The sequence below is a fragment of the Saccharothrix sp. NBAS 001 genome, from assembly GCF_056640475.1.
In genome coordinates this window covers 8045079-8102749 of sequence record NZ_CM153251.1, presented here as the reverse complement: position 1 = coordinate 8102749, position 57671 = coordinate 8045079, and the positions used below count along the sequence as shown (strand labels likewise).

Annotated in this window: 57 protein-coding genes (1 of these 57 only partly in view); 24 read left to right on the top strand and 33 right to left on the bottom strand. The window is 72.1% G+C overall.

Annotation, left to right across the window (positions count from 1 at the left end):
* From AC0HI0_RS35690 to AC0HI0_RS35670, 5 genes are all read left to right on the top strand, one after another.
* Positions 1–135: the 3' end of a class I SAM-dependent methyltransferase gene (locus AC0HI0_RS35690; RefSeq protein ID WP_480927881.1), read on the top strand. 741 nt of this gene lie to the left of the window's left edge; the window shows 135 of its 876 coding nt (coding positions 742–876); its start codon lies off the left edge, out of view; it ends in the stop codon at positions 133–135.
* Between the two features lie 48 nt (positions 136–183).
* Positions 184–1095, top strand: a complete 912-nt coding sequence (wzm, locus tag AC0HI0_RS35685; RefSeq protein ID WP_480927880.1) for a galactan export ABC transporter permease subunit Wzm/RfbD — start codon at positions 184–186, stop codon at positions 1093–1095.
* A gap of 15 nt (positions 1096–1110) precedes the next feature.
* A complete protein-coding gene (gene wzt / locus AC0HI0_RS35680; protein WP_480934461.1) occupies positions 1111–1926 on the top strand; it encodes a galactan export ABC transporter ATP-binding subunit Wzt/RfbE in 816 nt (271 codons plus the stop codon).
* 4 nt (positions 1927–1930) lie between these two features.
* Complete coding sequence (gene glfT1 / locus AC0HI0_RS35675; protein ID WP_480927879.1) at positions 1931–2827, top strand: galactofuranosyltransferase GlfT1; 897 nt, start codon at positions 1931–1933, stop codon at positions 2825–2827.
* 75 nt (positions 2828–2902) lie between these two features.
* Entirely contained in the window at positions 2903–3115 is a 213-nt protein-coding gene (locus tag AC0HI0_RS35670; RefSeq protein ID WP_480927878.1) for a hypothetical protein, read from the top strand.
* Between the two features lie 69 nt (positions 3116–3184).
* Here the strand turns inward: AC0HI0_RS35670 and AC0HI0_RS35665 are convergent, their stop codons facing one another.
* The 3 genes from AC0HI0_RS35665 to AC0HI0_RS35655 all read right to left on the bottom strand — a co-directional run bounded on the left by AC0HI0_RS35665 (position 3185) and on the right by AC0HI0_RS35655 (position 6733).
* On the bottom strand, positions 3185–5074 hold the full coding sequence (locus tag AC0HI0_RS35665; protein ID WP_480927877.1) for a glycosyltransferase: 1890 nt from the start codon (positions 5072–5074) through the stop codon (positions 3185–3187).
* A gap of 162 nt (positions 5075–5236) precedes the next feature.
* A complete protein-coding gene (gene glf, locus AC0HI0_RS35660) occupies positions 5237–6421 on the bottom strand; it encodes a UDP-galactopyranose mutase (protein WP_480927876.1) in 1185 nt (394 codons plus the stop codon).
* A gap of 75 nt (positions 6422–6496) precedes the next feature.
* Positions 6497–6733 (bottom strand): hypothetical protein, encoded by a 237-nt coding sequence (locus AC0HI0_RS35655; protein WP_480927875.1) that lies wholly within the window; start codon positions 6731–6733, stop codon positions 6497–6499.
* 137 nt (positions 6734–6870) lie between these two features.
* Between AC0HI0_RS35655 and AC0HI0_RS35650 the strand changes: the two genes are divergently transcribed.
* Both AC0HI0_RS35650 and AC0HI0_RS35645 read left to right on the top strand, forming a co-directional pair.
* Positions 6871–7722: a helix-turn-helix domain-containing protein gene (locus AC0HI0_RS35650; protein ID WP_480927874.1), complete on the top strand. Its 852-nt coding sequence runs from the start codon at positions 6871–6873 to the stop codon at positions 7720–7722.
* Between the two features lie 13 nt (positions 7723–7735).
* Positions 7736–7930 carry a DUF397 domain-containing protein gene (locus AC0HI0_RS35645; RefSeq protein ID WP_480927873.1) on the top strand — a complete coding sequence of 65 codons (195 nt, stop codon included), beginning with the start codon at positions 7736–7738 and terminating at the stop codon, positions 7928–7930.
* On the opposite strand, the gene AC0HI0_RS35640 is transcribed toward AC0HI0_RS35645, so the two are convergent.
* The 9 genes from AC0HI0_RS35640 to AC0HI0_RS35600 all read right to left on the bottom strand — a co-directional run bounded on the left by AC0HI0_RS35640 (position 7918) and on the right by AC0HI0_RS35600 (position 18610).
* Complete coding sequence (locus tag AC0HI0_RS35640) at positions 7918–8310, bottom strand: DUF2304 domain-containing protein (protein ID WP_480927872.1); 393 nt, start codon at positions 8308–8310, stop codon at positions 7918–7920. The two genes, AC0HI0_RS35645 and AC0HI0_RS35640, sit on opposite strands and share 13 nt — an antisense overlap.
* A gap of 13 nt (positions 8311–8323) precedes the next feature.
* Entirely contained in the window at positions 8324–9025 is a 702-nt protein-coding gene (locus AC0HI0_RS35635; RefSeq protein ID WP_480934460.1) for a glycosyltransferase family 2 protein, read from the bottom strand.
* Between the two features lie 48 nt (positions 9026–9073).
* Positions 9074–10339 (bottom strand): polysaccharide biosynthesis protein, encoded by a 1266-nt coding sequence (locus AC0HI0_RS35630; RefSeq protein WP_480927871.1) that lies wholly within the window; start codon positions 10337–10339, stop codon positions 9074–9076.
* Positions 10336–11343: a glycosyltransferase family 2 protein gene (locus AC0HI0_RS35625; RefSeq protein WP_480927870.1), complete on the bottom strand. Its 1008-nt coding sequence runs from the start codon at positions 11341–11343 to the stop codon at positions 10336–10338. The genes AC0HI0_RS35630 and AC0HI0_RS35625 overlap by 4 nt, the downstream gene beginning before the upstream one ends.
* Before the next feature lie 47 nt (positions 11344–11390).
* Positions 11391–13400 carry a DUF6541 family protein gene (locus AC0HI0_RS35620; protein WP_480927869.1) on the bottom strand — a complete coding sequence of 670 codons (2010 nt, stop codon included), beginning with the start codon at positions 13398–13400 and terminating at the stop codon, positions 11391–11393.
* A 177-nt stretch (positions 13401–13577) separates the two neighbouring features.
* The gene (locus tag AC0HI0_RS35615) at positions 13578–15494 is read right to left on the bottom strand and encodes a DUF6541 family protein (RefSeq protein WP_480927868.1); all 1917 of its coding nucleotides are present in this window, start codon (positions 15492–15494) and stop codon (positions 13578–13580) included.
* A 46-nt stretch (positions 15495–15540) separates the two neighbouring features.
* Positions 15541–16509, bottom strand: coding sequence for a Gfo/Idh/MocA family protein (locus tag AC0HI0_RS35610; RefSeq protein WP_480927867.1), 969 nt, complete (start codon positions 16507–16509; stop codon positions 15541–15543).
* Positions 16506–17603, bottom strand: a complete 1098-nt coding sequence (locus AC0HI0_RS35605; RefSeq protein WP_480927866.1) for a DegT/DnrJ/EryC1/StrS family aminotransferase — start codon at positions 17601–17603, stop codon at positions 16506–16508. Before AC0HI0_RS35605 ends, AC0HI0_RS35610 begins: the two co-directional genes overlap by 4 nt.
* 194 nt (positions 17604–17797) lie before the next feature.
* Positions 17798–18610, bottom strand: coding sequence for an HAD family hydrolase (locus AC0HI0_RS35600; RefSeq protein WP_480927865.1), 813 nt, complete (start codon positions 18608–18610; stop codon positions 17798–17800).
* A gap of 59 nt (positions 18611–18669) precedes the next feature.
* Between AC0HI0_RS35600 and AC0HI0_RS35595 the strand changes: the two genes are divergently transcribed.
* Genes AC0HI0_RS35595 through AC0HI0_RS35585 form a run of 3 tightly spaced genes read left to right on the top strand, consistent with a single transcriptional unit; the run spans position 18670 to position 21867 of the window.
* On the top strand, positions 18670–19536 hold the full coding sequence (locus tag AC0HI0_RS35595) for an LLM class flavin-dependent oxidoreductase (protein ID WP_480927864.1): 867 nt from the start codon (positions 18670–18672) through the stop codon (positions 19534–19536).
* A 21-nt stretch (positions 19537–19557) separates the two neighbouring features.
* A complete protein-coding gene (gene lhgO / locus AC0HI0_RS35590) occupies positions 19558–20724 on the top strand; it encodes an L-2-hydroxyglutarate oxidase (protein ID WP_480927863.1) in 1167 nt (388 codons plus the stop codon).
* Positions 20725–20769: 45 nt separating this feature from the next.
* Positions 20770–21867, top strand: coding sequence for a UDP-N-acetylglucosamine 2-epimerase (locus tag AC0HI0_RS35585; protein WP_480927862.1), 1098 nt, complete (start codon positions 20770–20772; stop codon positions 21865–21867).
* Positions 21868–21922: 55 nt separating this feature from the next.
* Here AC0HI0_RS35585 and AC0HI0_RS35580 read toward each other — a convergent pair whose 3' ends face one another.
* The 10 genes from AC0HI0_RS35580 to AC0HI0_RS35535 all read right to left on the bottom strand — a co-directional run bounded on the left by AC0HI0_RS35580 (position 21923) and on the right by AC0HI0_RS35535 (position 31252).
* On the bottom strand, positions 21923–23143 hold the full coding sequence (locus AC0HI0_RS35580; protein WP_480927861.1) for an acyl-CoA reductase: 1221 nt from the start codon (positions 23141–23143) through the stop codon (positions 21923–21925).
* Positions 23140–24186 (bottom strand): LuxE/PaaK family acyltransferase, encoded by a 1047-nt coding sequence (locus AC0HI0_RS35575; protein WP_480927860.1) that lies wholly within the window; start codon positions 24184–24186, stop codon positions 23140–23142. Before AC0HI0_RS35575 ends, AC0HI0_RS35580 begins: the two co-directional genes overlap by 4 nt.
* Complete coding sequence (locus AC0HI0_RS35570; protein ID WP_480927859.1) at positions 24183–25556, bottom strand: AMP-binding protein; 1374 nt, start codon at positions 25554–25556, stop codon at positions 24183–24185. Before AC0HI0_RS35570 ends, AC0HI0_RS35575 begins: the two co-directional genes overlap by 4 nt.
* Entirely contained in the window at positions 25553–26287 is a 735-nt protein-coding gene (locus AC0HI0_RS35565) for an SDR family NAD(P)-dependent oxidoreductase (RefSeq protein WP_480927858.1), read from the bottom strand. Before AC0HI0_RS35565 ends, AC0HI0_RS35570 begins: the two co-directional genes overlap by 4 nt.
* 3 nt (positions 26288–26290) lie before the next feature.
* On the bottom strand, positions 26291–26530 hold the full coding sequence (locus tag AC0HI0_RS35560) for an acyl carrier protein (protein ID WP_480927857.1): 240 nt from the start codon (positions 26528–26530) through the stop codon (positions 26291–26293).
* 64 nt (positions 26531–26594) lie between these two features.
* The gene (locus tag AC0HI0_RS35555) at positions 26595–27293 is read right to left on the bottom strand and encodes a UDP-N-acetylglucosamine acyltransferase (protein WP_480927856.1); all 699 of its coding nucleotides are present in this window, start codon (positions 27291–27293) and stop codon (positions 26595–26597) included.
* 94 nt (positions 27294–27387) lie between these two features.
* Positions 27388–28638: a serine--tRNA ligase gene (serS, locus tag AC0HI0_RS35550; protein ID WP_480927855.1), complete on the bottom strand. Its 1251-nt coding sequence runs from the start codon at positions 28636–28638 to the stop codon at positions 27388–27390.
* A gap of 113 nt (positions 28639–28751) precedes the next feature.
* Positions 28752–29204, bottom strand: coding sequence for a DUF350 domain-containing protein (locus AC0HI0_RS35545; protein WP_480927854.1), 453 nt, complete (start codon positions 29202–29204; stop codon positions 28752–28754).
* An 11-nt stretch (positions 29205–29215) separates the two neighbouring features.
* Complete coding sequence (locus AC0HI0_RS35540) at positions 29216–30379, bottom strand: glutathionylspermidine synthase family protein (protein WP_480927853.1); 1164 nt, start codon at positions 30377–30379, stop codon at positions 29216–29218.
* Entirely contained in the window at positions 30380–31252 is an 873-nt protein-coding gene (locus AC0HI0_RS35535; protein WP_480927852.1) for a hypothetical protein, read from the bottom strand.
* Between the two features lie 169 nt (positions 31253–31421).
* On the opposite strand from AC0HI0_RS35535, the gene AC0HI0_RS35530 reads away from it, so the two are divergent.
* Positions 31422–32444, top strand: coding sequence for a septum formation family protein (locus AC0HI0_RS35530; RefSeq protein WP_480927851.1), 1023 nt, complete (start codon positions 31422–31424; stop codon positions 32442–32444).
* A 4-nt stretch (positions 32445–32448) separates the two neighbouring features.
* Complete coding sequence (locus AC0HI0_RS35525; protein WP_480927850.1) at positions 32449–32799, top strand: metallopeptidase family protein; 351 nt, start codon at positions 32449–32451, stop codon at positions 32797–32799.
* 741 nt (positions 32800–33540) lie between these two features.
* On the opposite strand, the gene AC0HI0_RS35520 is transcribed toward AC0HI0_RS35525, so the two are convergent.
* A complete protein-coding gene (locus tag AC0HI0_RS35520) occupies positions 33541–34161 on the bottom strand; it encodes a histidine phosphatase family protein (protein ID WP_480927849.1) in 621 nt (206 codons plus the stop codon).
* Positions 34158–35102 (bottom strand): prephenate dehydratase, encoded by a 945-nt coding sequence (pheA, locus tag AC0HI0_RS35515; RefSeq protein WP_480927848.1) that lies wholly within the window; start codon positions 35100–35102, stop codon positions 34158–34160. Before pheA ends, AC0HI0_RS35520 begins: the two co-directional genes overlap by 4 nt.
* 103 nt (positions 35103–35205) lie before the next feature.
* On the opposite strand from pheA, the gene AC0HI0_RS35510 reads away from it, so the two are divergent.
* Positions 35206–35817, top strand: coding sequence for a macro domain-containing protein (locus AC0HI0_RS35510; RefSeq protein WP_480927847.1), 612 nt, complete (start codon positions 35206–35208; stop codon positions 35815–35817).
* A gap of 70 nt (positions 35818–35887) precedes the next feature.
* Here AC0HI0_RS35510 and AC0HI0_RS35505 read toward each other — a convergent pair whose 3' ends face one another.
* Positions 35888–36370 carry a GNAT family N-acetyltransferase gene (locus tag AC0HI0_RS35505; protein ID WP_480927846.1) on the bottom strand — a complete coding sequence of 161 codons (483 nt, stop codon included), beginning with the start codon at positions 36368–36370 and terminating at the stop codon, positions 35888–35890.
* A gap of 61 nt (positions 36371–36431) precedes the next feature.
* Here AC0HI0_RS35505 and AC0HI0_RS35500 point away from each other — a divergent pair, with 61 nt between their 5' ends.
* Positions 36432–37055, top strand: coding sequence for a response regulator (locus AC0HI0_RS35500; RefSeq protein ID WP_480927845.1), 624 nt, complete (start codon positions 36432–36434; stop codon positions 37053–37055).
* Between the two features lie 20 nt (positions 37056–37075).
* Here AC0HI0_RS35500 and AC0HI0_RS35495 read toward each other — a convergent pair whose 3' ends face one another.
* Positions 37076–38200: a GAF domain-containing sensor histidine kinase gene (locus tag AC0HI0_RS35495; protein ID WP_480927844.1), complete on the bottom strand. Its 1125-nt coding sequence runs from the start codon at positions 38198–38200 to the stop codon at positions 37076–37078.
* 5 nt (positions 38201–38205) lie between these two features.
* Positions 38206–41517: a thiol reductant ABC exporter subunit CydD gene (gene cydD / locus AC0HI0_RS35490; RefSeq protein WP_480927843.1), complete on the bottom strand. Its 3312-nt coding sequence runs from the start codon at positions 41515–41517 to the stop codon at positions 38206–38208.
* 178 nt (positions 41518–41695) lie between these two features.
* Between cydD and AC0HI0_RS35485 the strand changes: the two genes are divergently transcribed.
* From AC0HI0_RS35485 to AC0HI0_RS35455, 7 genes are read left to right on the top strand one after another with little or no spacing between them, the layout of a single operon-like run.
* Positions 41696–42784 carry an efflux RND transporter periplasmic adaptor subunit gene (locus AC0HI0_RS35485; protein ID WP_480927842.1) on the top strand — a complete coding sequence of 363 codons (1089 nt, stop codon included), beginning with the start codon at positions 41696–41698 and terminating at the stop codon, positions 42782–42784.
* Positions 42781–43449: an ABC transporter ATP-binding protein gene (locus AC0HI0_RS35480; protein ID WP_480927841.1), complete on the top strand. Its 669-nt coding sequence runs from the start codon at positions 42781–42783 to the stop codon at positions 43447–43449. The genes AC0HI0_RS35485 and AC0HI0_RS35480 overlap by 4 nt, the downstream gene beginning before the upstream one ends.
* Positions 43446–44615: an ABC transporter permease gene (locus AC0HI0_RS35475; RefSeq protein ID WP_480927840.1), complete on the top strand. Its 1170-nt coding sequence runs from the start codon at positions 43446–43448 to the stop codon at positions 44613–44615. The genes AC0HI0_RS35480 and AC0HI0_RS35475 overlap by 4 nt, the downstream gene beginning before the upstream one ends.
* Before the next feature lie 17 nt (positions 44616–44632).
* A complete protein-coding gene (locus tag AC0HI0_RS35470; RefSeq protein ID WP_480927839.1) occupies positions 44633–45070 on the top strand; it encodes a hypothetical protein in 438 nt (145 codons plus the stop codon).
* Between the two features lie 10 nt (positions 45071–45080).
* Positions 45081–45755 (top strand): response regulator transcription factor, encoded by a 675-nt coding sequence (locus tag AC0HI0_RS35465; protein WP_480927838.1) that lies wholly within the window; start codon positions 45081–45083, stop codon positions 45753–45755.
* Positions 45756–45757: 2 nt separating this feature from the next.
* Positions 45758–47074 carry a sensor histidine kinase gene (locus tag AC0HI0_RS35460; RefSeq protein ID WP_480927837.1) on the top strand — a complete coding sequence of 439 codons (1317 nt, stop codon included), beginning with the start codon at positions 45758–45760 and terminating at the stop codon, positions 47072–47074.
* A 23-nt stretch (positions 47075–47097) separates the two neighbouring features.
* Positions 47098–47592, top strand: a complete 495-nt coding sequence (locus AC0HI0_RS35455) for a hypothetical protein (RefSeq protein ID WP_480927836.1) — start codon at positions 47098–47100, stop codon at positions 47590–47592.
* On the opposite strand, the gene cydB is transcribed toward AC0HI0_RS35455, so the two are convergent.
* Both cydB and AC0HI0_RS35445 read right to left on the bottom strand, forming a co-directional pair.
* Positions 47589–48590 (bottom strand): cytochrome d ubiquinol oxidase subunit II, encoded by a 1002-nt coding sequence (gene cydB, locus AC0HI0_RS35450; protein ID WP_480927835.1) that lies wholly within the window; start codon positions 48588–48590, stop codon positions 47589–47591. The genes AC0HI0_RS35455 and cydB overlap by 4 nt on opposite strands.
* A gap of 9 nt (positions 48591–48599) precedes the next feature.
* Positions 48600–50081: a cytochrome ubiquinol oxidase subunit I gene (locus tag AC0HI0_RS35445; RefSeq protein ID WP_480927834.1), complete on the bottom strand. Its 1482-nt coding sequence runs from the start codon at positions 50079–50081 to the stop codon at positions 48600–48602.
* Positions 50082–50411: 330 nt separating this feature from the next.
* On the opposite strand from AC0HI0_RS35445, the gene AC0HI0_RS35440 reads away from it, so the two are divergent.
* On the top strand, positions 50412–51008 hold the full coding sequence (locus tag AC0HI0_RS35440) for a TMEM165/GDT1 family protein (protein ID WP_480927833.1): 597 nt from the start codon (positions 50412–50414) through the stop codon (positions 51006–51008).
* A gap of 3 nt (positions 51009–51011) precedes the next feature.
* On the opposite strand, the gene AC0HI0_RS35435 is transcribed toward AC0HI0_RS35440, so the two are convergent.
* The 4 genes from AC0HI0_RS35435 to AC0HI0_RS35420 form a co-directional block, all read right to left on the bottom strand.
* A complete protein-coding gene (locus AC0HI0_RS35435; RefSeq protein ID WP_480927832.1) occupies positions 51012–51686 on the bottom strand; it encodes a hypothetical protein in 675 nt (224 codons plus the stop codon).
* Between the two features lie 271 nt (positions 51687–51957).
* Positions 51958–52629 (bottom strand): IclR family transcriptional regulator, encoded by a 672-nt coding sequence (locus tag AC0HI0_RS35430; protein ID WP_480927831.1) that lies wholly within the window; start codon positions 52627–52629, stop codon positions 51958–51960.
* A 7-nt stretch (positions 52630–52636) separates the two neighbouring features.
* A complete protein-coding gene (locus AC0HI0_RS35425; protein WP_480927830.1) occupies positions 52637–53815 on the bottom strand; it encodes a fumarylacetoacetate hydrolase family protein in 1179 nt (392 codons plus the stop codon).
* Positions 53812–54678, bottom strand: a complete 867-nt coding sequence (locus AC0HI0_RS35420) for a hypothetical protein (protein ID WP_480927829.1) — start codon at positions 54676–54678, stop codon at positions 53812–53814. Before AC0HI0_RS35420 ends, AC0HI0_RS35425 begins: the two co-directional genes overlap by 4 nt.
* Before the next feature lie 69 nt (positions 54679–54747).
* Between AC0HI0_RS35420 and AC0HI0_RS35415 the strand changes: the two genes are divergently transcribed.
* Complete coding sequence (locus tag AC0HI0_RS35415; protein ID WP_480927828.1) at positions 54748–55923, top strand: homogentisate 1,2-dioxygenase; 1176 nt, start codon at positions 54748–54750, stop codon at positions 55921–55923.
* A gap of 39 nt (positions 55924–55962) precedes the next feature.
* The gene (locus AC0HI0_RS35410) at positions 55963–57231 is read left to right on the top strand and encodes an SWIM zinc finger family protein (protein ID WP_480927827.1); all 1269 of its coding nucleotides are present in this window, start codon (positions 55963–55965) and stop codon (positions 57229–57231) included.
* Positions 57232–57671: the final 440 nt, after the last annotated feature.

The following is a 57671-nucleotide window of genomic DNA, read 5'->3' as shown; positions in this document are numbered from 1 at the left end:
AAGGCGTGGACCGAGTACGTCGAGCGCACCGGGATCGCGTTCAGCTACGAGGGATACACCTACGATCACGAACAGGTGATTCTCAAGGTCACCGGCGTGTCGGACGTGCAGTCCGCCGAGGTAACCGCACCGTGACAGCCCGGCGGCAGGTGGACCTACCTGCCGCCGGTAGTCTCAATACTCGTGCAACACACGAGTACCGTCGATCCGCCTGCGGTTCCCCCGGCACCCGACTCGCGCACGTTCACGCGCGCGTTCGGCGACATCCGCGACGCGTGGCAGCAACGCGAGCTGTGGGGGCACCTCGGCTGGCAGGACATCAAGCAGCGCTACCGCCGGTCGGTCATCGGCCCGCTGTGGATCACCATTTCGATGGGCACCACAGCGCTGGCGCTGGGTCTGCTGTACTCGCAGCTCCTGGGCCAGGAGCTGAGCACCTTCCTGCCGTACGTGACCGTCGGTTTCATCGTCTGGAACTTCATCCTGGGCGTGATCACCGAGGGCACCGAGGTCTTCATCGCCAACGAGGGCCTGATCAAACACCTGCCCGCGCCGGTCACCGTGCACGTGCTGCGGATGGTGTGGCGCCAGGTGCTGTTCTTCGCGCACAACCTGGTGGTCTACGTCGTGGTGCTCGCCGTGTTCTTCCCGGCGCTCACCCAGCCGTACACGATGGAGGGCGACACAGTCGCCCATCCGGGTATTTCCTGGACGATCGTGCTGGCCGTGCCGGCGTTCGCGCTCCTGGTCGTGAACGCGGTGTGGGTGGCGCTGCTGTTCGGCATCATCAGCACCCGCTTCCGGGACATCCCGCCGGTCATCCACAGCTTCATCCAGCTGGTGTTCTTCATGACGCCGATCGTGTGGCACGTCGGTGTGCTCAACAAGTTCACCGACGGCGACGCGAACTGGAAGATCCTGATCGCCGAGTTCAACCCCATCTACCACTTCCTGGAGATCGTGCGCGCTCCCCTGCTCGGCCAGCAGCAGGACTGGCACCACTGGGTGGTCGTCGGCGGGTTCACCGTCGTCGGCTGGGCGGTGGCGGTCCTGGCTCTGCGCAACTACCGTGCCCGCGTCTCCTACTGGGTCTGAGTGAGGCCGCAACCTATGGTCAGCATCGACGTCTGGAACGCCTCGGTCGACTTCCCGATCTTCGACGCCAAGTCGAGGTCGCTCAAGAAGCTCGCGCTGGGCAAGGTCGGCGGCAAGATCGGCGCGGAAGGCCGCGTCCCGATCATCGAGGCGCTGCACGACATCAACATCTCGCTGCGGCACGGTGACCGCGTGGGCCTGGTCGGGCACAACGGGGCCGGCAAGTCCACGCTGCTGCGCCTGCTCTCGGGCATCTACGAGCCCACCCGGGGCAGCTCCCGCATCCAGGGCAAGGTCGCGCCGGTCTTCGACCTCGGCGTGGGCATGGACCCGGAGCTGTCCGGCTACGAGAACATCATGATCCGGGGCCTGTTCCTCGGCATGGGCCGCAAGGAGATGGAGAAGCGGGTCGACGACATCTCCGAGTTCACCGAACTCGGCGACTACCTGTCGATGCCGCTGCGCACCTACTCCACCGGCATGCGGGTGCGGCTCGCGCTGGGCGTGGTGACCTCCATCGACCCGGAGATCCTGCTGCTGGACGAGGGCATCGGCGCGGTCGACGCGGCGTTCCTGGAGAAGGCCCGGGACCGGCTCAACGACCTGGTCGCCCGGTCGGGCATCCTGGTCTTCGCGAACCACTCCGACGACATGCTGGTCGAGCTGTGCAACACGGCCATCTGGATGGACGAGGGCCGGGTGAAGATGCACGGCTCGCTGCGCGAGGTCGTCAAGACCTACAAGGGCCGCGACCCGTACGAGCACCTGAACGCGGACACACTGGAGCGGATCGGCCAGTCGCCGGTGCTGAGCGGGAACGGTGGCGAGTAGAGGCGTGGGCGCGTTGCCGAAGGGTTCCGTCGTCGGGGTCGTGGTGACCCGCCACCGCCGTGAGCTGCTGGCGCAGTCGCTGAAGGTGCTGGCCTCGCAGACCAGGCCGCTGGACCACCTGGTGGTCGTGGACAACGGGCCGGACCAGCCGGTGGACGACCTGGTCGAGCAGTGCCCGATCCCGACCACCTACCTGGTCTCGCACCGCAACCTCGGCGGCGCGGGCGGGTTCGCGCTGGGGATGCTGCACGCGCTCGCGCTGGGCGCGGACTGGCTGTGGCTGGCCGACGACGACGGCCGGCCCGCCGACGAGAACGTGCTGGAGGTGCTGCTCGCCGAGGCGCAGCGGCGCAAGCTGGCCGCGATCTCGCCGGTGGTGTCCAACATCGAGCAGCCCGAGAAGCTCGCCTTCCCGCTGCGCCGCGGCCTGACCTGGAAGCGGCGCACCGCGGACCTGGGCGTGGACTTCCTGCCCGGGATCGCGTCGCTGTTCAACGGCGCGCTGTTCCGGGCGTCCACGGTCGACGTCATCGGCGTGCCGGACTACCGGCTGTTCTTCCGCGGCGACGAGGTGGAGATCCACCGCCGGCTGGTGCGCACCGGGCTGCCGTTCGGCACCTCGCTGAAGGTGCACTACCTGCACCCGGACGGCTCGGACGAGTTCAAGCCGATGCTCGGCGGCCGGTTCCACGCGCAGGACCCGGAGAACCCGGTCAAGCGCTACTACACCTACCGGAACCGGGGCTACCTGCTCTCCCAGCCCGGGATGCGCAAACTCGGCCTGCTGGAGTTCTTCCGGTTCGGGCTGTACTTCATCGGCGTCCGGAAAGACCCGAAGGCGTTCGTCGAATGGGTCAAGCTGGTCCGCCAGGGGCGACGCGAGAAGTTTTTCCGCAAGTGACCGGTTCGCTCTGCGCGTAATCGCTGCGAGCGAACCCGTCTTGCCTGGTCACGACCATGACGGTTGGCTGGCCGCATGCCTTCTGAAGCGCGTAAGAACAGCCTCGTCCTGCACCTCGCGGCAAACCCGGATCCGATTTCCATCCGGGTTTCCCAAGACGTCGTGGACGACCTCGGGCAACGCCTGATCCAGGTCGTCCGCAACGGTCACACGCAATCCATCACCACGGCCGACGGCAAGGAGTTCGTGGTGAACTTCGGGCACGTCGTCGCCGCGCACTTCGAATAGCCGCGCGACCGGGGGAACAGAAAAGCGGTGTGGCACCAGGGGCGCCACACCGCTCGACCGGGCTTCCCGCTAGTTCTCGAAGACCTTGCGCCACGCCTCGACCGAGGTCAGCTCGGGCAGCGCGTCCCGGTAGACCTTCTTGAGCCGGGGCCACTCCTGGCCCAGCCGCCGGTAGTTGCGCACCGCGCGGGCCATGAGCTGCTTGAACTCCTTCGGGTCCCGCTTGCGGAACGCGACGCCGGAGCCGTCGGCGCTGGACACCGTCGCCGAGTCCAGGTTGCCCAGCAGGAACCAGCGGGCGTTCGTCGCCGGCACGTTGATCTGCGGGCGCTGCGCGGTGGACGCGTCCGGCGAGCGCAGGTTGTGCACCAGCGCCTTGGCCGCCTCCGCGGCGATGGTCGCCGGGTTCGTCGGCGGCTTCAGCATCGCCTCCGCGCGCACCATGTCGAACGTGGGCGGCGGGAACTCGCGGGCCGAGGGCAGCACCTGCGCGTCCGAGTAGGTCTTGCGCAGCGCCTGGATCTCCGGCAGCGCCGTGCGCAGCGACTCGAACAGCTTGGACGGGCCGGCCAGGAAGTCCTCGATGGCCTTCTGCTGCACCGCGACGGTCGAGTACTCCATCGACAGCAGGTGCCGCAGCGACAGCTTCAGGCCCTGCTTGAGCAGCGTCGAGCGGATGTCGTACGGGCTGTGCAGCGCCGCCATCACCAGCCGGTTGCGGGTGTGGAAGTACGCCTGCCAGTCCGTGGCGTCGTTCTTGTCGGTCCACGGCATGTGCCACACCGCGGAACCCGGCAGCGACACCGTCGGGAACCCGTTCTCCAGGGCGCGCAGCGAGTACTCCGCGTCGTCCCACTTGATGAACAGCGGCAGCGGGTAGCCGGTGCGCTGCACGACCTCACGCGGGAACAGGCACATCCACCAGCCGTTGTAGGTGGAGTTGATGCGCAGGTGCAGTTCCTCGGTCTCGCGCAGCGACTCGGTGGCGAAGTCGTGGTCGGTGACCGCGCCGGGCGCGGGCCGCCAGAAACCGGACGCCAGGTCCACGACCTCGCCCATGCTGTGCAGCCGGGCGCGGGCCTGGAGGTTGAGCATGTGGCTGCCGACGATGACCGGCTGCGCCGCCGCGCGCGCGAACGCGTTGGAGCGCAGCACCGCGTCCGGCTCCAGCCGGATGTCGTCGTCCATCAGCATGATCTGGTCGACGTCGGTGTGCTCGATGGCCTCGTACAGGCCGCGGGTGAACCCGCCCGAGCCGCCCAGGTTGTCCTGCTCGATCACTTCCAGCTTGTCGCCGAGCAGCTTGACCGCCTCGGCGTAGCCCTCGGTGTCGCGGACCTTGACCGCACCCTGGTCGGCGACGAACACCTTCTGCACGACGTCGAGGACGGACGGGTCCTCGCCCAGCGCGCGCAGCGCGATCACCGCGTCGACCGGGCGCATGGTCGTCATGCCGATGGCGACCTTCTGCGCCGGCAGCGCCTGGTCCGCGGTCCACGCGGCCTCGCCGATCTCCAGCACCGCGTCGTCGGTGAACACGTCGAACCAGATCCAGCCGCCGTCCTCGAACGGCTTGAGGTTCACCCGGAACTCGACGTCCGCCCACCCCTGCGGCGAGCGGATCGGCTTGCCGTCCAGGTGGATCGGGTCGCCGTTGGGCTTCGAGCGGTACACGTCCAGCCGACCGGCTCCGCGCACCCGCAGGCGCAGCACGACCTCGTCGACCACCGTCCAGCGCTTCCAGTAGCTGGCCGGGAAGGCGTTGAAGTAGGAGGCGAACGACACCTTGGCCGACGCCGGGACGGTCACCGAACGGCGCGACGAGACGTGCGAGTGCACGTTCTCCGGCTCGTCCAGGTAGAGCGGACGGACGTCCAGCGGGTCCTCGTCGCGGGGCAGGATCACCCGCTGGAGCACCTTGCTCGGGTCGATGCCGCCACTGGAGCTGTGCTCGGTCACGTGCTTTCCTCCGGCGAACCAGCGGAGCGGTTCGAGAATCGGGTGTCGGCGACCACCCGCGTCGAGGTGGCCAGGCAGTTCAGGTGGTACCAGCGACCATACCGCGTCGCCCGGGAGGGGCGACGCGGTGCCGGCCGGGGGTGTCTCGTCCCCGAGGGGTGCTCAGTCCAGGCTGCCGTCGAGCGGGGTGCCCTCGGTGAGGTGCGGGGCGATCTTGTTCTCGAACGCCGTGAGCGCCGACCCGATGGCCATGTGCATGTCGAGGTACTTGTAGGTGCCCAGCCGGCCGCCGAACAGCACGTTGCGCTCGGCCGCCTCGACCTTCGCCAGCTCGCGGTAGCGCTCCAGCTTGGCGCGGTCCTCGGCGGTGTTGATCGGGTAGTACGGCTCGTCGTCCTTCTCCGCGGACCGGGAGAACTCGCGGACGATGACCGTCTTGTCGGTCGGGTAGTCGCGCTCCGGGTGGAAGTGCCGGAACTCGTGGATCCGGGTGTAGGGCACGTCGGCGTCGTTGTAGTTCATCACCGCGGTGCCCTGGAAGTCGCCGGTGGGCAGGACTTCCTGCTCGAAGTCCAGCGTGCGCCAGCCCAGCCAGCCCTCGGAGTAGTCGAAGTACCGGTCGACCGGGCCGGTGTAGACGACGGGCGTGCCCGCCGGGATCTCGTCCTTGACGTCGAAGAAGTCGGTGGACAGCCGCACCTCGATGTTCGGGTGGTCGGCCATCTTCTCCAGCCACGCCGTGTAGCCGTCCTTGGGGAGGCCCTCGTACGTGTCGTTGAAGTAGCGGTTGTCGAACGTGTAGCGGACCGGCAGCCGGCTGATCACCGCGGCCGGGAGTTCCTTCGGGTCGGTCTGCCACTGCTTCGCGGAGTAGTCCCGCACGAACGCCTCGTAGAGGGGGCGACCGACCAGCGAGATCGCCTTCTCCTCCAGGTTCGTCGCGTCCTTGGAGTCGATCTCGGCGGCGTGCTCGGCCACCCAGGCGCGCGCTTCGTCGGGAGTCAGGTAGCGGCCCACGAACTGCGTGATCAGCCCCAGGCCCATCGGGAACTGGTAGGCCGTGCCGTCGTGCATGGCGAACACGCGGTGCTGGTAGCCGGTGAACTCGGTGAACTGGTTGACGTAGTCCCAGACCCGCTTGTTCGAGGTGTGGAACAGGTGCGCGCCGTAGCGGTGCACCTCGATCCCGGTCTCGGGTTCGGCCTCGGAGTAGGCGTTGCCACCGATGTGCTCACGGCGTTCCAGGACCAGCACGCGCTTGTCCAACTGGCTGGCGGCACGCTCGGCGACGGTCAGGCCGTAGAACCCGGAACCGACCACGATCAGGTCATATCCTGCGAAGCTCACGGCGCTTGAGCGTACGGCAGTGACCCGCCGTGACACTTCCCACCCCACGACTCGCGGCCGGTCCGGGCATGTCGATCAGGACGCCGGTTTCCGGTCCGCCGATCCGTTCACCGAGAGTTCGGTGAACGCCGCGGCGAACACGTCCCGGCAGTGCCGGACGAGGTCGCGCGGCATGTCGAGTTCGACCTCGACCGGGCCGAGGATGGTGAACCGGGCGGAATCGTCACCGGGGTCGAGCCGGTAGGTGACCTCTTTCGCGTCGCCCAGGTCGAGCCACGCCGTGCCGCGCACGCGCGGTTGGTCGGAATACATGTGAACCGCCGTCTCTACGTACGTAAGTTTTGACATTTATCCAGTTGAGTGACATTACGAACGTGAAAAACTCGCTAGCCTTCGAGTTCGATCAAGGGGGTGGTGCAGTGACCGGCAGGCGAGTCCAGACAGAACAGGTGCAGATCGCCGCGACCCTGCGCCGGATGCGTGAGCAGGCGAAAGTTTCGCGCGAGGAAGCCGCCACGTTGCTGGGATGCACGGTCTCGAAGATCGGCGACCTGGAAACGGGGCGTTCGCGACCCAAACCGGTCGAGTTGGAACGGCTGCTCGACCACTACGGTGTCGTGGGCGACGAAAGGGCCGAATTGTTGCAGTTCGCACGAACCGCCCGCGGCCGACGGGCGCCCAGTCCTTACACCGCGGCCACCGTACCGAACAACCACCGCCGGATCGTGGATCTCGAAGCGCAAGCCGTGTCGTCGCTCTGCTACAGCAGCGAACTCGTCCCAGGCATCCTGCAAATCCCGGCCTACGCCAAGGCGACGCTGGAATGGGGATCGCAGGACCGGCCGGCGGAGGAACTGGCCAGGCTGCTCGACCTGCGGGTGGAACGCGCCAAGCTGTTGGCGCGCCCGGAACGACCATTGCGCTACTGGTGCGTCCTCGGCGAAAGCGCGCTGCGGGTGGTCGTGGGAAGCGCCGAGGTGATGCGGCAGCAGGTCGAGCACCTGGTCGAACTCAACACCCGGTCCGACAACGTGATCATCCAGGTGCTGCCGCTCGACGCCGGGATCCACGCGTTCCGCGGCATGATCGCGACGCTGCACCGCTTCCCGCCGCCGGCACCGGACATCCTGCTCACCGACAGCTACGGCCGGGAGGTCCTCCAGGACAAGCCGGCGGTCGTGGAGCGGGCCACCTACCACCTCGACCTGTTGCGCGGCATTGCGCTCGACCGCGAGCGGAGCACCCGGTTCCTGCGCGGGACCAGTGGTCGTCCGGCGGAGTGCGACGGCGCGGCCCGGTGAAATACTGGGGCCCATGGCCCTTCACACCGACCAGTGGTTCGTGCCGCGCCGGACGACGAACGGCACCACGTGCGTGGAGACCAAGTTCACCGAGGACGCGGTCCACGTGCGCAACAACCTGCGCCCCGACGCCGGCACCGCCACCTTCACCCACGAGGAGTGGGCCGTGTTCGTGGCCGGCGTCAAAGACGGCGACTACGACCTCTGAAGCTGCTGCTCGGTCGCCGCGACGCGGTCGTCCAGCTCCTTCTTCGCGTCCTCCAGCTCGCAGCGCAGCAACGCGATCTCCTCGACCGTCGTGCGCACCTCTTCCTCCAGGTGCCCGACCTCGCTGCTCAGCTGCAACACCACGAACAGCAGCACCACTGCCGCGCAGGCGAACAGGAAGTTGGCCGCGAGCTGCACGCCGGTCAGGTTGGCGAGCCAGGACGGCAGACCGGGGACCGCGCCGAGCACCACGACGCCGACCCCGACCAGCAGCCACATCGCCGCGTACTTCTCGCGCAGCTTCCGCCGCCGCATCATCTCGACGACGATGACCAGCACCACGACCGCGAGGACGATGCTCAACAACCGCCACATTGGCATGATGACCGACCTCCTAGGCCGCTTCGTGGGAGCCCTGGGCGGGCTTGCGGCGCATCAGTGCCAGCAGCAACGCCAGCGACGCGCGCATCAGGTAGACGGCGGACTTCACCGGTGACGTGCTGGGCGTGCCGCCCATGCGCATCCGCATCGCGACGGGCACCTGGCGGACCTTCAGGCCGCCGCGCACCGCCATCACGAGCGATTCGAGCGTGTCACCGAGGTACTCCGCCGGGTAGTGCTGCGAGAACAGCGCCAACGCGCGCGGCCCCGACGCCTTGAAACCCGACGTGACGTCGGTCAGCTTCGTGCCGGACACCCGCGACAGCACGAAGGCGAACACCTTCATGGCCCACCAGCGCGGGCCGCTGGCCTTGTAGTCGCCCTTGCCCGCGAACCGCGCGCCGATCACGATGTCGGCGTTCGCCAGCTCGCGCAGCAGTGCCGGCACCTCGGCCGGGTTGTGCTGGCCGTCGGCGTCGACCTGGATGGCGACCTGGTAGCCGTGCCGCACGGCGTACCGGTAGCCGGTGCGCAGGGCACCGCCGACGCCGAGGTTCACCGAGAGCCGCGCGACCTGCGCGCCGCTCTCCCGCGCGCGCTGCGCGGTGCGGTCGGAGGATCCGTCGTCCACGACGAGGATGCCGACCTCGGGCAGCTCGGACCTCACCTCGGCGACGATCTTCTCGATGTTGTGCTCCTCGTTGAACGCCGGCATCACGATCAGCACTCGACGCAGGTCGACCGAGTCAGACACGGTGGCAGCCTAACCATTCTCTTCGACGGGTCCGACGGCGCGTTCCCGGAGCACCAGCCACGCGCCGAGCGCGAGCCCGGCCGTGGGTGCGACGACCAGTCCGAGGACCGCGCGCACGACGATGTCACCGGGCGACAACCAGAGCACGAGCACGCTCAACGCGGCCACCACGGCCCACAGCCCGACCAGCGCGCCCAACTGCTTGCGCGCCACCAGCACCGCGGCCAGCAGCATCACCGCCCCGAGCAGGACGGACGACCACACCAATCCTGCCACCACCCACGGCTCGACCAAGTACTTCGAGCTGAACACGAGTGGAATCAGCCATGGCCCCAGCAAAGCGCCCAGCGCGGCACCGGCCGCGGCGACGGCCGCCGCGACGGCCGCGCCCTTGGCCAGCAACGCCCGCAGCTTGCGGCGGCCGGCCTCGTCCACCGACAGCCGCACCACGGCGGGCACCGCCATCGCCTGCAAGGGCGACAACAGCAGCAGCGGCAGCCGCGCCACGGTCAGCGTCAAGAACATCGCCGCCAGGGTGTCGCCGTCCTCGGGGGTCTTGAACAGCTTCGCGACCGCCGGGTAGCCGGTGATGACGCTCGCGGTCAGGCCGGCGCTGAGCACGAGCACGAACATCCGCCGGGCGACCACGCCCCACGGTTCGCGCTCGCCGTGGAAGTCGACCAGCGCGCGGGCGCGCCAGGCGAACACCAGCCACGCGAACGACCCGACGGCGACCGCGACCGTCAACGGCACCAGCCCGTTGACTCCGGCCACCACGAGACCGCCCAGCAGCACCGCCCGCAGCAGCGCCTCGGTCACCACCAGGCCGCTGTACGGCTTGACCCGGTGGTGCCCCATCAACAGGCCGCGCGCGCCGAACTGGAACACGAACCCGATGGCGGCGGCGACCGCGACCAGGGCGATGGTGCCGCCGCTGTCGCCGAACAGCCGGGAACTCACCGGCGGCAGCAGCACGACCGCGCCGAGCAGCACCACGACGGCCGCGCACACCGCGAGCACCTGGACCGCGCCGAACCCGCTGCGCCTGCCCGCCACGTCGGCCAGCGCCGCCTGGCGCGACACCTCCTGCTCGATCGGCGACATCGCCGACCCCACGCCGAACACCAAGCCCCAGAACACCAGGAAGATCTCGTTGTCGGCCGGCGACAACGCGCGCGCGGTGACGATCAGCAGCGGGTAGCCGAGGCCGGCCGCGACCAGCGTCGCGATGCCGACGGTGCCCAGCGAGCGACCCGCCACCGGCGCCTTGCTCACCTGCCGAGCCGCTTCCGCAACGCCAGGGCCAGGCCGCGCGCCGCGCCCGCGCCGAAGCACGCGGCGAACAGCGTCAGCAGCTTCACCACGGCCAGCGACTGGTCCTTGGACCCGCCGCTCTTGCGCACCACCGCGCCCGCCGCGACGGAGCCGGCGGCGGCCAGCGCGATCGCGGCCTTCGGCTTGCGCAGCAACAGGATCAGCCCGGCCACGCCGACGCCCGCCGCGCCGAACGCGGCGTTGCGCACCGGGCCGGGCGAGTCGAGGTAGCCGTCCACGAAGGTGCTGCCCCGGAAGTAGGCGTGCCGGGTGAACTTCGACAGCGAGTCGCGGCTGTTGTACTCGGCGGCGAAGCCGGGCGCGATGAAGATCGGGCCCTGCTCGGCGATCCAGCGCAGCATCCGGGTGTCGTCGCTGGCCAGCCGCACGTCGTCGTAGAGCGACGAGAACGACATCGCCGCTTGTTCGAGCAGCTCGCGGGGCGCCAGGAACAGCCCGGTGCCCTTGGGGAACGCGTCGAAGTCCGCGGCGGTGAACGAGGTCAGCCGGGGGTCGGCCACGTACCGCCGCCAGCCGACCGCGACCAGGCCCTGCATGAAGGCCCCGTACGGGTTGCCGGTGTTGTCGGTGTTGATGTGGCCGTTCCACACCGTGCGCTCGGGGTGCTCGGCCAGCTGGTCGCGCAGGAACACCAGCGAGCCGGGTTCGAGGATGACGCGGCTGTCGAGCATCAGCACGAGGTCGCCGGTGGCCTTGGTGATGCCCGCCAGGCGCGCGGCGAACCGGCCGCCGTTGGGCTGGGTCAGCACCGTCACGCCGGGCAGCTCGGCGAGCCGCGCGGGCGTCTCGTCGGTGCTGCCGTCGTCCACGACGACGATCTCGGCGTCCCACCGGGCGTTGTCCAGGGCGGCGCGCAACGCGCCGACCGAGCGGCCGATCCAGTCGGGCTCGTTGAACACCGGGATGACAATGCTGAGACTGGGCACGTTGCTCCGGCTCGTCACGCCTCACAGTATCCAGCGGTCGGGGGTCGCGGTCGGCAGGGGGGCCGTCACAACCGGTCCAGTTCGTAGACCGACACGGTGCCGGAACGGAACCCGAGGTGCAGGCCCGGCAACCCGTCGAGGCGCTTGAGCCCGTCGGCGGTGGAGAACACGAATCCGCCGACCCAGTTCTCCGGCGAGGATCCCGCGCCGATCAGCGGCGCTCTGCCGTCCACGTACACCCAGCGGATGTTGAACTCGGTGAGCATCCGCCGCACTTCGGCGTCGTCCGGGTAGCGGTTGAAGTCCCGCAGCAGCCGGTAGGTCGCCGGTGTTTTCACGTTGCCCAGCGAACTGGTGTTGAGGATCGGCACGCCGCGCTCGACGTAGAGGAACGTGGAGCCGTCGTTGGCGGAGTTGAGCACCCGCTCGCCGGGCCGCACCCGGTCGGCCAGCCAGTCGATGGCCTTGCGGTCGTCGCCGTCGACCCGGGTGAAGTCGGGCCGGGCGTACCGGCTGGCCAGGTAGCGCGACTCCATCCGCGAGTAGTTCGCGGCCGGCCACGCCAGGTAGACCAGGGCCGCCAGGAGCGCGAGGCCGCCCGCCGCCCAGCGGGTCCGGGACCGGACGGCCGGCGCGGCGCGGGCGGCCCGCAGGGCGAGCGCGGACGCCGCGACCACCACGCCGAGCCCGGCGAGGACCGGCGCGAACAGCGACAGGTGCGCCCAGATGCGCAGGTGGGCGTGGTAGAAGAAGCCGGTGACCAGGGCGTCCGGGCCGACCGCCGGGCTGGTCGCGTAGCCCACCTCGACCGCGAACCAGGTCAGCCACGCGACCAGCGGGCCGTACCCGCGCCGGGCGAGCAGCAGCACGACCACGCCGAACAGCGTGATGACCGCCGCCGCGACCTGGGACCGGCCGGTGTTGCCCTCGATGTACCCGGTGTAGATCATGGTCAGGGCGTCGCCCACGGCGATGCTCAGCGGCGCGGGCCCGACGTCCGCGCCCGCGCCCGCCGAGCCGCCGGCGACGCCGAACACCTGCAGCAGCACCGGCAGCCCGGCGACCAGGGCCACCCCGCCCGCCGGCAGCAGCCGGGGCAGCGCCACGCCGAGCCGGCGGGCCCCGCCCCTGGTCAGCAGGTCGCCGGCGCACCAGCCGAGCAGGCTGACCGCGACCGAGGCGAGCGCGCTCGGGTGGATCGCCAGCGCGCCCATCGCGCCGATCCCGGCCCCGACCGCCGCGCTCCACCCGCGCCGCAGGGTCAGCAGGGCGGCCAGCACGCCGGGGGTGAGCACCAGGGTCGTCGCGTTGGGCAGGATGCCGCCCTCGTGGATCAGCGAGAAGACCGGGCGGTAGAGGCCGACCGCGACCACGGCGGCCAGGCCGGCGGCGATCATCGCGCGCGGCGGCGCCAGCCGGGCCCGGCGCGCGGCCACGTGCGTCAGGGCGGCGACGGAGGTGGCCCAGCCGGCCCCGAGCAGGACGACGGTGACCGCGTTCATGCCGACGACCGTGTCGCCGAGGATCGTCGCCGCCGGGGCCATCAGCAGGTGCAGGCCGGCGGGGTAGAACGCCACGCCCGAGTCGGTCAGCACGTCGGTGGGCATGAGCTGCCACGGCGCGCCGTGGCCGGTCCGCGCGATGTACGCGGTCACCACGTGGTGGGTGATCATGTCGTGCTCCTGGCCCACCGTGGCCAGCGTGCGCAGGCCCCCGAACCAGGTCGCCACGGACAGCGCCGCGGCGGCGAGCACCAGCACCAGCCCGGCCGCCCAGACCACCCGGTTCGACGTCGCCCGCCACCACCCGGGCGGCACCGGCCGGACGCCGCGTAATCGCCACCCGCCGACCGCCGCCGCCACAGCCATGACGGCGGCCAGCGGCCACGGCCCGTACGGGAGGTCGAGCACCGCGCAGACGACCGCGACGAGCGTGGCGACGCCGACCGACACGGCGGGCGAGAGCCCCACCAGCCAGACCGGCCGGCGGACGCCGAGCGCGAGCAGCAGGGCCGTTCCGGGCAGCGCGACCACGAGCAGTGCGACGAGCAGAGCGGGCAGATCGCGAGCGATCACCGGGTCACCGGACCCGGCCGGAAGTGCGTCATCAAGTCCCCGTCGAAGTCGACGTCGTCGAGGACCGAATGCTTTCGCCCGTTCCGCCGGCCGAACAAGGGGCCAGAAAACAGAAATAGTATTCGGGGTCGATACAAGAACGGCGGAATCCGCAGACCGCGGATTCCGCCATTCGCGCTATGGTCGGGTGGAGCCTTCCGGCAGCACCTCGTAGACCACCGCGCCGCTGTTCTGGTAGACCCGGCGCAGGTGCCGCACGGAATCCAGGTCGCGCATTCCCGGCGGCCGTTCGCCCTTCCGCTGGACCATGCCCTCGCCGACGATGGCGTACCGGATGTTGATCCGGTCCACCAGTTCGCGCACCTTCGGGTCGGTGTCCAGGCGGTTGAAGTTGTCCTCCAGCCACCAGGCGTCGCTGTGCTCCGGCGGGCCGTAGTAGTTCCAGTTCATCGGCGTCACGCCGGCCAGCGGGTACATCCACACCGCGCCGTCCCGGACGTCGTTCGCCACGACCTCGCCCGGCTTGGCGTGCTCGCCCAGCCACTTGTACGCCTCGACCTCGGCGTCGCTGACCACGTCGCCGTTGTAGTGCCAGCCCAGGCGGGTGGTGTTCGTGGTCAGGTTGCCGCCGCTGCCCACCGCCAGCACGGCCACCACGACGGCCGCCGCGCCCACCGGCAGCGCCGTCGCGGCCCACGGCCGGTCCACGCGCTTGCGGAGCAGCGCGGTGACCCCGCTGCCCACCGCGTGCGTGAACACGCCCACGCCGACCGCTCCCACCAGCGGGAACAGCGCGGCGATGCGCCACGCGTCGTTGTAGAACGGACCGGTCAGCACGGACAGGAACGGGAGTTTGTGCGACACGGCCGAGATGAACATGACCGAGAACACGCCGTAGGCCGCGACCGCCCACACCACCTGGCGACGCCACAGCAGCACCAGGCACCCCAGCAACGCGGGCACGCCCGTCCAGTAGAACGGCGGCGGGTCGCTGGAGGAGAACAGCGCGGCCTGCTCGAACGCGCCGAACGCGGTGCCCAGCACCGGCCACTCGGCCCCGGTGATGCCGCCGACGTTGACCAGCGCGGGCAGCACGACCGGCACCGCGAACACCAGGCCGAGCACGCCGGTCAGCGCGATCGGCTTCCAGGCCCGCTTCCAGTCGACCTTCTCCAGCCGCACCAGCAGCGCCAGGACCAGCATCGCGCCGTAGATGGCGACCACGAACGCGAGGCTGGTGTGCAGGCCGACCAGACCCGCCAGGGCCACCGCCACGGCGACCGGCGCGCCGATCCCCCGCTGCCCGTCGACCAGCGGCTTGAGCAGCGCCAGCACCGCGGGCACCAGGGCCACCGCCGCCACGAACGGCCACAGCGGACCGCGCCACAGCAGGTCGTACGGGAAGGTGCCGAACCACGACGCCACGGTCGCCGCCACGGCCACCGCGACCGGCGGCAGCCGCCACGCCAGGCCGAACGCGGCGATGCCCAGCGGCCACGCCAGCAGCACCATCATCGCGGCGTAGTTGAGCAGCACCGCCATGTCGAACGCCCCGGTGTCGAACACCGGGGCGAGCAGCGAGTGGTAGGTGTTGGGGTAGAAGTACCCGGCCTTGCCGGGCGTGTTCGCCAGCGTCGCCAGGTCGGCGGGCGAGAGGTTGCCGTGCTCGGCGATCCACCGGACGGCGCTGCCGTGGTACGGCGCGTCCCAGTCTTGGCTGACCGCGTGCACGGACTTCACGCCGCGCAGGTAGGTGACCACGCCCCACGCCACGCCGAGCGCGACGCCGACGCCGACCACGACGTGGTCGCGCCGCGACCTCGGCTCGGCGACCTCGGCGACCGGTTCGGCGGGCGCGCGCCGGCGCACCAGCCAGGTGGCCAGGGCGGCCAGCGCGACCAGCAGCGCCGCCCAGCCCAGGGCCGTGCCGGTGTTCCAGGTCAGGCCGACCCTCGGGAACACCACCACGGCCAGCGACACGACGCCGAACGTCAGCGCGGGCGCGATGGCGGCCAGGGTCCAGCCCCGCAGCCTCAGCGCGAGTCCCAGCGCGAGTCCCGGCACCCAGTAGGCCAGGACGACCAGGGCGATCATCTGCGGTTCCCCTGTGCTCTCCGGACGTCCGCGACGGGACGGGTGGTCATCGTGCGGTGGCCGACTGCGCCCGCACGGCGGCCACGGCCCGGTGGGACGGCAGGATCGACGCCCGCTCGACGTCCGCGTCCACCTTCCCGTCGATCAGGTCGAGGAAGCGGTCGAGCTGGGTGGCCAGCGGCTCCCGCGCGGTGACCAGCTCGGGGATCTCGATGATCGCCTGCTGGCGGTAGCCCCGGCCGTCCGGTGTGGCGGCGTCCTGGGACACGTGGTGGTAGATGGTGATGTTGCGGGTCAGCAGGTCGACCTCGATCAGCCGGTCCAGCTCGGTGATCGACAGGGTGCGGATCTTGCGCTGCCCGATCCGGCTGGCCGAGACCGACGCGATCGCGCCGGACGGGAAGCCCAGCAGGGTGTTGACCACGTCCTCCGCGCCGGGCACCGAGTCCGGGTGGAACTGGCCGACGCCCGCCGAGAAGGTGGTGGGCTCCGCGCCGCCCATGCACCGGATGGCCAGGTCGACGTCGTGCACCAGCAGGTCCCACGCGACGCCGGTGCGGATGCGCGGCGCGTACGGCGAGTGCCGCACGGCGGAGACGTACACCGGCTCGGTGAGCAGGTCGAGGGCCGTCATCACGGCCGGGTTGTAGCGCTCCAGCAGCCCGCACATGATCGGCAGGCCGCGCCGCGCGGCGAGCGCCAGCACCTCCTCGGTCTCCGCGAGGTCGGCGCACACCGGCTTCTCCACCAGCAGCGGCTTGCCCTGCTCCAGCACCTGGAGCGCGAGCCCGTAGTGGGTCTCGGTGGCCGACGCGAGGACGACCGCGTCCACGTCGGACAGGTCGCCGATCTCCGGCGACCAGGCCGCGTCGTAGGCCTCGGCGACCTTGCGGCCGACCTCCTCGCGCGGGTCGACGATGCGGGCCAGCTCGCAGCGCTCGCTCTGGCTGGTGACGCGGGCGTGCAGGGATCCCATGGAGCCCACGCCGACGAGGGCGATCTTCGGGGTGGTCACGCGCCCAGCACCTCGCGCACCGCGGCGACGACCGCGTCCACGTCGGCGTCGGTCAGCTTCGGGTGCACCGGCAGCGACAGCGCCTGGCGGGCCACCCGCTCGGCCACCGGCACGTCGGAGATGACGACGTTCGGGTTGTCCCGGTAGCAGTCGTAGTCGAAGACCGTCTTCGGGTAGTAGATGCCGTTGCCGATGCCCTTCTCGGTGAGCCGGGCGGCGACCTCGTCGCGGCCGACCGGGGCGTCGTCGGTGATCAGCACGGTGTACTGGTGCCACACGTGGGTGCGGCCGGGCAGCGTGCGCGGCGTCTTGAGGCCCTTGATGTCGGCCAGGCCCTTGTTCAGCGCCTCGGCGTTGCGCTGCCGCGCCTCGGTGATCGTGGCCAGCTGCTCCAGCTGCGGGATGCCGATCGCGGCGTGCACGTCGGTCATCCGGTAGTTGTGGCCCGCGACCTCGTACTGGTAGCGCGCCCGCATGCCCTGGTTGCGCAGCACGCGCAGCCGGTCCGCGAGGGTGTCGTCGGACGTGGTGATCACGCCGCCCTCGGCGGTGGTGATGTTCTTCGTCGCGTACAGCGAGAAGCAGCCCAGGCCGTAGCTGCCGGCGGGCTTGCCGTCGAAGGTCGCGCCGACCGCCTGCGCGGCGTCCTCGACGATCGCCAGGCCGTGCTCGGCGGCCAGCGGGACCAGCCGGCCCATGTCGGCCATCTGGCCGTACAGGTGCACCGGCATGAGCACCTTGGTGGCGGGCGTGAGGGCCTGCGCCGCGGCGTCCGGGTCGATGTTGAAGTCGTCCTCGGAGATGTCCGCGAACCGGGCGGTGGCACCGGCTTCGAGGATCGCGTTCAGCGTCGCCACGAAGGTGAACGGCGAGGTCACGACCTCGTCACCGGGCTTGAGGTCGAGCACCTGGAGCGAGGCGACCAGCGCCGTGGTGCCGTTGTTCACGGCGACCGCGTGCGGCACGCCGGCGACCTTGCCGAACTCATCCTCGAACCGCTTGACCATGGGGCCCTGCGCGATGGCTCCGGACCGCAGGACCTGGAGCACCAACTCCTCGGCCGCCGCCACGTCAACGACAGTGATGGGGATCATTCAGCAGCTCTCCGCCTTCAGAAATACCTGGCAACACGATCGGCACGGTGCCTTCGGCCTGCTACGCGGGGCACCACGCTACCTCTAGAGACGCGCGGCATTCGGCCTGGGTTGGCCGGCCCGCCGCCGCCCCCGTGATCCACGCCGTGATCCACCCCGTGACCGGGGTGTCACGGCGCGGTCACCTGACGGGGTCAGAACCAGCGCTCCAGCACCATCGCCACGCCGTCCTCGGCGTTGGGCCCGGTGACCTCGTCGGCGGCGGCCAGCGCGTCCTCGTGGCCGTTGGCCATCGCCACGCCGTGGCCCGCCCAGGTGAGCATCTCGACGTCGTTGGGCATGTCGCCGAACGCCACCACGTCGGCCCGGTCCACGCCCAGCCGCTCGGCGACGTCGGCCAGGCCGGTGGCCTTCGTCACGCCCGGCGCGGCCAGCTCCACCAGGCCCATGGTCGTGGAGTAGGTCGCGTCGACCTGGTCGCCGAGCAGCTCGACGATCGCCAGGGTCATCTCCGCGCTGGTCATCTCGCGGTGCCTGACCAGCAGCTTCACCACGGGCCGGGCGAGCATCCCGGACCGGTCGCCGTTCGGCTCGCGGCCCTCGGGCCACGGGTGGGCGTAGCTGTCCTCGGCGATGAACTGGGGCACCGTCTCGTCGAACGCCGACTCGCCGGTCCGCTCCACCGCGAACGCCACGCCGGGCAGCACCTCGTCCAGCGAGGTCATGATGTCGCGCAGCAGCACCGGGTCGAGGGTGCGCTGCCACACGACCCGGTCCTGGCCCAGGTGGTAGAGCACCGCGCCGTTCGCGCACACCGCGTAGCCGTCGAGGCCCGCGGCCTGCGCGATGTCCGGCACCCAGCGCGGCGGGCGGCCCGTGGCCAGCACGAACGGCACGCCGGCGGCCACCACGCGGCCCACCGCCGCGGCCGTGCGGTCGGTCACCCGGTGCAGCGGGCTGAGCAGGGTTCCGTCGACGTCCGAGGCCACCAGTCCAGGTCTTTCCACCCCCCGATGATGCCTGGTCCGGCTGCGCTCCGGGGCCGGCACCTCGTTACCGTACGTCCGTGCGCACCGGCATCGTCATCCTTCCCGAGCACCGCTGGTGGTTCGCCGAGCCCAAGTGGCGCGCGGCCGAGGAGTACGGCTTCCACCACGCGTGGACCTACGACCACCTGGGCTGGCGCACCCTGGTGGACGGTCCGTGGTTCGGCGCGGTGCCGACGTTGACCGCCGCCGCGATGGTGACCCAGCGCATCCGGCTCGGCACGTTCGTGGCGAGTCCGAACTTCCGCCACCCGGTGCCGTTCGCCCGCGAGCTGCTCGCCCTGGACGACGTCTCCGACGGCCGGTTCACCCTCGGCGTGGGCGCGGGCGGCGAGGGCTACGACGTCGAGGTCATGGGCGGGGAGCCGCCGGCCCCGGCGGCGCGCACCGCCCGGTTCGGCGAGTTCGTGGAACTGCTGGACGAGCTGCTGCGCAAGGACCGCACGACGTGGCGCGGCGAGCACTACGCGGCCGTGGACGCCCGCAGCGCGCCCGGTGGCGTGCAGCGGCCCCGGATGCCGTTCCTGGTCGCCGCGAACGGCCCGAAGGCGATGCGGGTGGCGGCGAGGTTCGGCCAGGCGTGGGTCACCACCGGCCCGAAGGCCGACGACCTCGACGCGTGGTGGCGCGGTGTCGCCGAACTCACCGAGCGGTTCACCGGGATCCAGCACGAGGTCGGCCGCCGGGTGGACCGGTACCTCAACCTCGACTCGGCCCCCCGGTACTCGCTGAGCAGCGTCGAGACGTTCCGGGACGCGGTGGGCCGGGCCGAGGCGCTCGGGTTCACCGACGTGATCGCGCACTGGCCCCGGCACGACGGCGTGTACGCCGGGAGCGAGTCGGTCCTGGAGGAGATCGCCGCCGATGTGCTGCCCGCCCTGGGCTGACGCCGCGTAGATTCACGCCCCGTGCGGCACATCGTGGTTATCGGCGGCGGGATCGTCGGCTTGGCGGTGGCGAACGAACTCGCCTCGCGCGGCGATCGGGTGACGGTGCTGGAGAAGGAGGGGCGCTGGGGCGCCCACCAGACCGGCCACAACAGCAACGTGGTGCACGCCGGGCTCTACTACAAGCCGGGGTCGCTCAAGGCGAAGATGTCCGTGGCGGGCAACCAGTCGATGATCGACTTCGCCCGCGCGCACGACGTGCCCGTCGAGGTGTGCGGCAAGCTGGTCGTCGCCACGTCCGCCGAGGAGCTGCCCCGCCTGCACGCGCTGGCCGAGCGCGCCGAGGCCAACGGCGTGCCCGCCAAGCTGATCTCCGCGGCGGAAGCCCGGGACTACGAGCCCGAGGTGGCGTGCGTCCAGGCGCTGCGGGTGGAGAGCACGGGCATCATCGACTTCCCGGCCGTGTGCCGGGCCCTGGTCGACCGGCTGCGCGAGCACGACCTGCGGCTGCACACCCCCGCGCTGGCCATCCGGTCGCGCGGCGGCAAGGTCGAGGTGGCCACGCCGCAGGACGTCGTGCGCGCGGACGTGCTGGTGAACTGCGCCGGCCTGCACAGCGACCGGGTCGCCGAACTCGCGGGCCTGACGCCGGGCGCCCGGATCGTCCCGTTCCGCGGCGAGTACTTCGAGCTGCGCCGCACCGAGCTGGTGCGCGGCCTGATCTACCCGGTGCCCGACCCGACCTTGCCGTTCCTCGGCGTGCACCTGACCCGGATGCTGGACGGCACCGTGCACTGCGGGCCCAACGCCGTGCTGGCGCTGCGCCGCGAGGGCTACCGGTGGCGGGACGTCTCGGCCCGGGACCTGCTCGACGTCGCCCGGTTCCCCGGCACCTGGAAGCTCGCCCGCAAGTACGCGCGGACCGGCCTGGAGGAGGTGCTGCGGTCGTTCTCCCGCAGGCGCTTCGCGGAGAGCCTGGCCCGCCTGGTGCCCGAGGTCCGCGAGGACGACCTGGTGCCGTCCTCGGCGGGCGTGCGCGCGCAGGCGATGCGCCCGGACGGCTCGCTGGTCGACGACTTCCTGGTGGAGAGCGCGCCCGGCCAGGTGCACGTGCTCAACGCGCCGTCGCCGGCCGCCACCGGGTCGCTGGAGATCGCGAAGCACGTCGCGGACCTGACCCGGGGTTAGGACGCGGAATCGGAACACCGATTTCGCCCCGGTATTCTGCGGGGCGTGATCTCCTTCATCCTCGGCACCACCGCGGAACTGATCAAAATCGCCCCGGTGTTCCACGCGATCGCGGACCGGGGCACGAAACCGCAGATCTGGTTCACCGCGCAGCACGTCGACCACGTCGCCGAGACGCTGGCCGACCTCCGCCTGCCGGAACCGTCCGTGTGGTTGGTGCCGAAGGATCAGGCCGTGCACATCGAGCGGCCCGCGCAGGTGCCCGGCTGGGCCGCGACGGTGCTGCGCAACGCGTGGAGCAGGCGCGCCGAGCTGCGGTCGATCCTGACCGACGACGGCCGCCCGCCGCTGGTCATCGTGCACGGCGACACGTTCACCACGCCCTACGGCGCGCTGATCGGCAAGCGCATCCTCAAGTCCCGGGTGGCGCACGTCGAGGCGGGCGCCCGGTCGGGCAGCCTGCTCTCGCCGCTGCCCGAGGAGCTGAACCGCAAGCTCGCCGCGAAGATCGTGGACCTGCACTTCGCGCCCACGGCCAAGGAGGTCGACAACCTCCGCAACGCGCGCGGCGCGGTCGTCAACACCGGCGCGAACACCGCCATCGACGCGATGCGGCTGGCCATCGACGCCGAGCCGACGTTCCCGCTGCCCGCCGAGTTCGGCCTGGCCACCCTGCACCGCTTCGAGCTGGTGTCCCGGGCGGACAAGTACCGGGAGGCGCTGGAGCTGCTGCGCAAGGCCAGTGAGCGGATGCCGATCCTGTACCTGGCGGGCCCGCCCGAGCAGGACCGGATCAAGCAGTACGGCCTGGGCGACCTGTTCGACGGCGAGCGCTTCATCCTCAAGCCGAAGCTGCGCTACCTGGCGTTCCTGCCGGTCATGGCGCGGGCGAAGTTCGTGGTCACCGACTCCGGCGGCCTCCAGGCGGAGTGCAACTACCTGGGCGTCCCGTGCGCGATCCACCGCGAGCGCACCGAGGACCGCCACGGCCCCGGCACCACGCTGCTGCTGACCGGCATGAACGGCGACAAGCTCCAGGCGTTCCTGGACGACTACGAGTCCTACCGGCTGCCCAACCGGATGGACGACTTCCACCCGAGCAAGATCGTCGTGGACACCCTGGCGCAGCTCGGCTACTGCTGACGACCGGCCGCTCCCGGACGGCCCCCGCGCGGCGGCCGTCCGGGAGCGGTGACCGCTAAGCGGTGACGGTGACCAGCCGGGTGAACTCCGAGAGCAGGTCGTAGCCGTCCCACAGCTGCGAGAACGTCAACGCCGAACCGAACGGCACGATCCGGTCGATGCCGCGCCCGGCCAGCGCGTGCGCCAGGGCTTCCAACTCCTCCTGGGAGAACCCGAACACCGACAGCGTCTGGTCCTTGCGCTGCACCATCGGCGCGAACTCGGCCAGCGACGCCAGCGTCGCCATCGGGAACGTCCCGGCGCCCAGCCACTCCCGGGGCACGTCCTTGGCCTCGGTCAGCTCCACGGTGGCCACCGCGTTGCCCGCGAACGAGATCGAGCGGGCGTGCCCGTCCGCCGCCACCCCGTACGCCGACACCCGCTTCTGCACGGCCATCGCGGGCTCCACCACGTGCCCCTTGCCGGCCAGGACCTCGCCCAGCAGGGCCAGGAACTCGGCCCGGCCCCGCTCGGCGCGCTCCACGTCACCGACCCAGAACAACGCCCGGGGCGACGCGCACGCGGCCTGGTCGAACCAGTACGAGTCGTTGTAGAACCCGACCACCGCGTCCCGCCGCCGCTCGGCGGACGCGGACGCCCACCCGTCCGCGGACAGCACCGCGAACGACGCCCGGTCCGGGAACGTGACGTCCCGCGCGTGCGGCGGCAGCGGGTGCCTGCGCACCTCGGTGACCGCCCGGTCGCCGCCCCAGACGACCCGCAGGTCGCAGGCGGCCGACAGCGCGGCGGTGACCGCGTCGTCCCGGTCGTAGGTGACCATCACCTGGGTCTGCGCCACCGCGGGGTGGGCCGTCGCCAGCGCCTCGTTCAACGCGTCCACCACGGCCGACGCTGCACCGGCCGAGCGCGGCGAGATCCGCACCACGTTCCGGTTGCCCGCCAGCGCCGACAGCGCCCACGAGTAGACGAAGATCGTGTCCACGTTGGCCGGCGGCACGTGGAACACCGTGCCGCGCGGGAACCTCAGCACGCCCGCGCGCTCCGGCGCGGCCAGCACCTTCGCGATCTCGCCGCGCCGCAGGAAGAACCCGAGCGAGGCCAGTTCCGGGTACTGCCGCGCGGTCGCGGGCGCGAGCAGCCTGCGCGCGAACGCCACCAGGAAGTCCACGATCCGCTCGTCGCCGACCCGCAGCGGGCCGTCGACCGGCTCCTGCGCCAGCCCGGCCAGCAGCTCGGGCACCTCGACGTCCGGCCCGGCCGGGAACCGCCGCCTCACGCGACCGCTCCGGAGAACGTGTCCGAGCAGCCCCGGGCCTCGGCGCGGGGCAGCCTGCCCAGCACGGAGAACCGCTTGCCGGGCCAGTCGCCGTCGTCGATCCCGTGCACCACACCGAGGTCCTCGGTGAGCAGCACGTGACCGGGGTACGAGCGCGGCAGCGTCGAGAGCACCTCGATGACACCGGGCGTGCCCACCGGCTGCTCCTCCCAGGTGTCCGGGTCGCGGATGATCACGTCGGCGAAATCGGGGCAGTACAAGGAGTTCCCGGACGGTCCTTCCAGGAACACGGTCCCGATCTGCTCGATCATCCCGTAGTAGTTGTGGATCCGGGTCAGCCCGGTGTCCTCGGCGAACCGCCGGCGGAACTCGGCGTTGTCCACCGCGATGTCGATCAGCTTCTTCCAGCCACCGGAGTGGATCAGGATCCCGTTCGACAGGTCCAGCGAGTGCTCCCGCGCGACCTCGTACAGGTACTGCCACACCATGAACGTGAAGCCGAAGATCAGGAACGGCTCGGAGCCGTGCTTGGCCAGGAACTCCTTGACCGCCTCGACGTCGGGCCGGTCGTCCTCGTCGAGCGCGTAGACGTGGTTGCGGCCGAAGTTCGCCATGCCGAGCACGCCCGCGCCGCGCGCGGAGAACGAGCGCCGGTTCTTGATGATGCCGATGGTGTCCACCATCAGCATCGGCAGCCGCTTGCCGCCCAGCACCTCGGTCAGCGTCGCGCCGAGCTGGCGGGGCTGCACGGCCGCGGCTTCCTTGTCCAGGTAGATCCGCGACGCGCCCGCGCCGGTCGTGCCGGAGGAGGTGAGCACCTTGAACACCTCGTCGTCCGGGACGCTCTTGAGGTCGTGCGTCTTGAACATCCGCACCGGCAGCCACGGCAGCTCCGCCAACGACCCGAACCCGGTGGGCGTGCCCAGCGAGGACAGGATCCGGTCGTAGGGCGGGCAGTGCGCCCGGTGGTGCGCGGTGAGGGCGGTGAGTTCCGCGAGCAGCGCGGCCTCCCGCTCGGCCTGAGGTCGGGCGAACACGCTCATACCTGTGCCTCCAGCGCCCGGTAGTCGACCTTCCCGCTGGCCAGCAGCGGGAACCCGTCGACCGGGCGCACGTCGAATCCGGTCACGTGCAGGTGCAGCGCCTCGGCCAACGCCTTCGCCGCCGCCTTGCACTCGTCCTTGCCCGCGCGGTCCAGCCACACCACGACCTTGTCGCCGGCGGGCACGGCGGCGGCCACGCCGAACTCCTTCACCAGCCGCTCCAGGTCGTCCAGGTTGACCCGGTTGCCGAACACCTTGCCGATCCGCTTGAGCCGGCCGGTCACGTACAGGTAGCCCTCGGCGTCCAGGTACCCCAGGTCGCCGGTCGCCAGCACCCCGCCCACGACGTCCGGCAGCGCCAGCTCGGCCTCGGTCTCGGCGTAGCCCATCATCACGTTGGGCCCCCGGTAGACGATCTCGCCGACGACCTCCGGCGCGACCACCTCGGACCCGTCGTCCAGGCGCACCGCGAACGACCCGCCGGGCAGCGCGCGCCCGGCCGAGCCGAGCTTGTCGGCCAGCCGCTCGGCGGGCACGGTCGCCATCCTCGGCGCGGCCTCGGTCTGCCCGTACATCACGAACATCCGGCCGCCGACGGCGGTCATCCGGTCGTCGAACTCGGTCACCAGCTCGGTCCGCAGCCGCCCGCCGGCCTGCGTCAACGTGCGCAGCGTCGGGTACTTGGCCGGGTCGAACCGCAGCCGGCGCAACATCTCGTAGTGGTAGGGCACGCCGGCCAGCGACGTCGCGCCGTACTCGGCCACCGCGTCCCAGAACGGCCGCGCCACCACGCCCGAGCCCTCCAGCAGCACGGTCGCGCCGCGCAGCAGGTGGCTGTTGAGCACCGACATCCCGTAGCTGTAGTGCAGCGGCAACGTCGTCGGCGCGACCTCGTCCGGGCCGATGCCCAGCACGTCGGCGATCGCCGCCGCGTTGGCCAGCAGCGCCCCCCGCGACAGCCGCACGAACTTCGGGTTGCCGGTCGAGCCGCTGGTGGGCAGCAGCACCGCCAGGTCCGGGTGCGGCGCGACGCCGTCGGCGTCCTCGCGCACCCAGTCCGCGCGGTAGCCCGGCGCGGGGTCGCCGTCGGCCCCGATCACGGCGGCCGGCCGGAACCGGGCCACCAGGTCGTCCAGCACGGCCCGGTCCTGCGCCGGGTCGAGCAGCGCCACCGCGCGCCCGGCCTCGAACGCGCCCAGGTAGGCCAGCACGGACCGCACGTCGAGGCCGACCCGCAGGAACAGCACGCCGGGCGGCAGCGCCGCGTACGAGCCGGCCACCTCGGCCACCCGCGCGGCCAGGACCTCGCCTCCGAGCAGCTCGCCCGACGCGGCGTCGCGCAACCGCGCTCCGGGGTGCACCAGCCTCACAGCACCAGACCCCCGTCGATGCCCAGCACCTGCCCGGTGACGAACGACGCGTCGTCGCTCGCCAGGAACCGGATCACCGCCGCGACCTCCTCGGCGGTGCCGAGCCGGCCGAGCGCGGTGTCCGCCTCGACCTTGGCCAGCACCTCGGCGGACTGCCCGTCGATCAGGTCCGTGCGGATCACGCCCGGCGCGACCGCGTTCACCCGGATCCCGTGCCGGCCCAGCTCCTTGGCCGCCGACTTCGCGGTGGCCGACAGCGCCGCCTTGGACGCCGCGTAGACCGTCTGGCCCGCGTTGCCGCGCTCGCCGACGACCGAACCGAGCAGCACGATCGAGCCCGACCGCTTGCGCATCATGGCCCGCGCCGCCGCCTGCACGCAGGTGATCGTGCCGGCGACGTTCGTGGCCAGCGTGGAGCCGATGTGGTCGTCGGTGAGCATCCCGATCAGCCCGCCTTCGAGCACGCCCGCGCTCGCCACCAGCACGTCGATCCGGCCGTGCTCCTTGGCGACCGCCTTGAACACGTCCTTGACCGCGGCCGAGTCCGTCACGTCCAGCGCCACGCCGGACACCCCCGGCCCCAGCTCGGCGGCCCTCTTCGCGGCCACCTCGGCGTCGCGCCCGGTGAGCACCACCGTCGCGCCCGCGCCGGCCAGCGCCGCCGCCGTCGCGAACCCGATGCCGCGGGTGCCGCCGGTGACCACCGCGACCTTGCCGTCGAAGCTGCTCACCGGCTACTCACCGACGCCGAAGCCCCGCAGCATGTCGCCCGCGACCTTGAAGCTGCTCAGGTCGATGACCTGCTCGGTCTCGAACTGCACGTCGAACTCGTCCTCGATGGCCGCGACCAGCGCCATGTGGCCGACCGAGTCCCACGCGTCGATGTCGCGGTACTTCAGGTTCTGCACGTCCACGTCGTCGTCCAGCTGGAGCGCGTCCACGAAGACGGTGCGGAGGCGGTCGTCAATCGACATGCTGCTCTCAATCTCTCTGCTGAATCCCGCTGGGCCGAATCCCGCCGGGCCGAATCCCGCCGGGTCAGTGCCGGGGACCGCGCTGCGCCCACGCCTTGAGCAGGGTGGTCAACTCCTCGGGCAGCCCGCCCGGGACCGCGGCGTCCTTCCCCGTGAGGAAACCCGTGAGGCCCGCGATCGATTCCTCGGAGCAGCCGCGCCGCTGGAGGCCGACCGCGTTGACACCGGTCGTGCGGGCCGGGTTGCCGACCGTGATGGTGAACGCGCCGACCTCCTTGCGCACCGCCGAGCCCATGCCGACCATCGCGCCCGGACCGATCGTGGTCCGCTGGTGCACCACCGTGCCCAGGCCGATGTTCGCGCCCGACCAGACGTGGCAGTGGCCCGCGAGCTGCACCGCGCTGGTGACGATCACGCCGTCGTCCAGGCGGACGTCGTGCGCGATGTGCGCGCGGCCCATCAGGTAGCAGTCGTCGCCGATCGCGGTGGCCTCGGTCACGCCCTGGTTGACCGTGACGAACTCGCGGATCCGGTTGCGGTCGCCGATCACCACGCCGGGGCCGCCGACCTCGCCGTCCCAGCCCGCCAGGTGGTCGGCGCCCAGGTACTCCGCCGGGCCGCCGATGCTCACGTGCGGGCCGATGAAGTTGCCGTCACCGATCCGGGCCGGCCCGGCGATCACCGTGTACGGGCCGATCACGTTGTCGTCGCCCAGTTCGACCTCCGCGCCGATGATCGCGGTCTGGTGAATGCGGTTCGCCACCTGCTCGTCCCTGCCCCGTGGATGATGTGTGTCACCCACGTCACCAGCGGTTACGCCGGGCGGGGGTCGGTGCCCCACTGTACCGGAGGGGTGCTCACCCGACCTGGAGCACGTCCACGCCCAGGAACGGCCGCAGCGCCTGCGGCACGACCACCGAGCCGTCGGCCCGCTGGTGGTTCTCCAGGATGGCGACGATCCACCGGGTGGTCGCCAGGGTGCCGTTGAGCGTGGCGGCGATCTGCGGCTTGCCGTTCTCGTCCCGGTAGCGGACGCCCAGCCGGCGCGCCTGGAACGTGGTGCAGTTCGACGTCGAGGTCAGCTCCCGGTAGGCCCGCTGGGTCGGGATCCACGCCTCGCAGTCGAACTTGCGGGCGGCGGACGTGCCCAGGTCGCCGGCGGCCGTGTCGATCACCCGGTAGGGCACCTCGATCTTGGCCAGCATCTCCTCTTCCCAGGCCAGCAGCCGGGCGTGCTCGGCCTCGGCGTCCTCCGGCTTCACGTAGGAGAACATCTCCACCTTGTTGAACTGGTGGACCCGGATGATGCCGCGGGTGTCCTTGCCGTACGACCCGGCCTCGCGGCGGTAGCACGACGACCAGCCCGCGTAACGGCGCTCGCCGTCGAGGATCTCGTCCGCGTGGTAGCCCGCCAGCGGCACCTCCGACGTGCCGACCAGGTACAGGTCGTCGTCGCGCAGCCGGTAGACCTCGCTCGCGTGCGCGCCCAGGAACCCGGTGCCCGCCATGATCTCCGGGCGGACCAGGGTCGGCGTGATCATCAGGGTGAACCCGGCCTTCGTCGCCTGCGCGACGGCCATGTTCAGCAGCGCCAGCTCCAGCTGCGCCAGCACCCCGGTCAGGAAGTAGAACCGCGAGCCCGACACCTTCGCGCCGCGCTCCATGTCGATCCCGCCCAGCCGGGTGCCCAGGTCGAGGTGGTCCAGCGGCTCGAAGTCGAACTCGCGCGGCTCGCCCACGTGCTTGAGCACCACGAAGTCGTCTTCACCGCCGGCCGGCGCGTCCGGGTGCACCACGTTCGGCACCGCCCGGTGCAGCTCGTCCAGCTCGCCCTCGGTCCGCGACTGCTCGGCCTCGGCCGCCTTGACCTCGGCGGCCAGCTCCTTGCCCTTGGCCAGCAGCGCCTCGCGCTCCTCGCCCCGGGCCCGGCCGACCTGCTTGCCGAACGCCTTCTGCTCGCCGCGCAGCGCGTCCGCGCGGGCGATCGCCGCGCGGCGCTGCTCGTCGGCGGACAGCAGCGCGTCGACCACGGCTTCGTCCTCGCCACGCGCACGCTGCGACGCGCGGACGGCTTCCGGGTTCTCGCGCAAGGCCCTGAGGTCAATCACGAGGGGAGAGGGTAGTCCGTCACACCTCGCGACCTCGCACGGATATCACCCGGGCCGCGCGAAGGCCCCGCCCGGGACGTCCGGGCGGGGCCTTCGCGGGTGTCCGGGGCGGACTAGCTGATCGCGACCGCGACCACGAGGCCCAGCGCCACGTGCGCGCTGGCCACCACGACGCTGGCGGGCGCGAACCGGTCGGACTCGATCAGCCGGCCGATGTCCAGGCGGGTCACCCACTCCAGCAGCCGCACCGCCAGGACCTGCACGATGATGCCGACGAAACCGAAGATCAGGGCCGACAGCAGGCCCTCGTCCAGCTTGCCCGCCGAGCTGTAGATCGCGACCACGATGATCAGGGCCATGCTCACCAGGCCGGCCGCGGTGACGATCACCGCGTTCGGGGCGCCCGACCGGACCAGGCCGGAGAGCTTGCCGGGCGTGGTGAAGTCGATGGCGTAGAAGCCGACCACCATCAGCACCAGGCCGACCACGGCGTACAGGGCGATCGCGCCGACGCCCCGGCCGATCGCGGAGCCGAAGCCCGGGTCCAACGCGAGTTCGCTGATCACTGCCACTCCATTCATTCGACAATCCGATGCGGGACGAACGCCGCGCCATCGTCGGTCACCAGGCCGACCGTCTCGCGGATGCCGAGCCCGGCCGCCGTGTCGCCGACCACCCACGCGCCCAGCGCGGGGCGGTAGCCGTCGAACTCGGGCAGCGGGTCGAACAGCTGGTAGACGAAGCCTTCCTTGCCGTACACGCCACCGGTCTGCGTCTCGTAGCCCGGCGCCACGATCTGGATGTTCGCGCCCTCCCGGCCCAACCGGGGCTTGCGCACGTACTCGGTGAGCAGGCCGGGCTCGTCCAGGAACGCGGGCAGCAGGTTCGGGTGGCCGGGGTACATCTCCCACAGCACCGCGAGCAGCGCCTTGTTCGACAGCAGCATCTTCCACAGCGGCTCGACCCACAGCGTGCCCGGCAGGCTCTGCACCGCGAAGCGGCCGAACTGCTCGTCCACCACCCATTCCCAGGGGTAGAGCTTCACCACCGTGCCCATCGGGGCCTCTTCGAGGTCGACGAACCGGTTGAGCGCCGAGTCCCAGCCGATCTCCTCGATCGCCAGCCCCACCGTGTTCATGCCCGCCTCGGCGGCCGTCTCCTGCAGGTAGGCCACCGTGACGTGGTCCTCACCCGACGGGTCGGCACCGGACCAGGTGAAGTGCAGCTCGTTGGACGGCAGCAGGTCGCGCAGCTCGGCCCACCGCTCGACCAGCTTCTCGTGCACCGAGTTCCACTGGTCGTCGTCCGGGAACACGTCGGTCTTCCAGTTCCACTGCACCACCGACGCCTCCAGCAGCGACGTCGGGGTGTCCGCGTTGTACTCCAGCATCTTCGCCGGGCCGCGCCCGTCGTAGCGCAGGTCGAACCGGCCGTAGACGTGCGGGTCGCGGCGCTTCCACGACTCGGCGATCGCCGGCCACACCCACTCCTGGATGCCGAAGTCCCGGAACCGCTCGGTGAGCACGACGTTGTCGACCGCCTCCAGGCACATGCTGTGCAGCAGCTCGACGTCGGCTTCGAGGGACAGGATGTCGCTCATGTCGAACACGTAGTGGGCCGACTCGTCCCAGTACGGGCGGGGGCTGCCGTCCGCGGCGCGCGCGGGCGCGCCGAACACCAGCCCCTGGTCGGACACCGTGCGCTGCCAGTTCGGGCGCGGTGCGGAGGTCTCCCGGCGCACTCAGCTGCCCCCGCTCTTGCTGCCGCCGGAGACGCCGAACCCGCCGCGCTGGATCGTGGTGCCGGACTTGGTGCTCACGTTCGCGCCCTTGGGCACGGTGTAGCTGCCGCCGGCGACCTTCTGGCCGACCGGGACGCTGGAGCCGCCGTAGTGGTAGCGGTAGGAACTGCCGCCGATGTAGATGAACCCACCGCTGGAGTAACCGCCGTGCGACCGCGCGTAGTCGTCGTCGCAGTACTGGTCGTCGACCACGGTGCCGTCCATCGTGCACTGGGCCTCGACGTCGTCCGGGCTGGAGGCGGCGTACCAGATCGCCACCACGCCCACGACGCCCACGGCGACACCGCCGCCGATCAGCAGCCGCTTGCGCAGCTTCTTCTTGCGGGCGAGCGCGGCCTGCTCGGCCAGCTCCTCCTCGCGGCGGCGCTGGATCTCCTGGGCGCGGGCCCGCTGCTCGGCCACCGTCGGCGGCCGGGGCTGCGTGACGCCCGCCTCCTGCTGCCGCACCTGCCCGCGCCGCTGCCCGGCCTGCTTGCCCGGCTGCTGCCCCGTCCGGGGCCCGGCGCCCGGAACGCCCTGCGGGGGCGTCGGCGGCGGCACGTACGGCGGCGGGGTGCCCCCACCGGCCGCGGCGGGCGTCGCACCCGAGGTCGGCGCGTCCGGCTTCGGCAGATCCGGCTTCGGGTCGCCTGACGTGGGCGTTCCCGGTGCCGGCGGACCCGACTGGGCCGGTCCCGGCGTCGCGGCAGCCGGCGTCGGCGAGCCCGGCTGGGACGTCCCCGGCGCGCCGGAACCGCCGGGCGCGGCGCTGGCGCCGGTCCGGTCCTCGCGGTCGTCGCGGTTCTCGTGGTCGTTACGGTCGTTCTCAGTCATCAGCCACTCACTCCCGGCGGGGACGGTACAGAGATCGGCCGCCAAATGGGTGACGAGTGTCCCAAAAGCAACACACTCCACCCGCCCGATGGGTTTCGGCGTCGGCCCAGGCATCATGGAGTAGATGTCCACGAGCCCGCGTTGGTTTCGCCGAGGTGACCAGTTGGTCATGCTCGGTGCGTTCGTCGGCGCGTTCACGCTGCTCGGGCTGAGCACGTTCACGTCGTGGCCGGTCGGCGCCGGCGGGGTGGTAGGCGGCACGACCGAGGTCGTCAACCCTGTCTACACCTCGCAAGCCGGGGACTGCCTGAACTGGGGCCGGCGCAACCTCTCGGACGTGGCCAAGGTCGACTGCAAGGCGCAGCACATGTTCGAGGTCACCGGTGTCGAGGACATCAGCGGCGCGTACGGCCCGCAGGCCCCGTTCCCGACCGACGAGCAGTGGCAGAAGATCAGCGAGGAGCGCTGCGCGAAGACGTCGCTGGCCTACCTGGGCGGCAAGTTCGACCCGGCCGGGAAGTACACCGTCGGCCCGCTGAACCCCGGCGAGCGCCTGTGGCAGTCCGGCCAGCGGACGCTGCGCTGCGGCCTGCAGGTGGCGGGGCCCGCGGGCGGCCTGCTGCCCGCGTACGGGACGGCGAAGACCCAGGACCAGTCGGCCGTCTACGACCCGGGCGTGTGCCTGGGGATCACCGACGCGCTCGGCGTCGGCGACCCGGTGGACTGCGCGAAGCCGCACACGTTCGAGATCGTCGGCGTGGTGACGCTGCCGGCCGGCGACTTCCCGCCGTTGGAGAAGCAGGACGAGACCATGTCCGGCGAGTGCACCCGGATCGCGGCGGAGTACAGCGGCGGCATCGACTTCAAGGCCAAGGGCCTGATCGTGACGTGGGACACCAGGGCGCAGGAGAGCTGGGCGGCGGGCTCGCGGCGGGCGAACTGCAAGGTGGGCGCCACCCCGGCCCCGGACAACAAGGGCCTGACGGCGTGGGAGAAGACCATCCGCAACCCCAACGCCCCACCGCTGACCACCGCCAACCCGCCCCAGACCACGGCGGTGCAGCAGGACGAGCCCACCGGCGCGCCGCTGCACTCGGAGTCCAAGTCGAGCGCGAACACGTCGTCGGCGGCCACGTCCACCTCCGACAAGCCCACCGTGACCAGCACCACCACGACCGAGCCCACGAGGTGACGCCGTGCCGGCGGAGATGTCCCGACAGCGCTTCGAGGAACTGGTCGGCGAAGCCCTCGACCTGATCCCGCCGGAGTTCGCGGCGGCGATGGACAACGTGGTCGTCCTGGTGGAGGACCGACACCCGGACGACCCGGGCCTGCTCGGGCTCTACCACGGGATCGCGCTGACCAGGCGGACTTCGGACTACGGCGGCGTCCTGCCGGACCGGGTGACGATCTACCGGGAAGCGATCCTGGACATCTGCCACACGGAGGACGACGTGGTGGAGGAGGTCGCGATCACCGTGGTCCACGAGATCGCCCACCACTTCGGCATCGACGACGCCAAGCTCCACGAACTGGGCTGGGGCTAGCCCGAACCACCCACAGGCCCACTACCAGCGGAAACGTCGCCCGAGGGAGCACCCGCCGATTCCGTACAAGATCCGCCCGATGAACTGAAGAACCGGTGATCCGGGCATCTTTCGTGCCAGAATTTCGTTGCCGTGAACGAAGAGGAGGCGCGGCGGCGAGCAACAGAGGCACCGGGACACATCGCTCCCGAACACAGTGCTGGGCCGACCCCGTGCCGGCCGCGTACGTGCCGGGCGCGTGCCGGGGCCGACGTCCGTGCCAGGCGCGTGCCAGGAGTCGAACGTCGGCGACCGGACGTGCGGGTGTCCCGGCGGTCGTGCGGGCGGTCGTGCGGTCGGTCGGTCGGGTCGTGCGGGTGGTCCCGTCGTGCGGGCGGTCGGGTCCTGCGGTCGGTTGGGTCGCGCGAGCGGGTCGCGTGTTGTGCGGCCGGTCTGGTCGCTGCGCGTCGCGGTTGTGTGGGTGGTCGTCGTGCGGGCGGTCATCGTGCGGGCGGTCGTCGTGCGGGCGGTCGTCGTGCGGGCGGTCGTCGTGCGGGCGGTCGTCGTGCGGGCGGTCGCGCGTCGCACGGGTGGTCACGCGTTGTGCGAGCCGGTCACGTCGCATGGGTGGTCGCGCGTCGCGCGCGAGCCGGTCGCGTCGCACGCGGACGTTCGCGCGTTGTGCGCGCGGTCAGGCAGGGCCGTGCGCGCGGTCAGGCAGGGCCGTGCGGGCGGTCAGGCAGGGCGGTGCGGTGCGGTGGGTCAGGCGGGGATGTCGATGGTGTCCACGCCGGTCCACGAGGTGCAGACCCAGCCGCCGCCGGTGTTCTCCAGGATGATCCGGCCGGTGTTGGGGAGCAGGCCCGTCTCGGCCAGGGCCGGTTGGACGTTGGTGGCCAGGGCCAGGGCCGCCATCCGGACCGCGCCGCCGTGGCTGACGACCACGAAGGTGTCGTCCGGGGTGTGGCGGGCCGCCAGTTTGTCGATGGCGTTCAGGAAGCGGTCGAGGACTTGGCGGCCGCTCTCGCCGCCGGGGATGGTCGCGTCGAGGTTGCCGGCCGCCCACTGGTGGACCGCGGCCAGGAAGAGTTCGAAGGCTTCCTTGTCGTGGCGGCCTTCCAGGTCTCCGCAGAAGATCTCCTGGACGCCCTGCACCACCTCGACCTCCAGGCCGAACGCGGCGGCCACCGGGGCGGCGGTCTGCTGTGCCCGCACGGCCGTGCTCGCGTAGACCGCGACCACCCGTTCCGCCGCGAGGGACGCCGCGAGCGCGTCCGCCTGCACCACGCCGGCTTCGGTGAGCGGCGGGCCCGGTGGTTTCGAGTCGAGCGCCATCTTCAGGTTCGACGCGGTTTCCCCGTGTCTGGCCAGGATGAGTTTCACGCCCCCAGTCCTTCCCTCAGCGACGCGACCCACTCGGCCGCGGCCACGAAATCTTCGTTGCCCGCCACCGGATTCCCGCTTCCCGCCACGGGATCCCCGGCGCCGGCGGGGGATCCGGCCGGCTCGGCTTTCGGGTAGGAGCCGAGGAACCGGGTGTCCGGGCAGTGCCTGCGCAGCGCGGCCAGTGCGTCGCCGACGCCGGGTTCGGCCGCGTGCCCGTCCAAATCGATGTAGAACCGGTACTCGCCGAGCCTGCCCTTGGTGGGCCGGGATTCGATGCGGGTCAGGTTGATCCGGCGCAGCGCCAGTTCGGTCAGCAGGTCCGAGAGCGCGCCCACCCGGTCGGTGGCGGTCACCACGACGGACGTGCGGTCGTGGCCGGTGGGCTCGGGCAGCGGGCCGGGGCGGCGCAGGAGCAGGAAGCGGGTTTTCGCGTCGCGCACGTCGGCGACGTCGGTCGCCAGCACCTCCAGCGGGTAGTGCTGGACGGCCACGGGCGCGCTCACGGCGGCGTCGAACTCGCCCGCCAGCACCGATCGCGCGGCGGCGGCGGTGGACGTGGTCGCGACGACGGTCGCGGCCGGCAGGTGTTCGGCGATCCAGTGCCGAACCTGGGCGAGGGCGTGCGGGTGGCTGGCGATGGTCTTGGGCTCGCCCGCGCCCGGCCGCACGAGCACGCTGAACCGCACGTCGAGCACGGTCTCGGCGACCGCGACGAGCGGTTCGCCCTCGGTCAGCGCGTCCATGGTGGCCGGCACCGCGCCCTCGACCGAGTTCTCCACGGGCACGCACGCCGCGTCGACCTCGCCGCGCCGGGTGGCGGCCAGGGCCGCGGGCACGGTGTCGAACGGGACGAGTCGGTCGTAGGCGGGGTCGGCTGGGGAGAAGGCGCGCGCGGCCTGCTCGGTGAAGGTTCCCTGCGGTCCGAAGTAGGCGAGCACGGACGCAACGATACGAGCACCACGGCAAGTGATCGCCGCTGAGGCGAGGATCACCCGCCCGGCGGGTGCCTGCCCCCGTTCCACCCGACCCCTGTGTCCTGGAATGCTTGCGGCTGTGTCCGCCGATACGGAGGGTGAGATCAACGCTCCGGTTGCTGTTCCCCGTCTGGTGCTCTGCGCTGTCGACGAGCCGCTCGCGACAGCGTGGTCGGGTGTCGCCGACGGCCGTGACGGGGTCGAGGTGCACCGGGGTTCGGTGCTCGACATCGTGGCCGAGGCTGTGGTGAGCCCGGCGAATTCCTCGGGTTGGATGCGCGGCGGGATCGACGCCGTGTACGCCCGCGCTTTTCCTTTGGTAGAGGCGCATGTGCGCAGCGGGATCCTGGCCTTGCACGGCGGCGAGCTGCCGGTGGGCGAGGCGATGGTGGTGCCGACCGGCGAGACCGAGCCGGAGTGGCTGATCAGCGCACCCACCATGCGCCGACCGGCCGAGCAACTGCCGTCGGACACCGTGCACCCCTACTTGGCGGCGCGCGCGGTGCTGCGCCTGTGGCGGGACGGCCGGCTGGAGGACGGCCGTCCCCTGCGGGAGGTGGTGCGCACGATCGCCATGCCCGGTCTGGGCACGGGGGTGGGTGGGGTCGCCCCGGAGACGTGCGCGCGGCAGGTCGCCGCCGCCTGGGACGAGGTGTTCAGCGCGCTGTCCAGCAGGTGAAACCGGTGTTGTCCAGGTCACACCGGTTGTGCACAAGTCTGTGGACAACCAGGGTGGCTCCTGTGGACAACTACCGGGGTGCGATCCATCGTTCGAGGTCCAGCTCGTCGGTCATGGGGATGCCGTAGTCCCCGACCGACGGGATCTCGGGCTTGAGCCGGCGGGATTCGCGGACGGCGTCGGGGCGCAGTGCGGTGAGCCGGAATCCCCGGCGCTGGTAGAACCGCAACGCGTCGAGGTTGTCGTTGGTGGTGGTGAGCCGGATTCGGGAGCAGCCGAGCTGGCGGGCGCGTTGGACGGCCGCGTCGACCAGGGACGTGCCGACCCCTCTGCCTCTTCGCAGCGCGTCGATGGTGACGATCTCCATCAGGCCGTCCGACGAGGCGTAGGTCAGCAGTCCGACGACCTGTTCCTGGTGTTCGACCAGGAATCCCGGCAGGCTGGCGGGGAAGAAGACCTGGCCGTGGGCCACGGCGGTGTGCGCGCCCCACAGTTCCAGCACCAGTCGGCCGACGACGATCCGGTCGGCTTCCTCGATCACGCGTACGAGCATGCCTTGCACTGTCTTGGCGTCGGTGTGCGGCCGGTACCGGCATTCGACCTATGGTGGGTTCGTGCCCGTGCGCGTGTTGCTGGTCGACGACCATGAAGTGGTCCGCAGGGGACTGCGGGAACTGCTCGACGACGAGGACGACATCACCGTGGTCGCCGAGGCGGGCGGGGTGGACGAGGCGTTCGTCCGCGCGTCCGCGACGGGTCCGGACGTGGCGGTGGTGGACGTCCGGCTGCCTGACGGGACCGGGGTGGAGCTGTGCCGGCGGCTGCGCGACGTGGGGGTGCGCTGCCTGGTGCTGACCGCGTTCGACGACGAGGAGGCGCTGGTCGGCGCGATCATGGCGGGGGCGTCGGGTTACCTGCTCAAGCAGGTGCGGGGCCAGGACCTGGTGGTGGCGGTGCGGGAGGTGGCGGCGGGCCGGTCGCTGCTGGACTCGCAGACCACGGCCCGGGTGCTGGAGCGGATGCGCCGGCCGCCGGAGGTGGACGCGCTGGACGCGCTGACCGAGCAGGAGCGCCGGGTGCTGGAGCTGATCGGCGAGGGCATGACGAACCGGCAGATCGCGGAGCGCCTGTTCCTGGCGGAGAAGACGGTGAAGAACTACGTCACGTCGGTGCTGGCGAAGCTGGGCATGGAACGCCGCACCCAGGCCGCCGCGTGGGTGGCCCGCCGCTCCCGCTGACGGCCGGCCGGGGTGGCCGGTCAGGTCGGGGTGGCCGGGGTGAGGGGGACGTGCCAGGTGATCGTGGTGCCGGTGCGCGGGGACGACGAGACCTCGCAGCCGCCGCCCGCAGCGAGGGCGCGTTCTTCGAGGTGCCGGAGTCCGCGCCGGGCGACGCCGCGCGGGATGCCGCACCCGTCGTCGGACACCCGCAGCACGAGCCGCGCACCGGTTTTGGCGAGGCCGATCTGCACGGTGCGCGCCCCGGAGTGCCGGACGACGTTGGACAGGGCCTCGCGCAGCGCGGCGCGCGCGTGGTCGGCGAGTTCGGGCGGCACCTGGCCGAGTTCGCCGTCCAGGCGCACCTCGGGCTCGAACCCGAGCAGCTCCCCGGCCGTGTGGGCTTCGGCGAGCACCGAGCCGCGCAGGTCGGCGTCGCCGGGCCGGCCGGGGTCGGCGCTGCGCAGGGCGCGGACGGTGGCCCGGACCTCGGCCATGGTCTGGTCGAGCTGGTCGACGCAGTCGGCGAGCCGCTGGGCTTCGCGCCCGTCGAGCTTCAGCCGCCGGTCGAGCAGGTCGAGCTGCACGCCGGTCGCGTACAGGCGTTGGATGATCACGTCGTGCAGGTCGCGCGCGATCCGTTCGCGCTCCTGGTAGACCGCTATCCGCTGGCGCGCGGTGAACCCCTCGGCGAGCACGACGGCGAGCCCGGCCTGGGCGGCGAACGCGGTGAGCACGTCGACGGTGTCCGTGCTGAACGGCGTGGCGCTCTTGCGCCGGTACACGGCCAGCGCCCCGATCCGGCGTTCGTTGGTGCCGAAGGGCGCGACCGCGAACGGTCCGTAGCCGCGCAGGGATTTGGGCACGAACGGCGCGGTGCGCGGGTCGGTGGTGAAGTCGTCGGACACGACGGGGACGCCGGTGCGGGCGGCGCGGGCTGCGGAGGACCGGTCGGACAGCACGATGCCGACCGGGTCGTCGTCGCCGGAGGAGGCTTCGACGGTGAGGGTGCCGTCGTCGCCGGTGACCATGGCCAGGCCGAGGTCGGCTTCGGCGAGTTCGACGGCGCGCCGCACGACCAGGGGCAGCACGGCGTCGGGGTCGTCGCCGGCGAGCGCGGCGGTGGTGATCTCGGTCGACGCGGCGAGCACCAGGGCGGGGTCCACGGCGGTCAACGGTAGGCCCCGACCTCGACCCGCCCGTGGGACACCTCCCACACCAGGTCCGCGCGTGCCGCCTCGTCGGGGCGGTGGGTGATGTGCAGGACGGTCCGGTCGAGTCCGTCGACGAGGTCGAGCAGGGCGCGGGCGGACTCCTCGTCGAGGTGCGCGGTGGGTTCGTCGAGCAGCAGGACGTCGGTGTCGTGCAGGAGGGCGCGGGCGAGCGCGACCCGTTGGGCTTCGCCGCCGGAGAGCAGGGTGGGGCCGATCTCGGTGTCGAGGTCGAGCCGCAGCCCGACGCGCGCGAGCACGTCCCGCAGTGCGTCGTCGGTCGCCGCCGGGTCGCCGATGCGCAGGTTGTCGCGCACGGACGTGGTGACGAGCATGGGTTCCTGCGGGCACCAGGCGATCCGGGCGGGTCGCCGGACGATCCCGGCCGACGCGTCCACGAACCCGAGGAGCAGTGCGAACAGCGTCGACTTGCCGGCGCCGGACGGGCCGACGACGGCGACCTTGGCCCCGCGCGGCACCCGGAAGGTCACGTCCTCCAGCACGGGCGCGGCGGCTCCGGGCCACCCGACCGTGACGTGCTCCAGCACCACGGCGTCGCCGGCCCGCGGGTCGGTCCGCTGTGGCACCAGCGGACCGACCCGCTCCGCAGCAGCCGGGACGTCCCCCACGTCCTCGGCGCGCACGTCCTCGACGCCCGCCTGCCCGACGCCCACGACCTCGGCGCGCACGTCCTCGGCGCGAGCCTGCCCGACGAGCACCTGTTCGGCGCGCGGAATCGTCGGTGGCTCCTGCTTGGATACGACCGGGGGGCGCCGAACCGATTGTTCAACAATCCTCCCGTACGATTCGCGCAGCGACCCGAGGTGCTGGGCCGCCGCCGGCAGCGTCCCCAGGACTTCGGCCAGCGCCAGCGGCACCAGCCCCAGCAGCGGCGCGAGCAGCGGGTCGACCCCCGAGGCCACCGCCGTGCACGCCACCACGGCGAACCCCAGCGCCAGGTGCACGACCCCCGTCGCGGCCCCCGCGCCGAACGCCTGCCTGCGCGCCAACGCGGCCAGTTCGGCGTCGTGGTCGGCCAGGGCCGCCCGCGCCTTGCGGTCCGCCCCGAACGCGATCAGGTCCGGCGCGGCGGTCAGCAGCGTCAGCACGTCCTCCGACACCTGCCGGCGCCCGCGCGCCAGCACGGTGCTCGCCCGCCGTTCCGCGATCACCGCGACCAGCGGCGCGAGCGTCCCCCCGACGACCAGCGCCACCGCCAGGGCGAGCCCGGCCGCCGGCGAGATCAGCGCGAACAGCACCACCGCCGCCGCGCCGACCCCGGCCGCGACCAGCGGCGGCTGCAACACCCTGGGCACCAGGTCGCGGACCGCGTCGACGTCGTCCACCAGCCGGGTCAGCTCCGCCCGTCCCGGCCGCAGCCCCTGCCACAGCCGGACCCGCAGCCGCTCGGCGAAGCGGAACGCCGCGTCGTGCGACACGAGCCGTTCCAGGTACCGCAGCACGCCCTTGGCCAGCGCGAACGTCCGCACGCCGACGACCAGCACGGACAGCGTGAGGATCGGCGGCTGGGTGGCGGCCTTGGCGATCAGGTACGCGGCGAGCGCGGTCAGCGCGACGCCGCCGGCCGAGGCGGCAACCCCCAGTGCCGCCCCGGCCAGCACCCGGGCGGTCGGCCGGGGCGTCCGGGGAAGGGACGACCGGCCGACTTCGTGGTCCACGTGCGCCGCGACCACCGCCGCGTCGGTGCGCTCGACGACCCGGTGGGTGGCCAGCAGCACCGCCGCGCCCCGGTCGGCGGCCCGCTGGACGGCGGCCATGACCAGGGCGGCGGTCGCCGGGTCGAGGTGCGCGGTCGGCTCGTCCAGCAGCAGCACGGTCGCGCCGTCGGCGACCCGGGTCAGCGCGCGGGCGATCGCGACCCGGTGCCGCTCGCCGGTCGACAGGTCGGCGATGCGCCGGTCGACCAGGTGGTCGGCGGCGACCTCGGCCAGCACGTCGAGGTCGACCCGGCCGGTGGTCAGCTCCAGTTCGTCGGCGACGGTCCGGCCGGCGAACGCGGGCCGCTGCGGCACCCAGGCGATCGCGTCCCGGTCGACCAGCACCTCACCGCCGTCGGCCGGCACGAACCCGAGCAGCACGGCGAACAGCGTCGACTTGCCGGCGCCGCTGGGGGCGTCCAGCCGGTGCACCTCGCCGGGCCGCACGCCGAGGCTGATGCCGTCCGGCGCGAACCGGTCCCGCCGCCGCACCCGCAGGTTGCGCACCTCGACGCCGGACACCTGGCCGGCCGGTCCGCGCACCCGCGCGGCCACGGTCAGCCGGCCGAGCACGCGCGGTCCGGCGGGCTCGCGCGGCGCGGGCACGGGCACCTCGGCGACCCGCCGCACCGCCTCCACGCCGTCCTCGGACGCGTGGTGCGCGGCTCCGGCTGCCCGCAGCGGCAGGTAGCACTCGGGCGCGAGGATCAGCACGATCAGGCCGGTGAGCAGGGTCAGCTCGCCGGAGACCAGGCGCAGCCCGATGCCGACCGCGATCAGCGCGACCGACAGCGACGCGACGATCTCCAGCACGAGCGCGGACAGGAACGCGACCCGCAACGTGCCCATGGTGGCCTTGCGGTAGCGCTCGCCGACCGCGCGCACCGCTGCGGCCTGCGCTTCGGCCCGGCCGAACGCGCTGAGCACGGGCAGCGCCCGGACGAGTTCGGCGAGCCGCCCGGAGAGCCGTTCGAGCGCGGCGGCGGCCGCCGCGACCCTGGCCGAGGTGAACTTGCCGATCAGGATGGCGAAGACCGGGATCAGCGGCAGGGTCACCGCGATCAGCACGGCCGAGGTCGGGTCGGTGGCCAGGATCCAGGCGCCCACCAGCACCGGCACGACGGCGGTGGTCACCAGGGCGGGCAGGTAGCGGGTGAAGTAGGCGTCCAGGGCGTCGAGGCCCTTGGTGGCCAGCACGGCCAGTTCGGCCGGGCCCCGGGCGGTGATCCACGCCGGTCCCAGCCCCAGCGCCCGGTCCAGCACGGCCGCGCGCAGCTCCTCCTTCGCGCCGGCGGCGGCCCGCGCCGCGACCGTCTCGGTGGCCCAGGCCAGCCCGGCCCGTGCGCACACCGCGAACGCCAACGACCACAGCGATCCGCCCGCGACCAGCGCGGACGCCAGGGCGACGGCCTGCCACACCAGGGCGCCGGCGGAGAGGGCCGCCAGTCCCCCGCACAGGGCCAACGCCCGGCGCGCCGACGGCGAAAGGGATGGCAGCGCGCCGAGCGGACCCTTCCCCGGCTTCTTGGCGGAAGGGGCTCCGGGGACGCTCACGGCACGACGGTAATTGCCGCAGGTCGATCCCGCTCAGGTACGACGGTCCCGTCCGGCACGGGACCTAGGTCCTGCCGGGTGCTGCGCCGTCCGGTCGCAACCCCGGCGACGCACCCTTCAGCGGACTCCCAGGAAACTCGCAGGCCCCGCACAGCCGGGACCCAGAGGATCGGACTCCATGACACGCCGCACGTGGATCGTCAACGGGTCGCTGGTGGTGGTGCTGGTCGCCGCCGGGGCCGGCGCATACCTGGCCTTCGCCGACACCGGCACCGCCGCGCCCTCGACCGCCCGCACCGCCGCGGCGACCACCCGTGACGTCGCCCAGGTGGTGACCGCCGCGGGCGCGGTGCAGAGCGCCTACCAGGCCGACCTCGACTTCACCACGTCCGGCGTGGTGACCACGATCGGGGTCAAGCCCGGCGACGCGGTGACCAAGGGCCAGACGTTGGCCACCCTCGACACCACCCAGCTGCAACTCCAGGTCGACATCGCCCAGGACAACCTCGACCAGGCCCGCGACACCCTGGCCAACGCCAAGTCGCCCACCGCCGGGCAGCGCTCGGCGGTCAACCAGGCCACCCTCGCCCTCGCCCAGGCCCAGGACAACCTCGCCGGGGCCACCCTGACCGCGCCCGCCGACGGCACCGTGACCGCCGTCACCGGCCAGGTCGGCAAGAAGACCGGCAGCGGGTCGAGCGGCAACTCCGGCAACACCGCCAACACCGCGTCGGCCGGCGGCGGCGCGTTCATCACCATCACGGACCTGAAGAACCTGGTGGTCAAGGCGAACGTGGCGGAGAACGACGTCTCCCGGCTCAAGGCCGACCAGCAGGCCACCGTCACCGTGAACGCGCTGCCCGACCGGTCGGTGCAGGCCAAGGTCACCCAGGTCGACCTGCTGCCCACCACCGCCCAGAACGTCGTGCAGTACGGCGTCGCGCTGTCGCTGGCCGACCCGCCGGAGGGGCTGCGCCCCGGCCAGTCCGCCGGCGTCGAGATCACCGTGGCGGAGGCCAAGAACGCCTTGGCGATCCCCGTCGCCGCGCTGACCGGCACCACCGTCCGGGTCCTCGACAACGGCCGGGAGACCGCGAAGAACGTCGAGGTCGGGGTGCGCGGCGACCAGTACGTCCAGATCACCTCCGGGCTCACCGAGAACGAGCAGGTGGTGCTGCCGCAGGTGACCGCGCCGACGCAGCAGAACACCAACCGCACCGGCCAGAACTTCCCCGGCGCGGGCGGCAACCGGGGCGCGGGCCGGTGACCCCGGTGATCGAGGTCCGCGACGTCACCAAGACCTACGGGTCCGGCGACACCGCCGTGCACGCGCTGCGCGGCCTGAGCCTCACCGTGGCCGAGGGCGAGTACCTGGCGATCATGGGCGCGTCCGGCTCCGGCAAGTCGACCCTGCTCAACATCCTGGGCTGCCTCGACGTCCCGTCCTCCGGCCGCTACCTGCTCGACGGCATCGACACCGGCGAGTTCGGCGAGCGCCGGTTGTCGTTGCTGCGCAACCGGAAGATCGGGTTCGTCTTCCAGTCGTTCAACCTCGTCCCGCGCACGACGGCACTGGCGAACGTGGAGCTGCCGCTGGTCTACGCGGGGCTCAACCGCAAGGACCGCCGGGCCCGGGCCGAGGCGGCGCTGGACCTGGTCGGCCTCGCGGACCGCGGGTCCCACCGGCCCAACGAGCTGTCCGGCGGCCAGCAGCAGCGCGTGGCCATCGCCCGCGCGCTGGTGACGAGCCCGGCGATCGTGCTGGCCGACGAACCGACCGGCAACCTGGACTCGCGCAGCAGCGACGAGGTGCTCAAGGTCCTGGACCGGCTCAACGGCGCGGGCCGCACGGTCGTGCTGATCACGCACGAGGACGAGGTGGCCGGGCACGCCTCGCGGACCGTGCGGGTCACCGACGGGGTGCTGGCGTGAGGCCGCTGGACCTGGCCGCGTCGGCGCTGCGCGGCCTGGCCGCCAACAAGATGCGCTCGGCGCTGACCACGCTCGGCATCCTGATCGGGGTCGCGTCGGTGATCCTGCTGCTCGCCGTCGGCAACGGGGCGGCGCAGGCCGTGCAGGACAGCATTTCCGGGCTGGGCACCAACATCCTGACCATCTCGCCGCAGCGCGGCGCGCAGCTCACCCAGGCCGACGCGGACGCCATCGCGGGCGCGCCGGGCGTCGAGCACGCGTCACCGGTCAGCTCCACCCAGGCCACGGCCGGCTACCAGGGCCGCAGCCGGTCGGTGGCGCAGTTCCTGGGCAGCGACCCGACCTACTTCGACACCACCAAGTCCACGCCCGCGCAGGGCAGCCTGTTCACCGACGAGGACGTGCGGCAGGCCCGCAAGGTCGTGGTGATCGGCGCGACCGTCGCGCAGGAGCTGTTCCCCGGCGTCGACCCGGTCGGGAAGTCGTTGCTGGTGAACAACATCCCGTTCACCGTGCGCGGCGTGCTGAACGCGAAGGGCTCCAGCGGCCTCCAGGACGCCGACGACACCGCCGTCGCGCCGCTGACCACCGTGCAGAGCGCGCTGACCGGGTTCAAGAGCCTGAGCCAGATCGTGGTGCAGGCCGACGGCGCGGACGCCGTCGCGGGCGCGCAGGCCGAGGTCGCCGCGATCCTCGACGGCCGGCACCGGATCACCGACGGCCAGGCCGACTACCGGGTGCTCAGCCAGGAGCAGCTGCTCACCGCGCGCACCCAGACCACCGGGACGTTCACCGTGCTGCTCGCCTCGGTGGCCGCGATCTCGTTGCTGGTGGGCGGGATCGGCATCACCAACATCATGCTCGTCACGGTCACCGAGCGGATCCGCGAGATCGGCATCCGCAAGGCCGTGGGCGCGCCGCGCGGCAGCGTGCTCGGCCAGTTCCTGGTGGAGGCCACGCTGCTCAGCGTGTTCGGCGGCGCGCTCGGGGTGCTGGTCGGCGTGGTCGGCACCCGGTTCACCATCGCCGGCATCCAGCCGGTGCTCGTCCCGTCGTCGGTGCTGCTCGCGTTCGCGGTGTCGGCGCTGATCGGCCTGTTCTTCGGCAGCTACCCGGCGGGCCGGGCCGCGAACCTGCGGCCCATCGAAGCCCTCCGGCACGAGTGAAACCCTTGGAGCACCCCGTGAACCCGCTGGACCAGCCACTGCCCGAACCGGACCTGACCGCGCGCCCGCAGGCGGTGGGCCGGTCGACCGCGATCCTCGGCGCGGCGGCGCTGATGGCGGTCGCGTTCGTCGGCGGCGTCCTCACCCACCAGGCGTTCGGCGGCACCCCGACCGCCCAGGAGCAGGCCCGGCCGCAACAGCAGCGCGCCGGCGGCGGCGGGCCGACCCGGGCCGGCGGCGGCACGGCGGGCACGGTCGACCACGTCGACGGCACCACCCTGTACGTGAAGACGGCGAACGGCACCGTGGTCCGGGTGTCCACTTCGGACAGCACGAAGGTGGAGGTCGCGCAGGCGGGCGCGCTGGCCGACCTGGCGCCGGGCAGCCAGGTCGTGGTGCAGGGCCGGGCCGGTGACGACGGCACGGTGGCCGCGCAGACCGTGACCCGGCGATAGGAGGGGTCCGGTGCCGACGCTGCTGGTGGTCGAGGACGAGCCGAGCATCCGCGAACTGCTCGCGGTGAGCCTGCGGTTCGCCGGGTTCGCCGTGCACACCGCCGGGACCGGCGGCGAGGCGCTGCGGCAGGTGGAGAAGTCCGCGCCGGACCTGGTCCTGCTGGACGTGATGCTGCCCGACCGCACCGGGTTCGACGTGCTGCGGTGGCTGCGGTCGGGCGGCCACACCACGCCGGTGCTGTTCCTGACCGCGCGGGACGCCTCCGACGACAAGATCACCGGGTTGACCATCGGCGGCGACGACTACATCACCAAGCCGTTCAGCCTGGAGGAGGTCATCGCCCGGGTGAACGCGATCCTGCGCCGCACCAGCCCGCAGCCCGAGCCGACGCTCGGCTACGCCGACCTGGAGCTGGAGGTGGACAGCCACCGGGTGCGCCGGGCCGGGCGGCCGGTGGACCTCTCGCCCACCGAGTTCAAGCTGCTGCACTGCCTGCTGCGCAACGCAGGCCGGGTGCTGTCCAAGGCGCAGATCCTCGACCAGGTGTGGCAGTACGACTTCAACGGCGAGGTGGGCGTGGTCGAGTCCTACATCTCCTACCTGCGGCGCAAGGTCGACCACGTCGAACCGCACCTGATCCACACCGTGCGCGGGGTCGGGTACGTGCTGCGGCTGCCGGGCTGACCGTGCCGCTGCGGGTGCACCTGGTGCTGATCGTCGTGGCGCTCGCGGCGGCGGGCCTGTTCGGCACGTGGCTGCTCGGCTCCCAGGTGATGCGGCGCTACCTGCTCGACCAGGTCGACGCCCGGCTGGACCGGGTGAGCACGGCGGCGGCGCGGCAGGGCCGGGGGTGGGGGCCGCTCCAGCAGGACGCGGTCGTGCTGCGGACGGCGGACCACAGCACCGAGCTGACCTCGACCGAGCACCCGCCGGTGCTGCCGCCGTTCGGCGCGATGGTCGAGGGCGAGCACGTGACCGTGCCGTCCGACGGCGGGCCGCGTTGGCGGGCGGTGATGCGCCGCTCCGGCGACGCGGAGCTGGTGGTGGCCGTGGGCCAGGCCGACGTGGACGCCTCCGTCGACGACCTGCGGCGGGCGTTCCTGCTGATCAGCGCGGGGGCGCTGGTGCTGATGGCGGCGTCGGGGCACGCGCTGGTGCGGCGCGGGACGCGGCCGTTGGAGGAGGTGGAGGCGACCGCCGAGCTGATCGCGGCGGGCGATCTGTCCCGGCGGGTGCCGGTGCGCGGGCGCGGCGAGGTGGGCCGGCTGGGCGCGGCGCTCAACGCGATGCTCGGCCAGATCGAGGCCGCGTTCCTGGCCCGCGCCCGGTCCGAGCGGGCGGCCAGGCGCTCGGAGGAGCGGATGCGCCGGTTCGTCGCGGACGCCGGCCACGAGCTGCGCACCCCGCTCACCTCGATCCGGGGCTACGCCGAGCTGTACCGGCAGGGCGCGGCCACCCCGCGGGACGCGCTGCGCCGGATCGAGGAGCAGGCGGCCCGGATGGGCCTGCTGGTGGAGGACCTGCTGCACCTGGCCCGGCTGGAGCAGGAGCCGCCGCCGCTGCGCGCGCCGGTCGACCTGGTGGTGCTCGCCGCCGACGCGGTGCACGACGCGCGCGCCCTCGCGCCGGACCGGACGATCACGCTGAGCCTGCCCGACGGCGCGGCGCGGGTGCCCGGCGACGAGCCGAGGCTGCGCCGGGCGCTGCGCAACCTGCTGGACAACGCGCTCACCCACACCCCGCCGGACGCGCCGGTCGAGGTCCGGGTCACCGCCGACTCGGTCGAGGTCGTCGACCGCGGCCCGGGGCTGACGCCCGAGCAGGCGGAGCACGTGTTCGAGCGGTTCTACCGGACCGACGCCGCGCGCGGCCGCGACCACGGCGGCACCGGGCTGGGCCTGGCGATCGTGCGGGCCACCGCCGAGGCGCACGGCGGGCGCGTCGAGCTGGTCACCGCGCCGGGCCGGGGTGCGGCTTTCCGGGTGATCCTGCCGACAACGTGAACGTTCTTCCCTAACATCCACGCATGGGTGACGGCCTGGTGGACGTGGTCGGGGTCGGGCGCGGCCCGAACGTCGGGTGGCGGCTGCTCGGCCTGGCGTTCGGCCTGGCCGGGCCGATCACCGCGTGGTACGGCTACACCGACGACGGGCTGTGGTCCGCGCAGATGGTCGTCGGCACCGTGATGACCGCGCTGCTCACCCCGCTGGGGATCGGGGTTTGGCGCGGCACGACCCGGACGCGCAAGCGCTTGCTGCGGCTGGACGAGGTGGGCCTGCCCGCGACCGCCGAGATCCTGTCCGCGCGCGGCGACGGCGGCGAGGACGAGCGCGTCGACATGGTGCTGCGGATCAGCGGGCCGGACGTCGCGCCGTTCGAGGCCGACTACCGGTGCGCCATGAGTCCGGGCTACACGCCCGGCCGGCTGCTCACCGCCGTGGTCGACCCCGACGACGGGTCGTTCCTGATCCGCGAGGTGGAGGACGCCAACTGGCGGCCCCCACCCACGCCGGAGACCTAGGGCGTGTGCACCTCCGGGATGTGCCGGGTGCCGATCCGCTTGCGGAACACCCAGTACGTCCAGCCCTGGTAGACCAGCACGGCCGGGGTGCCGAACGCGGCCACCCACGTCATCACCGTCAACGTGTACGGGCTCGACGCCGTGTTCTCCACGGTCAGCGAGAACGCCGGGTCCAGCGTCGAGGGCAGCACGTTCGGGTAGAGCGCGCCGAACAGCGCCACCACCGACGCCGCCACCGCGACACCCATCAGCGCGAACGCCTGGCCCTCCCGCCGCAGCGCCAGCCGGGCCAGCGCCCCGAACGCCGCCAGCGCCACCACGATCGCCGCCGCGTAGGTGCCCACCGAGCCGAACCGGATCTGCACCACCAGCAGCAGGACCACCAGCGGCAGCAACGCGACCGGCGCGACCCGCAACGCGATGGCGCGCGCCCGCTCCCGCACCTCGCCCTCGGTCTTGAGCGACAGGAACACCGCGCCGTGCACCAGGGCGTAGCCGGCGACGGCCAGCGCGCCCAGCAGGCTCTCCCAGGTGATCGCGGCGAACGGCGACCCCACCCGGTCGCCCGCGGCGTCCAGCGGCAGGCCGAACACGTTGGCCGTGAGCACCAGGCCCACGCCCAGCGCCGCCACCCACGAGCCGGCCACGATCACCCCGTCCCAGACCCGCCGCCAGCGCGCCGAGTCGACCTTGCCCCGGTACTCGAACGCCACCCCGCGCCCGATCAGCGCGAGCAGGAACAGCACCAGCGGGATGTAGGTCGAGCTGAACAGCGACGCGTACCAGCCGGGGAACGCGGCGAACGTCGCGCCGCCCGCCACCAGCAGCCACACCTCGTTGCCGTCCCACACCGGGCCGATCGTGTTGATCAGCACCCGCCGCTCGGTCTCGTCCCGGCCGAGCACCGGCAGCAGCATGCCGACGCCGAAGTCGAAGCCCTCCAGGAACAGGTAGCCCAGCCACAGCAGGGCGATCACGCAGAACCAGAACGTCTCCACGGCTCCCCCTCAGTACGCGAACGACAGCACGTCGTCGTCGCTCTTCTTGTCCGGCTCGTCGGGCTTCTTGTCCGGCAGCACACCCGCGACCCCGCCGCGCACGTACTTGCGGATCAGGAACACCTCGACGCACGCCAGCACGCCGTAGACCGTCGTCAGGGCGATCAGCGAGGTCAGCACCTCGCCCACGGTCGAGTTCGAGACCGCCCGCGCGGTGAACATCCACACCCCGTCCACGCCGGTCGGGTTCGGCACCACCACGAACGGCTGGCGGCCCATCTCGGTGAAGATCCAGCCGAAGCTGTTGCCCAGGAACGGCGTCGCGATGCTGCCCAGCGCCAGCCACCGGAACCACCGGCCGCGCGGCACCGCCCGGCCGCCCCGGATCAGCCACAGCACCAGCAGCCCGGTCGCGGCCGAGATCGCGCCGAAGCCGATCATCAGCCGGAAGCCCCAGTAGGTGACGATCAGGTTGGGCACGTAGTCGATCGGCTTGCCCGACAGCTCGCCCAGCCGCTCGTCGACCGGGTAGTTCGCGCCGTACTTCTCCTGGTACATCGGGATCAGGTCCTCGATGCCCTTCACCTCGGTGCTGAAGTCGTTGTGCGCCAAGAAAGACAGCAGCGCGGGCACGGTGATGCTCTTGACGTTCTCGCAGTCCGGCCGGGTCACGTCGCCGACCGCGAACACCGAGAACGACGCGGGCGACTCGGTGTGGCACAGGGCCTCGGCGGCGGCCATCTTCATCGGCTGCTGCTCGAACATCAGCTTGCCCTGGAAGTCGCCGCTGATCGCCAGGCCCGCGAACGCCACCACGCCGACCCACGTGCCGAGCTTGACCGACGACCGCCACACCGGCTCCTCGGCCGACCTGCGCCACAGGTGCCAGGCGGCGATGCCGACCAGGAACGCGGCGGCCACCGCGAACGCGCCGAAGATCGTGTGCGGGAAGGCCGCGAGCACGGTGTTGTTGCCCAGCACCTCCCAGATCGAGGTCAGCCGGGGCCGGCCGTCGACCAGCTGCGCGCCCACCGGGTGCTGCATCCACGAGTTCGCGGCCAGGATGAAGTAGGCCGACGCCATCGTGGCCAGCGAGAACGCCCACGCGCAGGCCAGGTGCACCTTGCGCGGCAGCCGGTCCCAGCCGAAGATCCACAGGCCCAGGAAGGTCGACTCCACGAAGAACGCGACCAGGCCCTCCATCGCCAGCGGCGCGCCGAACACGTCGCCGACGAACCGCGAGTAGGCGCTCCAGGTCATGCCGAACTGGAACTCCTGCACGATGCCGGTCACCACGCCCATGGCGAAGTTGATCAGCAGCAGCTTGCCCCAGAACTTGGTCATCGCCAGGTACTTGCGGTTCCCCGTGCGCACCCAGGCCGTCTGCATCCCGGCGACCAGCAGCGACAGCCCGATCGTCAGCGGCACCATCAAGAAGTGGTAGACGGTGGTGATGCCGAACTGCCACCGCGCCAGGTCCAGAACTTCCACGGCCACGACGGTAAGTCGGCGGGCACGTTCCCGCTCAGGTACGACGGTCCCGTCGGGGCCGGGACCAAGGTCCCCCGGTGCGGGCGGCGTCACGTCGACCTGCACGGATGCGTGGACTACACTGGGCGGTGCCAGAGGGGAGTAGTTCCCGCGACCGTGTCTGTGCCGAGCGGTCCGGCGAGGTGATCGACATACTGGTCCGTCTTCGAACGGATCCGGTCCCTCACCCGTCTTCACGACGGGCGAACGAGACCTCCGGCCGGGCAGTGCATCACGCCCGGTCGGGGTCGTGCTGCCTCCGTCCGGGTTCCACCGGACGTGGAGGTACCCGTGGCACCGGAACTCATCGCGCTCGCTACGGCGTTCGGCGTCATCTTCCTGGCCGAACTGCCGGACAAGACGATGGTCGCCACCCTCGTCCTCACCACCCGCTACCGGGCCTGGCCGGTGTTCGTCGGCGTCACCGCGGCGTTCGCCATCCAGTGCGTGGTGGCGGCGACGTTCGGCGGCGTCCTGACCCTGCTGCCCGACCGGCTCGTCGCCGGCGTCGTGGCGGCGCTGTTCGGCGTCGGCGCGTTCCTGCTGCTCAAGGAGAGCTTCGCCAAGGACGACGAGGAGTCGTCCGACGGCTCGACCGCGCCGGCGGTGTCGTTCTGGCGGGCGGCGCTGACGTCGTTCGGCGTGCTGTTCGCGGCGGAGTGGGGCGACGCGTCACAACTGGCCACGGCGGCGTTGTCGGCGCGCTACGACGCCCCGGTGTTCGTGGGCGTCGGCGCGTTCCTGGCGCTGGTCGTCGTGGCGGGCATCGCGGTCCTGGTGGGCCGCAAGATCGCCGGCCGCATCCCGACCCACCTGATCCAGCGGGTCAGCGGCACCATCTTCGCGGTGTTCGCCGTGGTCGCCGCCTGGCAGGCGATCGTCGGCTGACGCTCAACACGCGCCCGGCGCGAAATCCGAGATCATCCACGTGTTGGCGGGCGTGCGGCGGAACACGAACTCACCCTCGATCCGCGGCCCGCCCGCCACCAGCACCGAACACCCGGCGATGACGACCGTGTCGCCCTTCGCGGATTCCATCCGGGGCAGGCCGGGCCGTTCGTATTTCGACACGTCCCCGACTCCGGCCGCATATTTGCCGATCGCTGCGTCACAGGTGCCTTCACCGGTGTGCCGGGCGAATTTCTCGCGCGCCTCCTCCGAGAAAAGCATGCAGCCCCGAGCCCGGTCGTCGATGCCGATGCTCCTGTAGAGCATTCGCAGACCCGTTTCCGGGGAAGGAGGAAGCACCCGGTATCGCTCCCCGTCCGACACCGCGACGCCGGCCAACGCGTCCTCGTCCTCGGCTTCGCCCTCCTTCCAGGCCAGTACCGCGACCACCACCATGGTAAGCACGAACAGCAGCGCCACGACCTGGAGCGGACCCACCCGCACCGCCTGGAAACCCCTGTTCGCGACCTTCGTCGAGGTGAACCGGTCGCCCCGGAAGTCCCGGCCTTCGAAAGCCGGTGGCATCGCCCGGCCGGGGAACGGACCGGCGGGCGAGCCGACCTCGCGGGCCAACGCGTCGGCGAACCTCGGGTCCCGGAAGCAGATGTCCGCGACCACCGCCGCCATTTCGGCGTGACCGGCCGGGTCACCGGGCTCGCGCTCGAACCGGGTCAACGCGGCGGCACCCCGGGAATCGGACCGCAGCCGACCGGCCAACAACCACTGGAGCGGATCGGGCGGTCGTGAATTCGCCAGGTGCTCACCGAGCAGCGCCACCGCGGTGCGCGCCAGTGCCGGAATGTCCTGCGACACCCCGGAATACTAGCGCGACCACCCGCGAAAAAGACCGCGAATTCCACCGAAGGAATGAATCCGCATTTCTACGGAATCACCGCAGCGCGTCCGCGACCTCCTGCGCCGCCCGGACCACCTGCGGCCCCACGACGTCGCCGTCCAGCTTCTCCAGCGCCACCACGCCGACGCTCGCCCGCAGGCCGGGCACCCCGCGCACCGGCGCGGCCACGCCGAACGCGCCGGGCTGCAACTCGCCGGTCGAGTGGACCCACTGCCGCCCTTCCAGCGACAGCCCGATCGCCTTGCCGGCCGCCCCCCGGTGCACCGGGTGACGCGAGCCGACCCGGTACGCCACGTGGTACGCCGTCCACGACGGCTCCACGACCGCGACCGCCTGGGCCTCGGTCCCGTCCGCGACGGTGAGGTGCGAGGTCGCCCCCACGTGCTCCGCCAACGTCCGCAACGCGGGCTGCGCAGCCAGCCGCAGCTGCGGCAGCACGTTGGACGCCAGCCGCAGCACGCCCAGCCCGAGCCGCACCTTGGACCCCTCGCGCCGCACCAGCCCGCGCGACTGCAACGGCACGAGCAGCCGGTACACCGCCGCCCGGGACGCGCCGATGGCGGCGGCCAGCTCGCTGATCGACGGGGCCTCCGACTCGGCGTCGGCCACCGCCTGGAGCAGGGCGAGGCCCCGCTCCAGGGTCAGCGAACTCTCCTTGGACCCGGCGGGCACGGGCAGTCGGCCGCGCGGGTCGGGTCTGACCACCGGTCGCCTACCTTTCCGTGTCGGCGGGCGCGATCATGCCGACCACCTCGGCCAAGCCGACCAGCGAGCCGTGTTCGCCGGGGGCGGTCGCGGTGATCCGCACCGTGTCGCCGTCCTCCAGGAACGTCCGGCCGCCGTCGACGTCGACCTGCTCCTTCCCGCCCCAGCTCAGCTCCAGGAAGGAGCCGCGCTCGTCACGGGAGGGACCGGAGACGGTGCCCGACGCGATCAAGTCGCCCGGCCGAACGGTAGCGCCGTTCGCCGACAGGTGCGCGAGCTGCTGCGCGAACGTCCACGACATCTCGCGGAACGGGGGCCGCGAGACCAGCGTCCCGTTCCACTCGACCTCGATCCGCACGTCGAGCCCCCACGGCCGTTCTTCGGCCAGGTAGGGCAGCACGTCGTGACCCAGCGACGGCGGCGTCACGCGGGCGACCGCGAACGCCTCCAGCGGGGTGATCCACGCCGAGACCGAGGTGGCGAACGACTTGCCCAGGAACGGCCCGAGCGGCTGGTACTCCCACGCCTGGATGTCGCGCGCGGACCAGTCGTTGACCAGGGCCACGCCGAACACGTGGTCCACGGCCTGCGACGGGGTCAGCCGCGACGCGACCGGCCCGCCGCACACGAACCCGACCTCGGCCTCGATGTCCAGCCGCAGGGACGGCCCGAACACCGGCCCCTCGGGCGTCTTGCGCTGCCCGTGCGGGCGGACGACCGGCGTGCCGGAGACGACGACCGTCCCGGCCCGCCCGTGGTAGCCGATCGGGATGTGGGTCCAGTTGGGCAGCAGCGGCTCGCCGTCGGGCCGGAAGATCCGCCCGACGTTCTCGGCGTGGTGCCGCGACGAGTAGAAGTCGACGTAGTCGGCGACCTGGAAGGGCAGCACCTCGCCGCCCAAGGCCGCCAGGACGGCCCCACGTGGCGCTGAGGGCGCCGTGACGAGTTCCAGCACCCGGGCCCGCAGTTCGCTCCACGCGGGCCTCCCTGCGGCCAGCAGCGGGTTCAAATCGCCTGCCGACACCAACGGGGCCAGTGCCCCGAAGTGGTCGGCGATGGGCCGCAGCGGCAACGCCTGGTCGCCGACGCGCACCGCGATGCCGTCGTCCCCGAGCACGCCGTAAGGCAGGGTCTGCGGCCCGAAGGGCGCGTCGGCGACGAACGCCGGGTCTTCGATCCAGGTCACAGGAGGCCCAGTTCTTCGAGGTCGGTGACGGGCTCGTCGAGCGAGCACGAGCCGTAAGAGGCGAATACCCCGCGCACGGCGTGCGCGGCCTGGTCGGACAGCCCGGTGGCCTCGGCCGCGAGTGCTTCCTTGTCCGACGACGACAGCGCGTCCCGCACGTCGCCGCCGGACAGGGCGCGCGCGGTCGCCACGAGGAGGTTCAGGAACCCGTGGTGGGTGAACCCGGTCTTCTCGTCGGTGTACCGGACGGCGTGGTGCAGCCCGGCGGTGGCTTTGAACGCGACGCCGCCCGCGGAGACCACCGACAGGAAGTCGGCGACCTCGTCCACGCTGGGGAAGTTCTCCCGGGAGAGACCTCCGCAGCGCAGCTTGGGCCAGCTGCCGTGCTCGATGACGCGGCGCACGCCGTCGAGCCACTCGGGGGCGCCCCGGCGGGGCTCCACGACCCGGATCACGTCCTCGGGGACGAACTCCGAGACGCGTTCCAGCCACACCTCGTCCACGTCGGACGGGGCGGGCATCTCGACCATGCGCAGCGCGAGCAGCTCGCTGCGCGACTCGACGATCGACACGGCCTTGGGCACGCCGCCCAACCCGGTGTCGATGATCAGGGACAGCGCGATGGGCTTCACCGGCTTGACCTTGATCAGTTCGGTGATCAGCTCGGCCAGACGTGACGCGGGACACAGGAAAAGCCCCACCGCGCCGGCCCACTCGCCGGCCCGCGCGTCGAGGTGACCGCGGACGGCGTCGGGCATGGTCGCGTTGCCCGGCGGGAACAGCGCGGCGTCGTCGACTAGCCGCGCGAGCAGGGGCGGAGTGCCGCGTGGACCGGGCGCACGGAGTTCGAAGGCGCTTGACACGGCTGACACGCTAGTGGCGTACCGGTCAATGAACAAAGATGTCCGACTATCGAACGCCCGGAGTGAACGATGGCGTACTACCGCCAGGTGGGTGAGATCCCCCGAAAGCGCCACACGCAGTTCCGCACACCGGAGGGCGGGCTGTACGCGGAAGAGCTGATGGGGGTCGAGGGCTTCTCGGCCGATTCGGCCCTGCTCTACCACCGCCACCTGCCGACCGCGATCGTGAACGCGGAGACCGTCGAGGACGTCCGGGGCCCGCTCGCGGCGAACCTGCCGCTGAAGCCGCGCGCCTTCAAAACCCAGGATCTGACCTGGTCGGGTGACGTGGACGCGGTCACCGGCCGCCGTCGCCTGTTCGGCAACGCGGACGTGACGATCGGCTTCGTCACGGCCAACACCCCGAGCCCGCTGTACCGCAACGCGGCGGGTGACGAGCTGCTGTACGTCCAGTCCGGCGACGGGGTCGTGGAGACCATCTACGGCGCGCTCCCGGTCGGCGAGGGCGATTACGTTGTGTTGCCGACGTCGTGCACGTACCGCGTCGTGCCCGACAATCCGATGAACATCCTCGTGCTCGAAGCAACGGGTCACATCGGACCGCCGAAGCGCTACCTGTCGGCCAAGGGCCAGTTCCTGGAGCACTCGCCGTACTGCGAGCGCGACATCCGCGGTCCGGTCGAGCCGCTGCTGGTCGACGGCGAGGACGTCGAGGTGCTCGTGCGCCACCGCGCGGGCCTTACGCGGTTCACCTACGCCAACCACCCGTTCGACGTCGTGGGCTGGGACGGCTGCTTGTACCCGTGGGTGTTCCACATCCGCGACTTCGAGCCGATCACGGGCCGCGTGCACCAGCCGCCGCCCGTGCACCAGACGTTCGAGGGCCCCAACTTCGTGGTGTGCTCGTTCATGCCGCGCAAGGTCGACTACCACCCGCTCGCGGTGCCGGTGCCGTACAACCACGCGAACGTCGACTCGGACGAGTTGATGTTCTACGTCGGCGGCAACTACGAAGCCCGCAAGGGCTCCGGCATCGCCGTCGGCTCGCTGTCGCTGCACCCGTCGGGCTGCACGCACGGCCCGCAGCCGGGCGCGGTCGAGGCGTCGCTGGGCGCGGAGTTCTTCGACGAGACCGCGGTCATGGTCGACACGTTCCGCCCGCTGGAGCTGGGCGAGGCGGCGCTGGCCGCGGAGGACCCGAAGTACGCCTGGACCTGGGCACGCCGGGGCCCCGACCTGGGGTGATCGACTTTTTGTCGGTGGTCGCCGCTACCTTCGGCAACCATGGACGCACAAGCGGTTCTGGCCCTGGCACCCGACAGCCAGGTGGCGAGCAGCGCCACCCGGCTGGCCGGGTCGTCGGGCTGGTCCGGTTCGGGCCGCAGCGCCGAGGCGCTGTGGGGTCTGTGCAAGGGCAGCGGGCGCACCCCGTACCAGGTGTGCGTCGACCTGGCCGACCGGGCCGCGAAGTGCTCGTGCCCGTCCCGGAAGTTCCCCTGCAAGCACGGCCTGGCCCTGCAACTGCTCGACGCGCGCGAGCCGCTGCCCGCCGGTGACCCGCCGGACTGGGTGGTCGAGTGGCTCGACCGTCGGCAGAAGGTCGCCGCCCCGCCGGACACCTCGCCCGAGGCCGAGCAGCGCCGGGCCCGCGCGAAGGAGAAGACCGCGCGCAACCGGGCCGAGGCGGTCCGCGGCGGGGTCGCCGGCCTGGCCGACTGGCTGACCGACGTGGCCGGCGCGGGCATCGCCGGCCTGCCCGCGCGGGACGCGGCCTGGTGGCACGCGATCGGCGCGCGGATGGTCGACGCGCAGGCGAAGGGCCTGGCCTCGGCGCTGGAGGAGCTGCGGTCGGTGGTCGCGGCGGGCGGCCCGTCGTGGGCGCACGAGGCCGCCGACCGGTTGGGCGGGCTGCACCTGCTGGTGCGGCTGGCCGGCACGGACACCGACGTGGTGCGCCGCAGGCTGGGCTTCTCGGTGGCCGAGGAGGAGGTGCGGGCCGGCGAGTCCTGGTCGGACCACTGGCTGCCGCTGCTGAAGCTGGAGACCGACGACGGCCTGGTGCGCACCGTCCGCCAGTGGGTGTGGGGTCGGCGGCACGGCTGGGTGCTGGCCGTCCGGCACGCGGGCGGCGGCACCCGCCCGCTGCCGCCGCTGGCGCACGGCACCGAGGTGCGGGCCGTGCTGCACCCGTACCCGGGCCCGGCCCCGCGCCGGGTCGCCGTGGGCGACGTGGCCGCCGAGGAGCCGCCCGCGCCGCTGGCCGCGCCACCGGGCTGGCGGGAGGCGCTGGCGGGCCTCGCGGACGGCCTGGAGGCCGACCCGTGGCTGCGCCTGCACCCGCTGGGCTGCGCCGACGTCCGGCTGACGGCCGACACCCGACACCTGCTCGACCAGGCAGGCCGCGGCCTGCCGGTGCGCGACGACCGGGCGCTGGACCAGGCGGTCGCGCTGACCGGCGGCGAGCCGTTCGACGCGTGGGGCCTGTGGAACGGCCGCGAACTGCGCCTGGGCGCGGTAGCCGGACCGGGCCGCGCGCCGGAGGTGGTCGGATGAGCCCCACCACCGCTGAAAGTCGTCCCGCCGAGACCCAGCCCCGCGAGCACACCACCCACCACAACGGCCGCCCCCACCGCGAAACGGCACGACGCAGCACGCACCCTGCCCTGCCCGGTCGCGGAAGTCCGCTCCGCGAGCCGGCAGGCAGGTCGTCGGATGAGCCGCGCCACTACCAAAGCCCGCCCCGCTGCGACCAGCCCCGCGAGCACACCACCCACCACAACGGCCGCCCCCACCGCGAAACAGCAGGACGCAGCACGCAACCTGCCGTGCCTGGTTCCGGAAAACGGCTCTGCCAGCGGGCAGGAGGTCATCGGATGAGCCGTGCCACCGCCGGAGCCCGCCCCGCCGAGACCGAGCCCAAGAGCACACCACCCACCACAACGGCCGACCCCGCCACCACACAACAGGACGCGGCGCGCGGCCTGCCGTGCCTG

Bases quoted from the DNA above. Each gene is read 5' to 3' on its own strand.
- wzt (WP_480934461.1), top strand. From the start codon at position 1,111: ATGGTCAGCATCGACGTCTGGAACGCCTCGGTCGACTTCCCGATCTTC.
- AC0HI0_RS35670 (WP_480927878.1), top strand. From the start codon at position 2,903: ATGCCTTCTGAAGCGCGTAAGAACAGCCTCGTCCTGCACCTCGCGGCA.
- AC0HI0_RS35655 (WP_480927875.1), bottom strand. From the start codon at position 6,733: ATGTATTCCGACCAACCGCGCGTGCGCGGCACGGCGTGGCTCGACCTG.
- AC0HI0_RS35645 (WP_480927873.1), top strand. From the start codon at position 7,736: ATGGCCCTTCACACCGACCAGTGGTTCGTGCCGCGCCGGACGACGAAC.
- AC0HI0_RS35640 (WP_480927872.1), bottom strand. From the start codon at position 8,310: ATGCCAATGTGGCGGTTGTTGAGCATCGTCCTCGCGGTCGTGGTGCTG.
- AC0HI0_RS35635 (WP_480934460.1), bottom strand. From the start codon at position 9,025: ATGCCGGCGTTCAACGAGGAGCACAACATCGAGAAGATCGTCGCCGAG.
- AC0HI0_RS35615 (WP_480927868.1), bottom strand. From the start codon at position 15,494: ATGATCGCCCTGGTCGTCCTGGCCTACTGGGTGCCGGGACTCGCGCTG.
- AC0HI0_RS35605 (WP_480927866.1), bottom strand. From the start codon at position 17,603: ATGATCCCCATCACTGTCGTTGACGTGGCGGCGGCCGAGGAGTTGGTG.
- AC0HI0_RS35575 (WP_480927860.1), bottom strand. From the start codon at position 24,186: ATGAGCGTGTTCGCCCGACCTCAGGCCGAGCGGGAGGCCGCGCTGCTC.
- AC0HI0_RS35560 (WP_480927857.1), bottom strand. From the start codon at position 26,530: ATGTCGATTGACGACCGCCTCCGCACCGTCTTCGTGGACGCGCTCCAG.
- AC0HI0_RS35535 (WP_480927852.1), bottom strand. From the start codon at position 31,252: ATGACTGAGAACGACCGTAACGACCACGAGAACCGCGACGACCGCGAG.
- AC0HI0_RS35530 (WP_480927851.1), top strand. From the start codon at position 31,422: ATGCTCGGTGCGTTCGTCGGCGCGTTCACGCTGCTCGGGCTGAGCACG.
- AC0HI0_RS35510 (WP_480927847.1), top strand. From the start codon at position 35,206: ATGCTTGCGGCTGTGTCCGCCGATACGGAGGGTGAGATCAACGCTCCG.
- AC0HI0_RS35505 (WP_480927846.1), bottom strand. From the start codon at position 36,370: ATGCTCGTACGCGTGATCGAGGAAGCCGACCGGATCGTCGTCGGCCGA.
- AC0HI0_RS35485 (WP_480927842.1), top strand. From the start codon at position 41,696: ATGACACGCCGCACGTGGATCGTCAACGGGTCGCTGGTGGTGGTGCTG.
- AC0HI0_RS35455 (WP_480927836.1), top strand. From the start codon at position 47,098: ATGGGTGACGGCCTGGTGGACGTGGTCGGGGTCGGGCGCGGCCCGAAC.
- AC0HI0_RS35415 (WP_480927828.1), top strand. From the start codon at position 54,748: ATGGCGTACTACCGCCAGGTGGGTGAGATCCCCCGAAAGCGCCACACG.
- AC0HI0_RS35410 (WP_480927827.1), top strand. From the start codon at position 55,963: ATGGACGCACAAGCGGTTCTGGCCCTGGCACCCGACAGCCAGGTGGCG.